The organism is Streptomyces sp. NPDC101160 (assembly GCF_044768205.1).
Lineage (GTDB): Bacteria > Actinomycetota > Actinomycetes > Streptomycetales > Streptomycetaceae > Streptomyces.
Genome location: NZ_JBIWPJ010000010.1, coordinates 1 through 57,065, shown reverse-complemented (window position 1 = coordinate 57,065; position 57,065 = coordinate 1). Strand labels below are relative to the sequence as shown.

46 protein-coding genes, 1 tRNA gene, 1 rRNA gene and 1 pseudogene are annotated in these 57,065 nt (G+C 72.7%); 20 read left to right on the top strand and 29 right to left on the bottom strand.

The genetic code is table 11. The features are described 5' to 3' along the window. Positions 1–17: 17 nt before the first annotated feature. On the bottom strand, positions 18–956 hold the full coding sequence (gene miaA / locus ACIRSU_RS30165; RefSeq protein ID WP_403798743.1) for a tRNA (adenosine(37)-N6)-dimethylallyltransferase MiaA: 939 nt from the start codon (positions 954–956) through the stop codon (positions 18–20). A gap of 113 nt (positions 957–1,069) precedes the next feature. Between miaA and ACIRSU_RS30160 the strand changes: the two genes are divergently transcribed. After that, positions 1,070–1,324, top strand: coding sequence for a hypothetical protein (locus ACIRSU_RS30160; protein WP_403798741.1), 255 nt, complete (start codon positions 1,070–1,072; stop codon positions 1,322–1,324). 47 nt (positions 1,325–1,371) lie between these two features. After that, positions 1,372–1,620 carry an antitoxin gene (locus ACIRSU_RS30155; protein ID WP_403798738.1) on the top strand — a complete coding sequence of 83 codons (249 nt, stop codon included), beginning with the start codon at positions 1,372–1,374 and terminating at the stop codon, positions 1,618–1,620. Between the two features lie 98 nt (positions 1,621–1,718). On the opposite strand, the gene ACIRSU_RS30150 is transcribed toward ACIRSU_RS30155, so the two are convergent. From ACIRSU_RS30150 to ACIRSU_RS30130, 5 genes are all read right to left on the bottom strand, one after another. Continuing rightward, entirely contained in the window at positions 1,719–2,426 is a 708-nt protein-coding gene (locus ACIRSU_RS30150; protein ID WP_403798735.1) for a class III extradiol dioxygenase subunit B-like domain-containing protein, read from the bottom strand. 140 nt (positions 2,427–2,566) lie between these two features. Beyond that, positions 2,567–4,099 carry a tRNA (N6-isopentenyl adenosine(37)-C2)-methylthiotransferase MiaB gene (gene miaB, locus ACIRSU_RS30145; RefSeq protein WP_403798732.1) on the bottom strand — a complete coding sequence of 511 codons (1,533 nt, stop codon included), beginning with the start codon at positions 4,097–4,099 and terminating at the stop codon, positions 2,567–2,569. A 242-nt stretch (positions 4,100–4,341) separates the two neighbouring features. Further along, complete coding sequence (locus ACIRSU_RS30140; RefSeq protein ID WP_403798729.1) at positions 4,342–5,043, bottom strand: HisA/HisF-related TIM barrel protein; 702 nt, start codon at positions 5,041–5,043, stop codon at positions 4,342–4,344. Further along, positions 5,043–6,065 (bottom strand): 4-hydroxythreonine-4-phosphate dehydrogenase PdxA, encoded by a 1,023-nt coding sequence (gene pdxA / locus ACIRSU_RS30135; RefSeq protein ID WP_403798726.1) that lies wholly within the window; start codon positions 6,063–6,065, stop codon positions 5,043–5,045. Before pdxA ends, ACIRSU_RS30140 begins: the two co-directional genes overlap by 1 nt. Beyond that, entirely contained in the window at positions 6,062–7,147 is a 1,086-nt protein-coding gene (locus ACIRSU_RS30130) for a four-carbon acid sugar kinase family protein (protein WP_403798723.1), read from the bottom strand. The genes pdxA and ACIRSU_RS30130 overlap by 4 nt, the downstream gene beginning before the upstream one ends. 119 nt (positions 7,148–7,266) lie before the next feature. Here ACIRSU_RS30130 and ACIRSU_RS30125 point away from each other — a divergent pair, with 119 nt between their 5' ends. Beyond that, positions 7,267–8,169: a LysR family transcriptional regulator gene (locus ACIRSU_RS30125; RefSeq protein WP_403798720.1), complete on the top strand. Its 903-nt coding sequence runs from the start codon at positions 7,267–7,269 to the stop codon at positions 8,167–8,169. Here ACIRSU_RS30125 and ACIRSU_RS30120 read toward each other — a convergent pair. From ACIRSU_RS30120 to ACIRSU_RS30110, 3 genes are all read right to left on the bottom strand, one after another. Then, entirely contained in the window at positions 8,162–9,547 is a 1,386-nt protein-coding gene (locus tag ACIRSU_RS30120) for a hypothetical protein (RefSeq protein WP_403798718.1), read from the bottom strand. The two genes, ACIRSU_RS30125 and ACIRSU_RS30120, sit on opposite strands and share 8 nt — an antisense overlap. A 68-nt stretch (positions 9,548–9,615) precedes the next feature. Next, entirely contained in the window at positions 9,616–10,554 is a 939-nt protein-coding gene (locus ACIRSU_RS30115) for a hypothetical protein (protein ID WP_403798715.1), read from the bottom strand. Positions 10,555–10,697: 143 nt separating this feature from the next. Continuing rightward, complete coding sequence (locus tag ACIRSU_RS30110) at positions 10,698–11,243, bottom strand: hypothetical protein (protein WP_403798713.1); 546 nt, start codon at positions 11,241–11,243, stop codon at positions 10,698–10,700. 637 nt (positions 11,244–11,880) lie between these two features. Here ACIRSU_RS30110 and ACIRSU_RS30105 point away from each other — a divergent pair. The 4 genes from ACIRSU_RS30105 (at position 11,881) to ACIRSU_RS30090 (ending at position 16,623) form a co-directional block, all read left to right on the top strand. After that, positions 11,881–13,110, top strand: a complete 1,230-nt coding sequence (locus ACIRSU_RS30105) for an RCC1-like domain-containing protein (protein WP_403798710.1) — start codon at positions 11,881–11,883, stop codon at positions 13,108–13,110. A gap of 16 nt (positions 13,111–13,126) precedes the next feature. Beyond that, the gene (locus tag ACIRSU_RS30100; RefSeq protein WP_403798707.1) at positions 13,127–14,302 is read left to right on the top strand and encodes an RCC1 domain-containing protein; all 1,176 of its coding nucleotides are present in this window, start codon (positions 13,127–13,129) and stop codon (positions 14,300–14,302) included. Between the two features lie 29 nt (positions 14,303–14,331). Beyond that, positions 14,332–15,534, top strand: a complete 1,203-nt coding sequence (locus ACIRSU_RS30095; protein ID WP_403798704.1) for an RCC1 domain-containing protein — start codon at positions 14,332–14,334, stop codon at positions 15,532–15,534. 90 nt (positions 15,535–15,624) lie between these two features. Then, positions 15,625–16,623, top strand: coding sequence for a TAXI family TRAP transporter solute-binding subunit (locus ACIRSU_RS30090; protein WP_403798702.1), 999 nt, complete (start codon positions 15,625–15,627; stop codon positions 16,621–16,623). 48 nt (positions 16,624–16,671) lie between these two features. Here the strand turns inward: ACIRSU_RS30090 and ACIRSU_RS30085 are convergent, their stop codons facing one another. Further along, positions 16,672–18,072: an ATP-binding protein gene (locus tag ACIRSU_RS30085; protein ID WP_403798699.1), complete on the bottom strand. Its 1,401-nt coding sequence runs from the start codon at positions 18,070–18,072 to the stop codon at positions 16,672–16,674. A gap of 18 nt (positions 18,073–18,090) precedes the next feature. After that, positions 18,091–18,798, bottom strand: a complete 708-nt coding sequence (locus ACIRSU_RS30080) for a response regulator transcription factor (protein WP_403798698.1) — start codon at positions 18,796–18,798, stop codon at positions 18,091–18,093. Positions 18,799–19,045: 247 nt separating this feature from the next. Between ACIRSU_RS30080 and ACIRSU_RS30075 the strand changes: the two genes are divergently transcribed. From ACIRSU_RS30075 to ACIRSU_RS30040, 8 genes are all read left to right on the top strand, one after another. Continuing rightward, a complete protein-coding gene (locus tag ACIRSU_RS30075; protein WP_403798695.1) occupies positions 19,046–19,831 on the top strand; it encodes an amino acid ABC transporter ATP-binding protein in 786 nt (261 codons plus the stop codon). A 179-nt stretch (positions 19,832–20,010) separates the two neighbouring features. Beyond that, positions 20,011–20,928, top strand: coding sequence for a glutamate ABC transporter substrate-binding protein (locus ACIRSU_RS30070; RefSeq protein WP_403798692.1), 918 nt, complete (start codon positions 20,011–20,013; stop codon positions 20,926–20,928). 134 nt (positions 20,929–21,062) lie between these two features. Continuing rightward, positions 21,063–21,710: an amino acid ABC transporter permease gene (locus tag ACIRSU_RS30065; protein WP_403798690.1), complete on the top strand. Its 648-nt coding sequence runs from the start codon at positions 21,063–21,065 to the stop codon at positions 21,708–21,710. Continuing rightward, positions 21,707–22,609 carry an amino acid ABC transporter permease gene (locus tag ACIRSU_RS30060; RefSeq protein WP_403798687.1) on the top strand — a complete coding sequence of 301 codons (903 nt, stop codon included), beginning with the start codon at positions 21,707–21,709 and terminating at the stop codon, positions 22,607–22,609. Before ACIRSU_RS30065 ends, ACIRSU_RS30060 begins: the two co-directional genes overlap by 4 nt. 191 nt (positions 22,610–22,800) lie before the next feature. Next, positions 22,801–24,468: an FAD-dependent monooxygenase gene (locus tag ACIRSU_RS30055; protein ID WP_403798685.1), complete on the top strand. Its 1,668-nt coding sequence runs from the start codon at positions 22,801–22,803 to the stop codon at positions 24,466–24,468. An 11-nt stretch (positions 24,469–24,479) separates the two neighbouring features. After that, positions 24,480–24,587 (top strand): putative leader peptide, encoded by a 108-nt coding sequence (locus ACIRSU_RS30050; protein ID WP_403798682.1) that lies wholly within the window; start codon positions 24,480–24,482, stop codon positions 24,585–24,587. Between the two features lie 43 nt (positions 24,588–24,630). Beyond that, entirely contained in the window at positions 24,631–25,203 is a 573-nt protein-coding gene (locus ACIRSU_RS30045; protein ID WP_403798679.1) for a cysteine dioxygenase, read from the top strand. Positions 25,204–25,268: 65 nt separating this feature from the next. Then, positions 25,269–25,691 carry a rhodanese-like domain-containing protein gene (locus ACIRSU_RS30040; RefSeq protein ID WP_403799281.1) on the top strand — a complete coding sequence of 141 codons (423 nt, stop codon included), beginning with the start codon at positions 25,269–25,271 and terminating at the stop codon, positions 25,689–25,691. A gap of 169 nt (positions 25,692–25,860) precedes the next feature. Here ACIRSU_RS30040 and recX read toward each other — a convergent pair. From recX to ACIRSU_RS30020, 4 genes and pseudogenes are all read right to left on the bottom strand, one after another. Further along, a pseudogene (gene recX, locus ACIRSU_RS30035) lies at positions 25,861–26,538 on the bottom strand (recombination regulator RecX); the annotation flags it as partial. After that, on the bottom strand, positions 26,432–27,565 hold the full coding sequence (recA, locus tag ACIRSU_RS30030) for a recombinase RecA (protein ID WP_403798676.1): 1,134 nt from the start codon (positions 27,563–27,565) through the stop codon (positions 26,432–26,434). The gene recA and the pseudogene recX, both read right to left, overlap by 107 nt. A gap of 199 nt (positions 27,566–27,764) precedes the next feature. After that, positions 27,765–28,880 carry an AI-2E family transporter gene (locus ACIRSU_RS30025; RefSeq protein WP_403799278.1) on the bottom strand — a complete coding sequence of 372 codons (1,116 nt, stop codon included), beginning with the start codon at positions 28,878–28,880 and terminating at the stop codon, positions 27,765–27,767. 337 nt (positions 28,881–29,217) lie between these two features. Beyond that, a complete protein-coding gene (locus tag ACIRSU_RS30020; RefSeq protein ID WP_403798673.1) occupies positions 29,218–29,412 on the bottom strand; it encodes a DUF3046 domain-containing protein in 195 nt (64 codons plus the stop codon). A gap of 79 nt (positions 29,413–29,491) precedes the next feature. Between ACIRSU_RS30020 and ACIRSU_RS30015 the strand changes: the two genes are divergently transcribed. Continuing rightward, on the top strand, positions 29,492–30,463 hold the full coding sequence (locus ACIRSU_RS30015; protein ID WP_403798670.1) for a hypothetical protein: 972 nt from the start codon (positions 29,492–29,494) through the stop codon (positions 30,461–30,463). A 47-nt stretch (positions 30,464–30,510) separates the two neighbouring features. Here ACIRSU_RS30015 and ACIRSU_RS30010 read toward each other — a convergent pair whose 3' ends face one another. The 3 genes from ACIRSU_RS30010 to ACIRSU_RS30000 form a co-directional block, all read right to left on the bottom strand. Next, positions 30,511–30,819 carry an AzlD domain-containing protein gene (locus ACIRSU_RS30010; protein WP_403798668.1) on the bottom strand — a complete coding sequence of 103 codons (309 nt, stop codon included), beginning with the start codon at positions 30,817–30,819 and terminating at the stop codon, positions 30,511–30,513. Further along, positions 30,816–31,697, bottom strand: a complete 882-nt coding sequence (locus ACIRSU_RS30005) for an AzlC family ABC transporter permease (protein ID WP_403798665.1) — start codon at positions 31,695–31,697, stop codon at positions 30,816–30,818. Before ACIRSU_RS30005 ends, ACIRSU_RS30010 begins: the two co-directional genes overlap by 4 nt. 79 nt (positions 31,698–31,776) lie before the next feature. After that, positions 31,777–32,910, bottom strand: a complete 1,134-nt coding sequence (locus ACIRSU_RS30000) for an AraC family transcriptional regulator (protein ID WP_403798662.1) — start codon at positions 32,908–32,910, stop codon at positions 31,777–31,779. 91 nt (positions 32,911–33,001) lie between these two features. Here ACIRSU_RS30000 and ACIRSU_RS29995 point away from each other — a divergent pair, with 91 nt between their 5' ends. The 3 genes from ACIRSU_RS29995 to ACIRSU_RS29985 all read left to right on the top strand — a co-directional run bounded on the left by ACIRSU_RS29995 (position 33,002) and on the right by ACIRSU_RS29985 (position 39,505). Then, on the top strand, positions 33,002–37,639 hold the full coding sequence (locus tag ACIRSU_RS29995; RefSeq protein ID WP_403798659.1) for an ATP-dependent helicase: 4,638 nt from the start codon (positions 33,002–33,004) through the stop codon (positions 37,637–37,639). A gap of 199 nt (positions 37,640–37,838) precedes the next feature. Beyond that, complete coding sequence (locus tag ACIRSU_RS29990; protein WP_403798656.1) at positions 37,839–38,630, top strand: DNA-formamidopyrimidine glycosylase family protein; 792 nt, start codon at positions 37,839–37,841, stop codon at positions 38,628–38,630. 101 nt (positions 38,631–38,731) lie between these two features. Further along, a complete protein-coding gene (locus ACIRSU_RS29985; RefSeq protein ID WP_403798654.1) occupies positions 38,732–39,505 on the top strand; it encodes an SDR family NAD(P)-dependent oxidoreductase in 774 nt (257 codons plus the stop codon). On the opposite strand, the gene ACIRSU_RS29980 is transcribed toward ACIRSU_RS29985, so the two are convergent. From ACIRSU_RS29980 to ACIRSU_RS29940, 9 genes are all read right to left on the bottom strand, one after another. After that, complete coding sequence (locus ACIRSU_RS29980; protein WP_403798651.1) at positions 39,453–39,722, bottom strand: hypothetical protein; 270 nt, start codon at positions 39,720–39,722, stop codon at positions 39,453–39,455. The two genes, ACIRSU_RS29985 and ACIRSU_RS29980, sit on opposite strands and share 53 nt — an antisense overlap. 266 nt (positions 39,723–39,988) lie before the next feature. Next, positions 39,989–40,369 (bottom strand): helix-turn-helix domain-containing protein, encoded by a 381-nt coding sequence (locus ACIRSU_RS29975; protein ID WP_403798648.1) that lies wholly within the window; start codon positions 40,367–40,369, stop codon positions 39,989–39,991. Between the two features lie 109 nt (positions 40,370–40,478). Beyond that, positions 40,479–41,021 carry a CinA family protein gene (locus ACIRSU_RS29970; RefSeq protein ID WP_403798645.1) on the bottom strand — a complete coding sequence of 181 codons (543 nt, stop codon included), beginning with the start codon at positions 41,019–41,021 and terminating at the stop codon, positions 40,479–40,481. Next, a complete protein-coding gene (pgsA, locus tag ACIRSU_RS29965; RefSeq protein ID WP_403798642.1) occupies positions 41,018–41,725 on the bottom strand; it encodes a CDP-diacylglycerol--glycerol-3-phosphate 3-phosphatidyltransferase in 708 nt (235 codons plus the stop codon). Before pgsA ends, ACIRSU_RS29970 begins: the two co-directional genes overlap by 4 nt. Continuing rightward, on the bottom strand, positions 41,722–43,248 hold the full coding sequence (rimO, locus tag ACIRSU_RS29960) for a 30S ribosomal protein S12 methylthiotransferase RimO (RefSeq protein ID WP_403798639.1): 1,527 nt from the start codon (positions 43,246–43,248) through the stop codon (positions 41,722–41,724). Before rimO ends, pgsA begins: the two co-directional genes overlap by 4 nt. Before the next feature lie 82 nt (positions 43,249–43,330). Continuing rightward, positions 43,331–44,179, bottom strand: coding sequence for a RodZ domain-containing protein (locus tag ACIRSU_RS29955; RefSeq protein ID WP_403798636.1), 849 nt, complete (start codon positions 44,177–44,179; stop codon positions 43,331–43,333). A gap of 259 nt (positions 44,180–44,438) precedes the next feature. Then, on the bottom strand, positions 44,439–47,231 hold the full coding sequence (locus ACIRSU_RS29950; RefSeq protein WP_403798633.1) for a DNA translocase FtsK: 2,793 nt from the start codon (positions 47,229–47,231) through the stop codon (positions 44,439–44,441). 117 nt (positions 47,232–47,348) lie between these two features. Then, positions 47,349–48,023, bottom strand: coding sequence for a two-component system response regulator (locus tag ACIRSU_RS29945; RefSeq protein ID WP_403798631.1), 675 nt, complete (start codon positions 48,021–48,023; stop codon positions 47,349–47,351). A gap of 314 nt (positions 48,024–48,337) precedes the next feature. Continuing rightward, a complete protein-coding gene (locus ACIRSU_RS29940) occupies positions 48,338–53,839 on the bottom strand; it encodes a HAMP domain-containing protein (protein ID WP_403798629.1) in 5,502 nt (1,833 codons plus the stop codon). A 289-nt stretch (positions 53,840–54,128) separates the two neighbouring features. On the opposite strand from ACIRSU_RS29940, the gene ACIRSU_RS29935 reads away from it, so the two are divergent. Further along, the gene (locus tag ACIRSU_RS29935) at positions 54,129–56,783 is read left to right on the top strand and encodes a SpoIIE family protein phosphatase (RefSeq protein WP_403798626.1); all 2,655 of its coding nucleotides are present in this window, start codon (positions 54,129–54,131) and stop codon (positions 56,781–56,783) included. A gap of 111 nt (positions 56,784–56,894) precedes the next feature. On the opposite strand, the gene ACIRSU_RS29930 is transcribed toward ACIRSU_RS29935, so the two are convergent. Then, positions 56,895–56,967, bottom strand: a tRNA-Thr gene (locus ACIRSU_RS29930). A gap of 5 nt (positions 56,968–56,972) precedes the next feature. Then, positions 56,973–57,065 (bottom strand): 5S ribosomal RNA (rrf, locus tag ACIRSU_RS29925); the annotation flags it as partial.

Sequence of the window (57,065 nt, the reverse complement as noted above, 5' to 3'; positions counted from 1 at the left end):
CCGATGCCATCACGTGATCAGGCTGTAACCGCTCGTTCGACCAACGTCAGCGCCTGCCGCGGGAGTTCCCCGCGGTCCGCGGCGGCGCCGCTGAGCCAGTGCACCCGGGGGTCGCGGCGGAACCACGAGTCCTGGCGGCGGGCGAAGCGCTTGGTGGCGCGCACGGTCTCGGCACGGGCCTCGTCCTCGGTGCACTCCCCGGCGAGCGCCGCGAGCACCTGCTGGTAGCCGAGCGCGCGGGCGGCCGTGCGCCCCTCGCGCAGGCCGCGCGCCTCCAGGGCGCGGACCTCGTCGACGAGCCCGGCCTCCCACATGCGGTCGACCCGGGTGGCGATGCGCTCGTCGAGCTCGGGGCGGGCGACGTCGACGCCGATCTGCACCGTGTCGTAGACGGAGTCGTGGCCCGGGAGGTTGGCGGTGAACGGCTTGCCGGTGATCTCGATGACCTCCAGGGCGCGCACGATGCGCCGGCCGTTGCTGGGCAGGATCGCGCGGGCGGCCTCGGGGTCGGCGGCCGCCAGGCGGGCGTGCAGCACGCCGGAGCCGCGCTCCTCCAGCTCGGCCTCCAGCCGGGCCCGGACCTCCGGGTCGGTGCCGGGGAAGTCGAGGACGTCGATGGCCCCGCGCACGTACAGGCCGGAGCCGCCCACCAGGATCGGGGTGCGGCCCTCGGCGAGCAGCCGGTCGATCTCGGCGCGGGCGAGCCGCTGGTACTCGGCGACGCTGGCGGCCTCGGTCACCTCCCAGATGTCGAGGAGGTGGTGCGGGACGCCGCCGCGTTCCTCCATCGTCAGTTTGGCGGTGCCGATGTCCATCCCCCGGTAGAGCTGCATGGAGTCGGCGTTGACGACCTCGCCGCCGAGCTGCTGGGCGAGGAAGACGCCCAGATCGGACTTTCCGGCCGCGGTGGGACCGACGACGGCGATGACCCGCGGTGCGGGAGCTGCACTTCTCACATGCCCAGTCTCCCAAACCTCCCGGCGCGTCCCCGAATGAGCTACGTGACGGCCCTCATCCGGCTTCGTTGCCTGTTGCGGAATGACGACCCTGAGTACGCTAGGGAGCAGTTATGGGAGTTTTTGCGCTGTTTCGCCGGAAGAGCAAGGACGAGCCGGCGACCGAGGCCGTGACGGACGAGGCGCCGGAGGCCGCCGTCGGCACGGCGGAGGAGGCCCCCGAGGCCCCCGAGGTCACCGAGGTCGGTGAGCCCGCCGAGGCCCGTGAGGGCGCCGACGCGGTGGCCGAGCCCGTCGAGATCCCCAAGCAGCAGTCGGCCGTGCAGGCCGCCGACAACGAGCCGGCCGGCGAGAGCGCCCGACCGTAGGCACAGAACACGGACCCGGCAGGGTCCGGCGGAGGGATGGTGACCGAATGGGTCTCCTGGATTCGCTGAAGGCCAAGCTCGGCCCCGCCAAGGACAAGGTCTCCGACCTCGCCAAGGAGCACGGCGGCAAGGTGGAGCACGGCCTGGAGAAGGCCGCCCGGGTGGTCGACGAGAAGACCAAGGGCAAGTACAGCGCCAAGATCGAGTCCGGCACCGGGAAGGCCAAGGAGGCCATCGAGCGGCTCGCGCACAAGGACGAGGGCCCGAGCGGCCCGACGCCGCCGCCGGCCGCCTGATCGTTCCTCCGCCACGGCGGACGGCCGCGGAGCGCGCTGCTCCGCGGCCGTCCGCCGTTACGGGGGCTCTTGGTGTGGTGGTACGGGTCGGGTACGGGTCAGCTCCAGGCGGCCACGAAGTAGCCGACGCCGTAGGGCGCGTCCTCGTACAGCAGCCGGCCCGCCAGGTCCGCGCCCTCGGCGGCGCCCGCGAGCACCTGCCACGGGGCCCGGCCGGCCGCCTTCAGCTCGTACGCGAGCCGCTCGTCGAGGGCGAGCAGCGCCGCGGTATCGGCCTCGCCGAGCGCCCGCGCGACCTCCGCGTCGAAGCCCTCGGCGCGCTCGTCGAGGTAGCCGGGCGCCTTCACCGTGCGGCAGGCGCTGCCGTCGCCCATCACGAGCAGCGCGACCCGCTCCGCCGACCCGGCGATCTCCCGCCCGGTCGCCGCACACGGGGCGGCCTCCAGCGACTCTCCGACGCCGAGGCCCTCGACGGGCGCGTCGGCCCAGTCGGTGTGCTCCAGGAGCCAGCCGGCCACCGCGAGCGACGCGGGCAGCGGCCGGTCCCCGCCGGGCCCGCTGCCGAGCCGTACGGTCCGCTCGACGCCGAACCCGGCGAACGACCCGGCCGACCCGCCCGGGAACACGCCCCGCGCACCCTCGGCGGCGGGCCCGACCACCACGAGCCGGTCGGGACGGGAGGCGGCGAGCACCCCGAGCGCGTCGGAACAGGCCGTACGCGCCTCGGCGAGCTCGGCGGCGGCACCGGCCACGACGGCGGGCACGAGCAGCGGGGGGCAGGGACAGACGGCGGCGGCGACAAGCATGATCCGCAGCCTAGCCGGACCGGGTGGGCCTCCGCCCGGCGTCAGCCGCCTCCCGGCGTCCTCTTCCCCGCCAGGGCTTCCTCTCCCCCGCCAGGGCTTCCCTCCCCGTCAGAGCGCCCCCGTCGGAGCCTCCGTGCGCGTCAGTGGCTCCCGCACGCCGGCGCGTCCGCGACCGGCAGCGGCTCCGGGACGCCGATCTTCGGCAGGCCCAGCATCACGCCCGCCGGCTTCGCCGCCGCGTCCGCCTGGCGCTTCTCCCAGGCGTCGCCCGCGCGGGTGCGGCGGACGGCGGTGGTCGGGCCCTCGGCGAGGAGGTGGTGCGGGGCGGCGTAGGTGATCTCGACGGTCACGACGTCGCCGGGGCGCACGTCCTCGTCCGGCTTGGTGAAGTGGACGAGACGGTTGTCGGGGGCGCGGCCGGAGAGGCGGTGCGTCTCGCCGTCCTTGCGGCCCTCGCCCTCGGCGACCATGACCTCGAGGGTGCGGCCGACCTGCTTCTTGTTCTCCTCCCAGGAGATCTCCTCCTGGAGGGCGACGAGGCGCTCGTAGCGCGCCTGCACGACCTCCTTGGGGATCTGGCCCTCCATGGTGGCCGCCGGGGTGCCGGGGCGCTTGGAGTACTGGAAGGTGAAGGCGTTCGCGAAGCGGGCCTCGCGGACGACGTGCATGGTCTGCTCGAAGTCCTCCTCGGTCTCGCCGGGGAAGCCCACGATGATGTCGGTGGAGATGGCGGCGTGCGGGATGGCGGCGCGCACCTTCTCGATGATCCCGAGGAAACGCTCCTGCCGGTACGAGCGGCGCATCGCCTTCAGGACGGTGTCCGAGCCGGACTGCAGCGGCATGTGCAGCTGCGGCATCACGTTCGGGGTCTCGGCCATGGCGGCGATGACGTCGTCCGTGAAGTCGCGCGGGTGCGGCGAGGTGAAGCGGACCCGCTCCAGGCCCTCGATCTCCCCGCAGGCGCGCAGCAGCTTGCTGAACGCCTCGCGGTCGCCCAGGTCGGAGCCGTACGCGTTGACGTTCTGGCCGAGCAGGGTGATCTCGGAGACGCCCTCGCCGACCAGCGCCTCGATCTCGGCGAGGATGTCGCCGGGACGGCGGTCCTCCTCCTTGCCGCGCAGCGCGGGGACGATGCAGAAGGTGCAGGTGTTGTTGCAGCCGACGGAGATGGAGACCCAGGCGGCGTAGGCGGACTCGCGGCGGGTCGGCAGCGTCGACGGGAACGCCTCCAGGGACTCCGCGATCTCGACCTGCGCCTCCTCCTGGACGCGGGCGCGCTCCAGGAGCACCGGCAGCTTGCCGATGTTGTGGGTGCCGAAGACGACGTCGACCCAGGGGGCCCGCTTGACGATGGTGTCGCGGTCCTTCTGCGCCAGGCAGCCGCCGACGGCGATCTGCATGCCGGGCCGGGCGGCCTTCATCGGCGCGAGGTGGCCGAGGTTGCCGTACAGCTTGTTGTCGGCGTTCTCACGGACCGCGCAGGTGTTGAAGACCACGACGTCGGCGTCACCGTTCGAGCCCTCGGGGGCGCGCACGTAGCCGGCGTCCTCCAGGAGGCCGGAGAGCCGCTCCGAGTCGTGGACGTTCATCTGACACCCGTAGGTGCGTACTTCGTAGGTTCGCGTCACGCCCTGCTCGGCCACGGCTCCGGTCCCGTCTTTGCTGCTGGTCACCTGACAAGGGTAAGGGGGCTCAGGGGGTGTCTCGTCGATCAGGCCGGATCAGGGAGCGGCGTCTGGTGCATGGGGTCTCCCCAGGCCCGCAGGGCCTAGGGGACGCATCGCAAGGCGGAGGAGGGAGTCCATGCGGAGCATCGGCGACCGACGACAACGCGGCGAGGCGCGGTGCTGGGGGCACCTCCCAGGCGAAGCTCTGGGGGAGTCGCGAGCCCGGCATGATCGGCGAGACACCCCCTTTAGAGGGGTGCGGTGCCGAGCGGGCCGGGGGCCGGCGGCCGGCTCGCCTCGAGGACGGCCGCGAGCTGGGCGGCGAGGCCGCCCGCGGTCGGCCGGACCGTGCCCGCGAAGGCCGCCGAGCCGACGGTGAAGGCGTCCGCGCCCGCCTCCGCCAGGGCCCGGATGCGGGCCGGGGTGTCGATGGAGCCGGCGACGACGAGCCGGCCGGTGGTCGCGGCGCGGGCGGCGCGGACCAGGTCGAGCGGTTCGGCCTCGGTGGCACGGTGGGCGAGCAGGTCGACGCCCGCGCAGCCGGCGGACTCGGCGCGGCGGCAGTCGGCGGCGATCCGGGCCGGGGTGCCGGCCAGGCGGGTCGGGTGGCCCTGGGGCTCGCCGACGAAGGGCAGGTAGCGGACCTGGCTCCCGGCGAGGAGGGCGAGGGTCTCGTCGATCCAGGTGCCGCCCATCAGCCAGTCGACGCCGAGGTCGACGCCGGCACGGACCGAGCCGAGGGCCTGGTCGCGGCCGGTGGCCACGACCTCCAGGTAACTGGTGGCGCCGAGCGCCCTGATCTGCTCGTGGAGCCGGCGCAGGGTCGCCGGGTCGACGCCGACGTCCTTGAAACCGATGTGGGTGATGCCGAGCTCGCGGATCGAGTCGAGGACGTGCAGGCAGTCGGTGACGGTCCGGTCGGCCCGGGTGAGCATGAAGACGAAGTCCATCAGAGGTCCTGGGGCGTGAGCTGGGCGGCGTGGCGCAGGGCGGTGAGCAGGCTGGTGGGGTCGGCGGTGCCGGTGCCCGCGAGGTCGAAGGCGGTGCCGTGGTCGACGCTGGTGCGGACGAAGGGCAGGCCGAGGGTGATGTTGACGCCGTGTTCCAGGCCCAGGTACTTCACCGGGATCAGACCCTGGTCGTGGTACTGGGCGACGACGGCGTCGAACTCGCCCGCCCGCGCCCGCATGAACACGGTGTCGGCCGGCCAGGGCCCGCTCGCGTCGATGCCCTCGGCGCGGGCGGCGCGCACGGCGGGTGCGATGACGTCGAGGTCCTCGCGGCCGAAGAGGCCGTTCTCGCCCGCGTGCGGGTTGAGCCCGGCGACGGCGATCCGCGGCCCGGTGCTCCCGCCGCGGACCCCGCCCGCGCCCCCGAGGGTCTCGTGGGTGAGGCGGATGGTGTCCAGTTCCCGCTCGACGGTGAGCGCGTCGAGCGCGGTGCGCAGCGACTGGTGGACGGTGACGAGGACGACCCGCAGTTCGTCGTTGGCCATCATCATCGCGTAGCGCTCGGTGCCGGTGAGTTCGGCGAGGATCTCGGTGTGGCCGGGGTGCGGCACGCCGGCGAGCCGGAGGGCCTCCTTGTTGACGGGGGCGGTGACGAGCGCCCGTACGTGCCCGGCGAGGGCGAGTTCGACGCCCTTGCGTACGTACGCGTAGGAGGCCGCGCCCGCGGCGGCGGCGACGGTGCCGAGCGCGAGCTCGGCGGGCAGGGCCGGGCCCGCGGGGAGGACGTCGAGGACGCCGGGGGTGCGGCCGGCGCCGGCGGGGGTGTCGACCGTACGGACGCGGAGGCCGGTGCCGGTGGTGCGGCAGGCGCGGGCGAGGGCGCCGGGGTCGCCGACGACGAGGACGGGGGCGGACGCGGCGGCGGGGCGGCTGGGGTCGGCCCAGGCGTGGACGGCCCGGACGGTGATCTCGGGGCCGATGCCGTGCGGGTCGCCCATGGTGACGGCGAGGGGTCTGCTCACGGCGTCTCTCCTGCCAGGAGTGCGGTGAGGCGCACGAGGGTGCCGTCGTCGCCGAAGCCGCCCGCCTTGATCAGGACGGGGAGGCGGGGCGCGCCGGGGCCGTGCAGGGTGCCGCGGGCGATGCCGGGTTCGGGCTCGTCGTACAGCTCGATGCCGGTGGCGCCGAGCGCGCCGAGGACGGCGGCGGCGGTCTCGCCGCCGGTGAGGACGAGCCCGTCCGCCTGCCCGTCGCGCACGCGTTCCCGTACCTCCTCGGTGAGCCGGACGAGCGGCTCGGCCGGGTCGGCGGCGCGCTCCTCGGGGGTGTGCACGGCGGCGCCCACCGGCCGCAGCGCGGCGAGCTGCCGCCTGCTGGCCGGGTTGGCGCTGCCGACGACGGCCAAGGGGCGGTGTACGGGTGGGAGTTCGGGAAGAGTCGCGGCGAGGTTACGGGAGTGGGCGCGGGCCAGGGCGTCGGCGAGGCCCGGGGAACCGACCCAGAGGACCTCCTCGGCGCGGGGCAGCGCGGCGACGACGGCGTCGAGGTCGGCATCGGAGACTGCGGAGCAGACGAACACGCCGCCCTTCTCGACCAGTCGGGGCAGTCCCGCGAGCCCGGCGGGCTCCGGCTCGACCAGGACGGCCTCGGGCAGGACGCGAGCGAGGTCGGCGGTGCGCACCGGGTGGGCCGGGTCGCGGGCGAACTCGCTCGCGTCGACCCGTACGCCCCGCACGTACTGCACGCCCGCCACCGTCGTACGGCCTTCGGCGGGGAAGGCGGGGGCCAGGATCGCGGCGCGGCGGCCGGATCCGGCGAGCGCGGCGCGCAGTTCGGCGGCGACATGGCCGCGCAGGGTCGAGTCGACCGTCTTGAGCACGAGCTCGGCATCGGCGTACGTGGCGGCGGCACGCCGCGTACGGGCGGCGGCCCCGGTCTCGTCGACGATCCGGGTGCCGAGGTCGACGGCCGTGACGCCGTCCCCGACAGCGGGAGCGGGGCGGAAGAGGACGCGGGCGCGGTGGCCCGACCTGCGGAAGGGTGCGGCGCCGTCGGCGGCGCTGGTGAGGTCGTCGGCGAGGACGACGACGGTGGAAGGCGGCATCGCGGATGGGTCCCTCGATCGGCGCTGCTGGAGCGTGCGTGACGAGATCAACCATCGCGCCGCACGAACCCGCAGGACAAGCGATTCCTTCTCACTCCACCTGTGACTAGATTGCACACATGAGCCGGCCGGAGCTGCCCCCGCTGACCACCCTGCTGCCCTTCGAGGCGACCGTGCGGCACGCCAGCATGACCCGGGCCGCCCAGGAGCTCCACGTCACCCACGGTGCGATCAGCCGGCAGATCCGGAACCTGGAGAAGGCCCTCGGCGCGGAGCTCTTCGAGCGCGGCCCGCGCTCCCTGCGGCCCACCCCGCAGGCCCGCCGGCTCGCCGCCGCCGTCCGGGACGCGCTGGACGTGATCGAGACGGCCGCCCGGGAGGTCTCGGGCCGGAATCGGGACACCGGTCCGCTGGCGCTGTCCTGCGAACCGACGCTGCTCATGCGCTGGTTGATCCCGCGCCTGCCGGAGCTCGCCGCCGCCCACCCGGGCCTGACGGTGCACCTCTCGGCGGGCGGCGGGCCGGTGGCCTTCGCGCGGGACACCGTCGACGCGGCCCTTCGCCGGGACGACTTCCCGGTGCCGGACGGGGTGAGCCGGGTGCCGCTCTTCGACGAGTGGATCGGCCCGGTCTGCCGCCCGGAGACGGCGGAACGCCTCCGGGCCGGGGCGCCCGTCACGCTGCTGCACACCGCCACCCGGCCGGCCGCCTGGGCCGACTGGCGCCGCCTGACCGGCCGGTCGCCGGCGGTGGCCGGTGAGCAGAGCTTCGAGCACTTCTACCTCGCGCTCCAGGCCGCCGTCGCCGGCGTGGGCGTCGCCGTCGGCCCGTACGCACTCGTCCGCGACGATCTCGTACGGGGCCAACTGGCGGCCCCGTACGGCTTCGTCGCGGACGGCACGGGCTACGGGCTGCTCAGCCCGCGCCCGCCGGAACGGGACGCGCGGACCGGCGCGCTGCTCGGCTGGCTGCGCGAGCAGGCGGCGGACCTGACTCCGCCCGCCCCGTGCCGTATCAGTTGAGCGGGACGGTGCGGATCGCCCGTACCTCACCGGTGGCGGGCACCGGCACGCCGCGGACGCCCTTGTCCGTGGAGTAGGCGGCCGCCCCGGCGCCGACCGGCGTCGTGGTCATGGGCCGGTCCGCGGCGCAGCGCTGCTTCTCCGCCTCGGCCATGGGGCCGGTGCGCTGGAGCAGCCGGTCCGGCACGCCGCGCGAGGGCCCGTCGATGACGGCGTGCAGCCGGTAGTCGTCCTTCTTGCTGAGGAACCAGCCCTCGACGCGTTCCCGGCTCGGCTGGAGCTCGATCCAGCTGACCTCGCCGGGCTGGATGTGCTCCACGACGTTGCGCTGCTCGCCGCTGAACCACTGCCAGGCGCGCTGCCAGCCCTTCTCGTACGCGAGGGAGAACTGGGCGGCGATCGGCGTGGCCTTGATCCGCTTCTCGTCCTCCGTGCGGTCGCCCGTGGTGGGCAGCTTGGCCGCGTCGATCAGGGCGACGCCGTCGGCGGCGTAGGTCTGGGAGACGCTGTCGTAGGCGCGCTCGGTGAAGGAGACGACCCGGGTGTGTTCGAGGGTGTTGCGGGTGCAGTTGACGAACGCCTCGCCGACGACCCGGGCCCGGTCGTAGTAGCGGAAGGAGGTGCGGAAGTCGGGCCGGAAGACGCAGGAGTTCTCGCCGTTGCAGGCGCGGGCCGCGTTGGACAGGGTGGCCTCGCGCTCGTTGCCCTTGAACGCCTCCGCCCTGCCCAGGTCGGTCTTGTCGACGGTCTTGTCGAGCGCGGGCGGGACCTCGACGGCGCGGACGCGGGCGATCATCGGGCTGCACGCCGGCAGGGTCTTGGGGTCGGCGAGCCTGGAGGTGAAGGTGAGCATCGGCTCGTTCTCGTTGGCCGTGAAGGCGTATCTCCGCTTCGTCCAGACGCCGGACCCCGGCTTTCCCTTGACCCGGTCGGGGTCGCCGGCGGTGGTGACGTCCGTGACCGCGCCACCGGAGCCCTGGACGCTGTACGGCTGGCCGCTCGCGACCTGTTCGCCGGTGCAGTCCTTGGATACGGAGGGGCTGTCCTCGTAACTGACCGTGACCTGGGCGCCCTTGCGGACGCCGCGGAGCCGCTGGCTGAGGGTGTTGCCGCCCTTGTCGAGACCGACGCCGTAGGAGTCGTCGGTGCGGCCGGACGCGGACGGCGAGAAGCGCTGGTTCAGGCCGTTCCAGAAGTCGAGGCCGACGGTGGTGGGGCCGGCGGCGGTCGTGGCGGGGTCGGCGAAGTCGCCGTTGAGGACGTCGACGGCCTGGGAGGCGGCGGCTTCGCCGGGGGCTTGGGCGGCGGCCGGGGAGCCGGCGAGGGCGGCGGGGAGCAGCAGGCCCGCTGCCGCGAGCATGCGGAGAGAGGAAGACATGGGGACGAACTCCTCGTGTGGGCGTGGGGTGGTGCGTGCCAGGGGCGGGACGGGGAGGTGAGGGGGACTCAGGGGCGGATGACGTCGACCCGCTTCGGTACGGCTCCGGGGGCGAGCGCGTCGGAGGCGGGCAGTGAACGCGGGGACGACGGCGGGCCCGGCTGCGGGGCGGTGCCGCCGGCCGTGTTGCCCGGGGGACGGGTGCGGCCGCACAGGTTGGCCGGGGCGGCGTACGTCTGGGCGACGAAGCTGCTGGAGTTGACCATGGAGGGGCTGTCCACGGCGATCCCGGAGATCTGCGAGCCGGAGTCGGCGACGAGTTTGCCGACGACCCGCCGCATGGCGGCGCTCGCGCCGAACACCAGCATGTCGTAGGGCTTGACGGTCGACTTGTAGGTCGTCGTCTCGGTGTTGTCGACCGTCCATGACTTGGAGTAGGTGGCCTTGAAGGCGGCCTCGAAGGCGAGTTTGGCGCTCAGCGAGCCGGCCACCTTGCCGCCGGCCGCGACGCTGGTCTTGGTGCCGTTCGTGGAGGTCGGGCCGTCCTTGAGGTTCGGCGTCTTGTGCTCGCTGGTCATGTCGTTGGTGAGGTTCGTCGTGACCTCGCCGGAGGCGGTGATGGTGCCCTCGGCGGTGATCTTGCCGGAGATCTCGCCGCCGATGTTGTCGGTGCTGGTGGTGCGCAGGGTGACCGTGCGGTCGACGCTCATGTCGCTCTCGGTGCAGTTGACGACCGAATTGCCGAGCGAACGTACGGCGGTCGCGAACTCCCTGCCCTGCTTGGGGTCGATGACGAAGCGGCAGGCGTCGGGCTTGGTGTCGCAGTACTTCAGGACGTCGGCGACCTTCGCCGGGCGTCCGTCGGCGGCGACGGCGGTCGGGGTCGGCGGCTCGCCGGGCCCCTCGTCCGCGCCGGCGGCGGCCGGGGCGAGGGGCCCGGCCAGGCCGAGGGCCAGGGCGGGGAAGAGGGCGGGGAGCAGGAGCAGCGCGGGACGGCGCGAGGGCATGGGACATCCCTTCGGGACAGGGGGTACGGGGGTGGGCGGGGCGTACGAGGGCAGGGCGGGGGCGTCTGAGGCCGGGCGGGGGCGTACGAGGGCGGGGCCGGGGCGTATGAGGCCGGGCGGGGCGGGGGCCGATGGGGCCCGGGTCAGGAACCGAGCAGCGCGCAGAGCTGCGAGACCGGGAAGGGGGACAGTCCCGGGTCGGCCGAGCCCGCGGGGAGCGAGGCCGGGAAGTCGTGGCAGGTGGCGCTCCCGACCTCGGCGGCGCTGCTGGTGGTCTCGGGCTTGAAGCCGTTGACGGCGGCGGTCATGTCGTCCATGCCCTTCTGCTCGCCGTTGTTGCCCTTGGCGAGCCCGGACATACAGGTGTCCGCGCCGGACGAGCCGGGCTTGCACTTCTCCAGGTCCTTGCCGATCTCCTCGATGTCCTTGTCGGCCTGGGCGGCGGACTCCTTGGTCTTCTTCTTCTCGGCCGCGATCTCCTTCGCCTCGTTGGCGTTGGTCTCCTTGTCCAGGCACTCCTGGTCGTCGGGTTTGCACTCCTCGGCGAAGGCGACGGAAGCGGCGGAGGTGGCAGCGGCGGCAGAGGCGGCGGACGCGCCCGGCAGGACGAGCGCGGAGGCGAGAGCGGCGGCGCCGAGCACTCTCCGTACGGACGCGGGACGTCGGCGGACACGGGCGACTGCGGGCATGGCAACTCCCTGGGAACGGGGGGCGGATCGACCGGTTGGGGAACGGGCGCGGCGATCACGGCAGGGACCGCCATCAAGATCGCCAAGCGCATGCCGACGCTAACCGGACCGGTCCCGGCACCTCGGCAGGACACACGGCGCGGCGCGGGCCCCGAGGCCCGCTCACCACATCGGCGGAGCGCACTCGGGGTCCGCCGGACGGGCTGCCAACATCGGCGCGGGGAGCAGCGGTCCGGGCGGTGCGGCGGGACCCGTCCGGATGGATTCGCGGGTCGGTCGGTGACGGTTCCGGGCCCGCCTCGCGCGGGGTCTCACCCGGCCGGCCGCCGCCGGCCGGCGGCTCCGCCGGCGGAGCACGCCCGCCCCGGCGCACGCCGCCACGATCCGGTGAATTCGACCCCGAGGCGAGCGTCTCGAACAGCGGTCCGCCAAACGGCTGTTTCAACGCTCCCGGATCGCGCCGGTGATCACCCTCGGCAAGGCTGCTGCTGTGTCCGACGGCCCGTCCCGGCCGTCCGGACGGCCCCGGGCGCGCCATGCCCGCGGGCCGAGCCCTCCCCGTACGACCCCGTTCGAGCTCGTGCGTCCCCGTGCGGCTCGTGCGCCCTCGTACGGCCTCACGAAGGAGAGCAGCACCATGTCCCGATCACACCGGTCCCGACGCGTTCCCCTGCGCCGCCGGCTCCGCTGGAGCCTCGCCGCCGTCACCGGGGTCGCCGCGCTCACCGCGCTTCCCGCGCTCGCTCCCGCCGCCACGGCCAACGAGGCCGCCCCGACCGTCCTCGCCTGGGGCGCCGGACGCACCGGCCAGCTCGGCAACGGCACGCTCAACGACAGCCTGTCCCCCGCCTCCGTCAGCAACCTGTTCCGCGGCGACGTCGACCAGATGTCGGCGGGCGGCACGTCCTCGGCGGACTCGTTCGTGCTCGCCCGCACCGACAAGACCGTGAAGGCCTGGGGCCACAACTCCTCGGGCCAGCTGGGCAACGGCGGCAACGACAACCAGACCGTGCCCACCACCGTCCCGCGCCTGAACAACATCAAGGACATCGCGGCCGGCGGCAAACACGCCCTCGCGCTCGACACCAGCGGCCAGGTCTACTCCTGGGGCGACAACTCCTACGGCCAGCTCGGCAACAACCGCACCGGCGACAGCCGCGTCTACCCGGACCGCGTCCAGGGCATGCCGAAGGTCAAACAGATCTCGGCCGGCTGCGACTTCAGCCTCGCGCTCCTGGAGAACGGCAAGGTGTACGCGTGGGGCCGCGGCATCCACGGCCAGCTCGGCACCGGCAACCGCCAGACGAGCTCCGTACCCCGGCTGGTTCAGGGCCTGGAGAACATCGTCTCCATCGACGCGGGCTGCTACCACGCCCTCGCCCTGACCGCCGACGACACCGTCAAGTCCTGGGGCTACAACCTCTACGGCCAGCTGGGCAACTCCAGCACCCAGTCCTCCACCGTCCCCGTCGACGTCGACTGGCTGGAGGGCGTCTCCCGCATCGAGGCGGGCGCCTTCCACAACTACGCGATCATGAGCGACAGCCACGTCTGGGGCTGGGGCAACAACCAGTACGGCCAGCTCCTGGAGTCCGACGAGGCCACCGACTCCGACATCTCGCTGACCAACCGCACCGCTCCCGTCGAGATCCCGCGGCTGGAGGGCGTCCAGCACCTCGCGGCGGGCGCGCGCCACGGCGTCGCGATCATCGCCGACACGGTCGACACCTGGGGCAACAACAGCGAGGGCCAGCTCGGCAACGGCACGACCGTGTCCCGCTTCTCGCCGGTGCAGGTCCTCGACGAGGGCTCGAAGATCAAGGACGTGGTGGCGTCGCTGGGCGGCAACACGACGTACGCGTACTGAGCGGGGTGCGTACGTGATGACGTACTCGTCCTTCGTACGCGTGACCGTCGCGCTGGCCGCCGTCCTCGCCCTGGGAGCCGCCGGGCCCGCGGGCGCGGCCTCCGCACCGAGCGATCCGTGGGTACGGGCCTGGGGCCTGAACTCCTCCGGCCAGCTCGGCAACGGCTCCACGCTCGACCAGCAGACGCCGTCCTCGGTCCGGGGCATCCGGCGCGACGACGTGCGCGAGCTGGCGACCGGCGGCGGCACCGTCAACCACGACTTCGCCGTCGCGCTGCTCAGGGACGGCACCGTCGAGTCCTGGGGCGGCAACGGAAGCGGCCAGCTCGGCGACGGCACCACCACCAACCGGTCCGCGCCCGCGGCCGTCGTCGGACTCTCCGGGGTCTCGGAGGTCGCCACGGGCTACAACTTCGCGATCGCCGTACGCGGCGGACGGATGTGGTCCTGGGGTGCCAACGACTACGGACAGCTCGGCAACGGCGCGACCTCGACGACCGCGACCACGCGGCCCGTGGCCGTCCAGAGCCTGAGCAGGGTGAAGGACATCGCCCTCGGCTGCCATCACGCCGTCGCACTGCGCGAGGACGGCACGGTCTGGACCTGGGGCCGGAACGACTACGGCCAGCTCGGCACCGGCACCCTCGTCAACCAGAACACCCCGAAGCGGGTGCCGGGTCTGACGGACGTCGTGGCCGTCACCACCGGTTGCCTCCACTCCCTCGCGCTCACGGCTGACGGCACGGTCAAGGCTTGGGGATACAACCAGAACGGGCAGCTGGGCAACGACAGCACCGCAACGGCCTCGTCCCCCGTGGACGTGAAACTCCTGGACGAGGTCAAGGCCGTCCACAGCAGCTGGTACCACAGCTTCGCCGTGCTGGCGGACGGCAGTGTGCGGGCCTGGGGCTGGAACGGGAGCGGGCAGCTCGGCGACGGCACCACCGCCGACCGCGCCACCCCCGTTCCCGTACCCGGGGTCACGGGCGTCGAGTCCCTGGCCATGGGCAGGACGCACACGGTGGCCCTGATCGCCGACCAGTCCGTCGTCGCCTGGGGCGACAACAGCACCGGACAGCTGGGCGACGGCACCACCACCTCGTCCCTGACCCCCGTCCTCACCCTGCCGCCGGGCAGCGGCACCACTCGCCTGCCGGCCAGCCTCCCCTGGAAGACGAGCTACGCCTACTGATCCCCACCGACGGAACGAAAGGCACGCAGATGACCCCACCCCTGCGTCTCACCCTCCTCGCCGCCCTGTCCCTCGCGGCGCTCCCCCTGACCACCCTGCCCGCCCCCGCCCACGCCGGCGCGCGCGGCACCGACCCCTGGGTCCGCTCCTGGGGCGAGAACGCCCAGGGCCAGCTCGGCAACGGCTCCGTGCTCGCCCAGCAGACCCCGGCCGCCGTCACCGGCATCGCCCGGGACGACGTCCGCAAGCTCTCCGGCGGCGGCACGGGCACCGGCACCGGCGCCGCCCTCACCTCGTTCGCCGTCGCCCTCCTCAAGGACGGCACCGTGAAGTCCTGGGGCTCCAACACGGTCGGCCAGCTGGGCAACGGCACCACCACCAGCCAGAGCTTCCCCGGTACGGTCGCCGGGCTCACCGGCGTCAGCGCGATCTCGGCCGGCCTCAACCACGTCCTCGCGGTCAAGGGCGGCAGGATCCTCGCCTGGGGCAGCAACACCTCCAAGCAGCTGGGCACCGGCAAGGACACCACCGACCCGGCCAAGACCCCGCTGCCCGTGCAGAGCCTGGACAAGGTGAAGGACGTCGGCGCGGGCTGCGACTTCAGCGTGGCGCTGCGCCAGGACGGCACCGTGTGGACCTGGGGCAAGGGTGACAACGGGCGCCTCGGCACCGGCAACAACACCACCCGCGACACCCCGCAGCAGGTGCCGGACCTGACCGACGTCGAGTCGATCTCGGTGGGCTGCGAGTACGTCCTCGCGCTGACCGCCGACGGCGCCGTCAAGTCCTGGGGCCTGAACACCTCCGGCCAGCTCGGCAACGACTCGACCACGGAAAGCAACAAGCCCGTGGACGTCGCCTACCTCGACGCCGTCGCGAAGGTCTTCGCGACCAACGCGACGAGCTTCGCGATCCTGGACGACGGCAGCGTGGCCGGCTGGGGCAAGAACACCGAGCGGCAGCTCGGCGACGGCACCGCCGCCAACCGCACCACCGCCGTCGTGCTCGACCAGCTCGTGGGTGTGCAGGACATCGCGGGCGGTGTCGACTACACCATCGCCGCGCTCGACAACGGCTCGGTGATCGGCTGGGGCGCCAACGCGGCCGCCCAGCTCGGCGACGGAACGACGACCGGGACCGCCGGCACGGCGACCACGACGGCGCTGCCGCCGGGCAGTGCGGTCACCCATGTGTCGACGACGATGACCGGGAAGTCCAGCTTCGCCTACTGAGCGCCACGCGCGACTCACGCCCCGTCCCGGACAGGATCCCGGGCACGTCCAACCTGGCCAGGACGGGGACGAAGCTGGCAGGATCGCGCCATGCCCGCCGCACTCTCCCGCACCGCCCGCCGCCGCCTGCTCCAGGTCTCGGCGGCTTTCCTGGTGGTCGCGGGAGTGCTCGTGTGGTGGCTGGTTCCGTTCGGCGCGAAGACGCCGAGCGGGCACATCACCTTCAGCACCGGCGTACCGACGGGCGTCTACCAGAAGTACGGAGCGCTGCTCCAGCGCGCGCTGGCCAAGGACCTGCCGGACGTCTCGATAACGCTGAAGGACAGCGAGGGCTCGCAGCAGAACCTCGCCCGGCTCGCCTCGGGCGAGGCCGACTTCACAGTGGCGACGGCGGACGCGGTGGCCCAGTACCAGCGCGACCGCAGGCCCGGCTTCGAGCACCTGCGCGGCTGCGCGCGGCTCTACGACGACTACGTCCAGCTCGTCGTCCGCAAGGGCTCGTCCATCCAGTCGGTGGCCGATCTGCGCGGGCTGCGCGTCGGCGTCGGACAGCCCGGGTCGGGCGTGCGGCTGATCGCCGACCGGGTCCTGGCGGCCGCCGGGCTCACCCCGGACGTGGACGTGAAGCCCGTGTCGGCAGGCATCGACACCATGCCGGGGCTCATGGAGCACGGGAAGCTGGACGCCTTCTTCTGGTCGGGCGGGCTGCCCACCCAGGCCGTGCAGGAGCTGTCCGAGCGGCTGCCGATCCGGCTGGTGCCGCTGGACGCCGCCCTGGTGGACAGCCTGCACGACGTGGGCGAGTCCACCCGTTTCTACCGCTCGGCGGTGATCCCGGCCGACGCCTACTCGCTCGCCCAGGACGGCAACCCGGTGGAGACGCTGGCGGTGGCGAACATCCTGGTCACCATGGACACGGCCGATCCCGACCTGGTGGAGGGCATCACCCGTACGGTCATCGGCAGCCGCGACGGGATCGGCAACCAGGTGCACCCGGCGCAGCTGGTGGACCTGCGGACCGCGATCTACACCGACCCGATCCCGCTGCACGAGGGTGCCCGGCGGTACTACCGCTCCGTGAAGCCCTGAAGCCCTGAAGCCCTGAGGCCTGAGCCCTGAGCTCCTGAGGTCGTCTGATCACCCGCGCGGGTCGTCGCGCGGCACGCGGACGGTCACCTTCAGGCCGTGCGGCTCGTTCCTCGCGTACGTGATCGTGGCGTGACCCGCCGCGAGCAGCACCCGGGCGATGGACAGGCCGAGGCCCGAGCCCTTGACGTTCTGGTGGCGGCCCGAGCGCCAGAAGCGGTCGCCGACCCGCTCCAGCTCCTCGTCGGTGAGCCCGGGCCCGTGGTCGGCGACCTCGATCTCGACGAGGCGCCCGCCGGGGGTGAGCCGGACGGCGACGTCGACGTCCTCGCCCGCCGGGGTGAACTTCAGCGCGTTGTCGATCACCGCGTCGAGCGCGCTGGACAGCGCCACCGGGTCCGCCCAGGCGGTCAGGGCGGCGGTGTCGGCGACGATCGCCACCCCCTTGTCGTCGCCGACCGGCCGCCAGGAGGCGACCCGCTCGGCGGTGAGCGCGCCGATGTCGGTGAGCCGCAGGTCGGCGGCGGTGTGCTCGGCGAGCGCGAGGTCGAGCAGGTCGTCGAGGACCTGCGCGAGCCGCTTGCCCTCGGTCCGTACGGAGGCGATCTCCTCGTTGCCCTCCGGCAGTTCGAGGGCGAGCAGCTCGATGCGCAGGAGCAGCGCGGCGAGCGGGTTGCGCAGCTGGTGGGAGGCGTCGGCGACGAAGGCCCGCTGCTGTTCGAGGACGTCCTCGACGTGGTCGGCCATCTCGTTGAACGAGTCGGTGAGCCGCCGCAGTTCGGGCGGTCCGCCGGCGGCGGCGACGCGGGACTTCAGCCGGCCGGTGGCGATGTCGTGGGTGGCCGCGTCCAGGACGCGTACGGGCCGGAGCACCCAGCCGGTGAGCCGGAAGGCCGCGCCGACGGCGAGCAGCATGGCGGCCGCCTCGCCGGCGAAGATCAGCAGCCAGCCGTGCAGGATGCGGGAGCGCAGCTCGCCGGTGGGCGAGTCGGTGACGACGACGGCGACGACGTCCCCGTCCCGTACGACCGGTGAGGCGACGATCAGCCGGGCGTTGCCCTGCCAGGGCCAGACCTGCGAGGGGTCGTGGCTGCGGCGGCCGAGCAGCGCCTCGTTGAAGGCGCGTCTGGCCTCGCCGTCGTACGGGACGACCCAGTCCTCGGGGGCGGCGGCCATGGACCGGTTGTCGCGGTAGAAGATGCCGGCCCGGATCCCGTACACCTCGTGGTAGCTGAGGAGCTCGCGGCCCAGGGTGGTGCGGCGCTCGTCGAACACGAAGCGGTTCTCGCTGACGAACTGGGCGAGGGCGGCGAAGCGGGCGGAGTCGTCGAGCCGGTCGACCACCACCCGCTGCTGTTCGGAGGCGGCGGTGCTGGCGGCCAGCGGGAAGCCGAGGGCGAGCAGGACGCCGGCCATCAGGACGATCAGGAGCGGGAGGAGACGGGTGCGCACGGGAGGTCGGGGCCGGGCTCACGCGGCGGGCGGGACCAGGCGGTAGCCGACGCCCCGCACGGTCTCGATCAGGGTGGGCATGCGCAACTTCGAGCGCAGGGAGGCGACATGGACCTCCAGGGTGCGGCCGGTGCCCTCCCAGCTGGTCTGCCAGACCTCGCTGATGATCTGCTCGCGGCGGAACACCACACCGGGACGCTGGGCGAGCAGCGCGAGGAGGTCGAACTCCTTGCGGGTGAGCGGGACGACCTCGCCGTCGACGCTGACCCGGCGGGTCGGCAGCTCGACGGTGACGGAGCCGAGCCGCAGGGTGGTGCTTTCCTCGCCGGTGCCGCCGGTCTCGTCGCCGGCGGCGCTGCGCCGGCTGACGGCGTGGATGCGGGCGAGCAGCTCACCGGTGTCGTAGGGCTTGACGACGTAGTCGTCGGCGCCGAGATTGAGGCCGTGGATCCGGGAGCGCACGTCGGAGCGGGCGGTCACCATGATCACGGGGGTGCTGGTGAGCTTACGGATGCGGCCGCAGACCTGGTATCCGTCCAGGTCCGGCAGGCCGAGGTCGAGCAGGATCACCCCGAACGAGGGGCGCTCGCCGTGCGCGGCGGGCAGCACGGCCTGCAGCGCCTCCTCGCCGTTGCGGGCGTGGGTGACGGAGAAGCCGTGCTTGGCGAGGATCGCGGAGAGCGCGGCGGCGACGTGGTCGTCGTCTTCGACGAGCAGCAGTCTCACGGAGCCCTCCTCTTTCGATCTCGGCGTGGGGTGATGAGCGGGATGATGAACGGGATGACGCGCGCGGTGACGCGCGGGGTGATGACTATCTGTGTACCAGGGCACGGAGGTCATGGGCCATACCGTTCACGCAGAGTATCCGGTCGCGACCCTATCGTTATGCTCAAACTTCGCTCAGATGTGATGACGCTCGTCCCGCCCGATCTCTAGTGTCCAACCCAACCGAGCAGGACGGAGCGAGAAGCCGATGAGCGGAGTGTCAGTGACCAAGGGTTCGCAGGACGCCGTGCGGGCGACGGACGACCTGGTCGTGCTGTCCGCCGTGAACAAGCACTTCGGCGCGCTGCACGTGCTCCAGGACATCGATCTGACGATCCACCGCGGCGAGGTCGTGGTGGTCATCGGTCCGTCCGGGTCCGGCAAGTCCACACTGTGCCGCACCATCAACCGTCTGGAGACGATCGACTCCGGCAGCATCACCATCGACGGGAAGCCGCTGCCCCAGGAGGGCAGGGAGCTGGCGCGACTGCGGTCCGACGTCGGCATGGTCTTCCAGTCCTTCAACCTCTTCGCGCACAAGACCGTGCTCGAGAACGTGATGCTGGGCCAGATCAAGGTCCGCGGCGTGGAGAAGAAGGAGGCCGAGGCCAAGGCCCGCGCCCTGCTCGACCGGGTCGGCGTCGGCACGCAGGCCGACAAGTACCCGGCGCAGCTCTCCGGCGGCCAGCAGCAGCGCGTGGCCATCGCCCGCGCGCTCGCCATGGGCCCGAAGGTCATCCTGTTCGACGAGCCGACCTCGGCGCTCGACCCGGAGATGATCAACGAGGTCCTGGACGTCATGCAGCAGCTGGCCGCGGAGGGCATGACGATGGTCGTCGTCACGCACGAGATGGGCTTCGCCCGCTCGGCCGCCAACCGCGTGGTGTTCATGGCGGACGGCCGGATCGTCGAACAGGCCACCCCGGACGAGTTCTTCAGCAACCCGCGCAGCGACCGCGCCAAGGACTTCCTGTCGAAGATCCTGCACCACTGACGGTCCCCGAAACCGCCGCCGACGGTCCCCGTGACCGCCACTGACGGCCCCCGGTGACCCACCACTGACGGTCCCCGTGATCCGCCCCCCTGGCGCCACGCGTCCGGAACTCCTTCGTCACTCCCGGCTACTTGCTGCACACTGACGATCAACTATCCACGACCTGAGGGATTTTCACCATGAAGCTCCGCAAGACCGCGGCCGTGGCCGTTGCCGTGCTCGCGCTGACCGCGACCGCCTGTGGCGGCAAGGAGGGCTCGGCCGGCGACAAGCCCGCCGCCAAGCCCGGCGACTCCGGCGCCCCCGCGCTGCCCACGTACACCGTCTCCGGCGGTGTCGACCTGAACTCGCCGACCTTCAAGAAGGCCAAGGAGCGCGGCAAGCTGATCATCGGCTCCAAGGCCGACCAGCCGTACCTCGGCTTCGAGGACCAGGCCACGAAGAAGCGCTCCGGTTTCGACATCGAGATCGCCAAGATGATCGCCGCCGACCTGGGCTTCTCCGAGGACAAGATCGAGTGGAAGACGGTCGACTCCAAGCTCCGTGAGACGGCGATCGCCACGGGCCAGGTCGACTACTACGTCGGCACCTACACGATCAACGACAAGCGCAAGGCGCAGGTCGGCTTCGCCGGTCCGTACTACAAGGCCGGCGCCGACCTCCTGGTCCGCAAGGACGAGACCGCGATCACCGGCCCGGAGACCCTGAAGGGCAAGAAGGTCTGCTCGATCACGGGCTCGACGCCGCTCCAGGAGATCAAGAAGCCGAAGTACGGCGCGGAGACCGTCGAGCTCGGCAAGTACTCCGACTGCGTCCAGCAGCTGCTCACCAAGCAGGTCGACGCCGTCACCACCGACGACTCGATCCTCAAGGGCTACGCCGCCGCCAACGCCGGCAAGCTCAAGGTCGTCGGCAAGCCGTTCACCGAGGAGCCGTACGGCGTCGGCATGAACAAGGAGGACAAGGTCCTCCGCGACGAGGTGAACCGCATCCTCGAGTCGCACGAGAAGGACGGCACCTACAAGCGGATCTACGACGCCACCCTCGGCCTCTCCGGCTCGGCCTACACCGCGCCGCCGGCGGTCATCCGCTACTGATCCGCCGCTGAACCACCCCTGAGTGAGCGCCTCGTGGCACCGTCCCCCTCCCCTCGGTGCCACGGGGCGCCCCACCCCCCGCCCGTAAGCCTGCCTCGCGCAAGCCTGCCGCCGACTGCCGACGCGGAGTCCTCATGAACGTACTGCTCGACAATTTCGCGGAGTTCCGCAACGGTTTCATAGGAACCGTGGAGATCACCGTCGTGAGCTCGGTCATCGCGCTGCTGCTCGGCGTCGTCATCGCCGGCTTCCGGGTCTCCCCCGTTCCCCCGCTGCGCTTCTTCGGCACCGCCTGGGTGACGCTGCTGCGCAACACCCCGCTGACGCTGCTCTTCCTGGTCTTCTTCTTCGTCGTCCCGGAGATCCTCTTCCCGGGCATGAGCCCCTTCGTGCTCGCCTCGCTCGCGCTCGGCTTCTACACCTCCTCGTTCGTCTGCGAGGCCGTCCGCTCCGGCATCAACACCGTGCCGCTCGGCCAGGCCGAGGCCGCCCGCTCGCTCGGCCTGACCTTCACGCAGACGCTGCGCCTGATCGTGCTGCCGCAGGCCACCCGGACCGTGCTGCCCCCGCTGAGCTCGATCTTCATCGCGCTGACGAAGAACTCGGCCATCGCCGGCGCCTTCAGCGTCACCGAACTGTTCGGCTGGCAGACGCTGATGAGCGAGCAGGGCTACGCGATCGTCCCGATCTTCGTCTGGGTCGCGCTCGCCTACCTCGTCATCACCTTCGCCATCAGCGGACTCTTCCGTCTCCTTGAGCGCAACCTGGAGGTCGCCCGATGAGCGCCAGCGTTCTCTTCGACACGCCCGGCCCCAAGGCCAAGGTCCGCAACCGGATCTACGCCGTCGTCGGCAGCCTCGCCCTCCTCGCGCTGCTCGTCGTCAGCATCATGCGGCTGAGCGACAAGGGCCACCTCGACTACGCGATGTGGGACATCTTCAACTACGCGGGCATCCGGCAGAACATCGCCGACGCGCTGCTCGCCACCCTGAAGGCGTTCGGCCTCGCCGCCGTCGGCTCCCTCGTCCTCGGCGTGCTGCTCGCCGTCGGCCGGCTCTCCGACCACGCGGCGGTCCGCTGGGCGGCCACCGCCTTCATCGAGGTCTTCCGCTCGATCCCGCTGCTCATCACGATCTTCGCGGTGTGGGTCGGCTTCCTCACCGACTACTCGATGTGGGCGCTCGCGCTCGGCCTGTCGGTCTACAACGGCTGCGTCCAGGCCGAGGTGCTGCGCGCCGGCGTCAACGCGGTGCCGCGCGGCCAGCGCGAGGCGGCGTACGCGCTCGGCATGACCAAGACGCAGGTGATGACCAGCGTCCTGCTGCCGCAGGCGGTCCGGGCCATGCTGCCGACGATCATCAGCCAGCTGGTGGTCACCCTCAAGGACACCTCGCTCGGCTTCGTCATCCTCTACCCCGAGCTGCTCTACTCGGCCCGCCTGATCGCCTCCAACACGCTCGTCAACGGCCAGTACCCGTACGTGTCCGTGATCGTGGTCTTCGGCGCCCTCTACATCGCGCTGTGCCTGGCGCTGTCCGCGCTCGCGACCTGGATCGAGAAGCGCGGCCGGCGGGCCAAGACGGGCATCAAGGTCTCCGACGCGGAGGCCCAGGCGGTCGTCGTCACCGCCGACGCGGGGCAGCACGGCGGCACCGGCGGGGCCGGTTCCGCACAGAACTGACGGCATGTGACATCATCCGGGGGCAGTGGCGACCGCCGCTGCCCTTGTCACTTGACGCACGCACCCGCAGTGGGTTGCATACGTTCTGTGATCAAGCTCCGGGCTCGCGCCACCCTCTGCTGTGCTTCCCGCGCGGCCGTACGGAACGAGACCGTACGGCCCTGCGCGCATTCAGGTTCAGGAGCCGCACCGTGGACCCGGTGATCATCGTGGGCGCGGGGCCCGTAGGCCTCGCGCTCTCCCTCGCCCTCGCTGCCCAGGACGTGCCCAGCGTCGTCCTGGACGAGACTCCGGGCAAGGAGGAACCCCGCCCCGCGCGCACCGTCGTGCTGCGCGCCGACATGGCCGCCCTGGTCGAGCGGCTCGGTTGCGCCACGCTGCGTGACGAGGGCCTGCGCTGGGTCGGCTGGCGGGCGATGCGCCGCCGGCAGCAGACCCGGCACGTCGCCCTCGACCTGGGCCTGCCGGGCGAGGACGGCGCCGCGGACGGCCCGGAGGCCCCGGCGGCCCCGCTGCACGTCCCGCAGCACGCGCTCGCCCGCGGCCTGCGCGACGCCATCGCCCGGCAGCCGCTCGTCACCCTCGTCACCGACTCCCGGGTCGACACGATCGAGCAGGACGCGCTGGGCGTCCGCGCCCACACCCGGGGACCGGCCGGCACCTGGTGGCGCGGCAGTCATCTGGTCGGCTGCGACGGCGCCCGCTCGATCGTGCGCAAGCTGCTCGGCGTCCGCTTCCCCGGCCGTACGGCGGTGGAACGGCACGCGGTCGCCGCGCTGCGCACCGAACTCCCCTGGGCCGGCGAGGCCCTGTTGCACCGTCAGCCGCCGTGGCGCGGCGTCGGCGACGAGATCGCCGCGCGGCCGCTGCCCGACGGGGTGTGGCGGATCGACTGGCTGCTGCCGCCGCGCGGTGACCTGGTCACCCCCGAGGCGCTCGTCAGCCGCATCCGCGACACCCTGGCCGGCTGGTGCGAGGGCACCACCCCGGCGTACGAGCTCATCGACACCGGCGTCCACACCGTGCACCACCGGCTCGCCCGGCGCTGGCGGGTGGACCGGGTCCTCCTCGCCGGCGACGCGGCGCACCTGCTCGGCGCGGTCGGCACCCAGGGCGTCGACGAGGGCCTGCGGGACGTGGACAACCTGGCCTGGAAACTGGCCCACACCTGGCACCACCCGGACACCTCGCCGGTGCTGCTCGACAGCTACCAGAGCGAGCGCCGGGCCGCGGTCGCCGCCCTGCTGCGCGCGGCCGACCAGGCGCTGCCGGTGCTGCGCGGCGGCGGTGGGCTGCGCACCATCCTGCCGGGCGGCGGACGGAGCCACGACACCCTGCTCGCCGACGGGCACCTGGGCCGCGGTCCGCTGGGCGCGCTGCCCGCCTATCCGCACTCGCCGCTCGCGCCCGAGCCCACCGAGGGCCGCATCCCGGTGGGCACACCGGACGGCGGTCCGGTCGAGGACGTACGGGTGACCGCGCCCGACGGCACGACCGTACGGCTCCGGGACCGGCTCGGTCAGGGCCGGCTGCTCGTCGTGCTCGTCGCCCCCGGCACCGGGGTGTGGGACCGCCGGCACTGGGTGAGCGCGGGCGTGATGCCCCGGCTCGCCGAGGCCGTGGACGCGCTGCCCGCCCCGGCGGAGCTGCTGGTCACCGAGGCCTATCCGGGCGCGCCGGCCCACGCGGTGCTGCTCGTCCGGCCCGACGGCCATCTGGCCGCCGCCTTCGCCGGAGTGCGGCCGGAGGAGCTGCACGCGGCGGCGGACGCGGTACGGGGCGGGAGCGATGCGGACGAGGAGGCGGCGGAGGCAGCGGAGGCCGAGGCGAGCGAGGACGCGGTGGCTGAGGCCAATTGACCACCGCGGGCGTGCGTGGTGTACTCCGGAGCGTGACCGACACCCCTGTGCGCCTGTGGCGGAGGGTCCATGTGGACCTGATCCGCTACGCGGGCTGCGTGTGTCGCCCGTCCTGCTGAATTCGCCTCCCTTGCAGCTTCGCGAACCTCAGGACGGTCATCCGTGCCCCAGACTCAGCACACCCCTGCGCCCGTTCCGGGCTCCCCCTCACCCGGGTCCCCCACCTCCCCCGCCTCTCTTGTCTCCCCCGGCCAGGCCGATCTGCTGGACTTCGTCCGGCGCACGGCCGCCGACACCGCGCTGATCGACTCGCTTCCGCTCGACCCCGAGGGCCGTACCTGGGTGCGGCTCGACGGCCCGGGCGGCAGCGAGGCCTGGCTCATCGGCTGGCCGCCCGGCACCGGCACCGGCTGGCACGACCACGCCGAGTCGCTCGGCGCCTTCGCCACCGCGCGCGGCACCCTGCGCGAGAACTCCCTCGCGGTGCGGCTCCCCGCGGGCGGCTGGAAGAACCTGGAACTCGCCGACGACGTCGACCGCAGCCGCACCCTCCCGGCCGGCCGCGGCCGGGCCTTCGGCCGCCACCATGTGCACGAGGTGCTCAACGAGTCCCCCGACGGTCACGCGATCTCGGTGCACGCCTACTACCCGCCGCTCCCCCTGATCCGCCGCTTCAGCCGGACCGGCGCGGTCCTGCGCCTGGAGCAGGTCGAGCGCCCGGAGGACTGGCAGTGAACGTGAACGACGAACGGGCCGGTGGACTGACCGGCGTACCGACCGGCGAATCGACCGGCGATCGGATCGGTGATCGGGTCGGCGATCGAGTCGGGATCGACGAGTTGTTGGAGCGGGTACGGGCCGGCCTGGACCGGATCGACGCCCGCGCCGCCCACGCGGCCTACCGCGCGGGGGACGCCCTGCTGGTCGACACCCGCTACGCGGCCCTGCGCGAACGGGACGGCCTGATCCCGGGCGCGCTGGTCGTCGAGCGCAACGAGCTGGAATGGCGCCTCGACCCGCTCGGCAGCCATCGCCTCCCCGAGGCCGACAGCCACGATCTACGGGTCGTGGTCCTCTGCAACGAGGGCTACGCCTCCTCCCTCGCCGCCGAGTCCCTGCGCCGGCTGGGCCTGCGCCGCGCGACCGACGTCATCGGCGGCTTCCAGGCCTGGAAGGCGGCAGGCCTCCCGGTCCTGCTCCCGAGGCGCACGGCCACGGGCTAGGCGGGCCCTAGGGGGTGTCTCGCCGATCATGCCGGGCTCGCGGCGCCTGGCACCGCGCCTCGCCGCGTTGTCGTCGGTCGCCGATGCTCCGCATGGACTCCCTCCTCCGCCTTGCGATGCACGGCACCAGACGCCGCTCCCTGATCCGGCCTGATCGACAAGACACCCCCTAGAACGGCTCCTCCAGGCCCTCGGTGTCCTCGCCCTCTTCCGCCAGGGCCTGGCGGACCACCCGCAGCGCCATGCCCTCGGGGTATCCCTTGCGGGCGAGCATGCCGGCGAGTCTGCGCAGCCGCCGGTCGCGGTCGAGGCCGCGGGTGGCGCGCAGCTTGCGGTCGACGAGCTCGCGGGCCCGGGCCTCCTCCTGGTCGGAGTCGAGCCGGTCGACCGCCTCCTGGATCAGGGTGGGGTCGACGCCCTTGGTGCGCAGCTCGCGGGCGAGGGCCCGGCGGGCCAGGCCGCGGCCGTGGTGCCGGGAGTCGACCCAGGCCCCGGCGAAGGCCGCGTCGTCGATGAGCCCGACGTCCTCGAAGCGGGAGAGCACCTCCTCGGCGACCTCGTCCGGGATCTCCCGCTTGCGCAGGGCGTCGGCGAGCTGCTTGCGGGTGCGGGGGGTCCCGGTGAGCAGGCGCAGGCAGATCGCCCGCGCCCGCTCAGCCGGGTCCTGGGACGACAGCTCCTTCTCGGCCCTCGACGAGTCGGGGCTGTCGTCCGGCCATTCGGTGCGACCGGTCACCGGCTCAGCTCTTGGCCGCGGTGGCCTTGGTCGCCTTGGCGGCCTTGGCCGGGGCCGGGACGGACTTGGCCGCCTCGTCGCCCGCCGCGTCCGTGCCGCTCGCGGCGGCGTCCGCGCCCGGCTCCGCCGAGGGCTCCTCGGGCCGCACGCCGACGCCCAGCTTCTCCTTGATCTTCTTCTCGATCTCGTTGGCGAGGTCGGGGTTGTCCTTCAGGAAGTTGCGGGCGTTCTCCTTGCCCTGGCCGAGCTGGTCGCCCTCGTAGGTGTACCAGGCACCGGCCTTGCGGACGAAGCCGTGCTCCACACCCATGTCGATCAGGCCGCCCTCGCGGCTGATGCCCTGGCCGTAGAGGATGTCGAACTCGGCCTGCTTGAACGGGGGCGCGACCTTGTTCTTGACGACCTTGCAGCGGGTGCGGTTGCCGACCGCCTCCGTGCCGTCCTTCAGGGTCTCGATGCGGCGGATGTCGATGCGCACGGAGGCGTAGAACTTCAGGGCGCGGCCACCGGTCGTGGTCTCCGGCGAGCCGAACATCACACCGATCTTCTCGCGGAGCTGGTTGATGAAGATCGCGGTGGTCTTGGACTGGTTGAGCGCGCTGGTGATCTTCCGCAGCGCCTGGCTCATCAGTCGGGCCTGGAGACCGACGTGCGAGTCGCCCATCTCGCCCTCGATCTCCGCACGCGGGACGAGCGCGGCGACGGAGTCGATGACGATCAGGTCGAGGGCGCCGGAGCGCACCAGCATGTCGACGATCTCGAGGGCCTGCTCACCGTTGTCCGGCTGGGACAGGATGAGGTTGTCGATGTCGACGCCCAGCTTGCGGGCGTACTCGGGGTCGAGCGCGTGCTCGGCGTCCACGAAGGCGACCTGGCCGCCGGCCTTCTGCGCGTTGGCGACGGCGTGCAGGGTCAGGGTCGTCTTACCGGAGGACTCCGGGCCGTAGATCTCCACGACACGGCCGCGCGGCAGGCCGCCGACGCCGAGCGCGACGTCGAGGGCGGTCGAACCGGTCGGGATGACCTCGATCGGCTCCCTCGAGCGCTCTCCCATGCGCATGACGGCACCCTTGCCGAATTGCCGTTCAATCTGTGCGAGCGCGGCGTCGAGCGCCTTCTCGCGGTCGGTTCCTGCCATGGGTTCCACCCGGTTTGCTTGAGTCGATCGCTTCATGTGAAAGACGCTAACCCCTGCCACTGACAATGGGCCCCGGCGTCCCTCTCAGCCTGTGGATAACTCGGCGACAAGCCCGTGGTTCCAAGGCCCGGGAATCCATAAGAATGGATGTTCGATTTTGGTGTCAAGCGCACCACGCCGGTGCCGCACCCGCCCGCGGCTACTGCTCCTTCCGCTGGTGCAGCGCCCTCTGCAGCCGGGCGACGACCGCCTCCCCGTACCGCCGGTGGCCGTGCACGCGCGGGTCGTCGGTCACGTCGTACCGCCTCACGTAGGCGCCGAGGAACGCCTGGAGGGTGGCGACGGCGGGGATGGCGATCAGGGCGCCGACGGCGCCGAGCAGGGCCGTGCCCGCGATGACCGAGCCGAAGGCCACGGCCGGATGGATGTCCACGGTCTTCGACGTCAGCTTGGGCTGCAGCATGTAGTTCTCGAACTGCTGGTAGACCACGACGAAGACCAGCACCCACAGCGCGTACCAGGGGTCCACGGTGAAGGCGATCAGCATCGGCAGGGCGCCCGCGAGGTAGGTGCCGATGGTCGGGATGAACTGCGAGACCAGGCCGACCCAGACGCCGAGCGCCGGCGCGTACGGCACGCCCAGGATCTCGAAGAGCACGAAGTGCGCCACCCCCGAGATCAGCGCCATCAGGCCGCGCGAGTAGAGGTAGCCGCCGGTCTTGTCGACGGCGATCTCCCAGGCCCGCAGCACCTCGGTCTGCTTGGCCGGCGGCAGCACGGAGCACAGCGCGCGGCGCAGCCGGGGCCCGTCGGCGGCGAAGTAGAAGGCGAAGAGGAAGATCGTCAGCAGCTTGAACATGCCGCCGAGCAGGGTCGCCGAGACGTCGAGGACACCGGAGGCGCTGTTCTGCACGTACTTCTGCAGCCAGCCGGAGCGCAGCACGCTGTCCTGGACCGCGACCCGGGACAGCTCGGTGTGGAAGTGCTGGTTGATCCAGTTGATCAGCAGGTCGAGGTACTTGGGGAAGTTCTCGACCATGTCGACGATCTGGCCCGCGAGCATCGAGCCGAGCATCACGACGAAGCCGGTGCCGGCGATGAGCACGGCGAAGAAGACCAGGAAGGTGGCGAGCCCCCGGCGCATCCCGCGCGCCGCCATCCGTCCGACGGCCGGCTCGATGGCGAGGGCCAGGAAGAAGGCGAGCAAGGCGTTGACGAGCAGCCCGATGAGCTGGTGGAAGGCCCAGCTGCCGAGCTGGAAGCAGGCGTAGAGGGCCAGAGCGAGCACCAGGGCGCGGGGCAGCCAGCGAGGCATCCGCGCGACGCCGCCGGAGGCGGGGTCGGCCGCGGGCGGGGCGGTCGGGGCCGGACCGGTCGCGGCCGGGCCGGACGCGGACCGGGTGGTCGTCTCCGCGTCGGACGCCGCCGGGCCGGACGCGGCCGGGTCGGCGGTCACCGTGCCGGCCGTGCTGCCGCGCGGGCCGGGACGGGGGCCGGGCCCGTGGGCGGAGCGGGGTTCGGGGAGCGGTTCGGGACGGAGGTCGGGGTGGGTGTCGTCACGGGTCTCGTCGTCGGTCTCGTCGTTCGCGTCAGTCGGGGCCACCCCGCCAGTCTCGCGCACCGCACGGACATTCCTGCCCGGACCCGTCACATCATCGCTTCTCGGCCGGTACCCCGACCGCCGTGCACACCGCCCGCCAGACGTCCTTGGCCTCCCAGCCGGCGTCCAGTGCCTCGTGCACCGTGCGTCCGCCGAGCTCCGACATCACATGGTCCCGGGCGAAGGTCTCCGCGTAGGACGCACCGAAGTGGTCGGCCATCAGTTCCCAGAAAATCGTCAACCGCATGACCCCAGTATCCCGCCCTCACGAGTGCAGCCCGGGCCGAAGCCCTTGTCAGACGCGGTTTCCCGCCTACGGTCGGAACATGGCCGGAAATCCTCCAGAAATCCCCGCTCCGTCCGCGTCTCCGCTCGAGTCGGTGTCGGGGTCCGCACACGCCTCGCCGCTCGCGCGGGCCGAGCGGTTCGTGTGGCTGACCGCCCGCGTGCTCGAACAGCGCCGGTTCGCCTACCACTTCCTGCGCGGCGGCGCGGACCCGGTCGAGGCCGCGCTCACCGCGTACCTCAACGAGGACGGCGGCTACGGCCACGCCCTCGAACCCGATCTGCGCGGACCGGTCAGCCAGCCCCTGCACACCGCGCACGCACTGCGGGTGCTCGACTCCATCGGCCGGTGCGGCGGGCTGCGGGTCGAGCGGATCTGCCGCTATCTGACCGAGGTGTCCACCCACGACGGCGCGCTGCCCGCCGTGCACCCTTCCCAACGCGGCTATCCGGCGGCGCCGTTCGTGCCGGTCGTCGACGCCCCGCCGAGCGAGCTGCTCGCCACCGGCCCGGTGGTCGGCCTGCTGCACCGCAACCAGGTCTGGCACGCCTGGCTGTTCCGGGCGACCGAGTTCTGCTGGGCCGCCGTGGACGCCCTGGAGAAGTCCCATCCGTACGAGATCCAGGCCGCCGTCGCCTTCCTCGACGGCGTCCCGGACCGCGCCCGCGCGCAGGCGGCGAGCGACCGGCTCGGCCGCATGGTGCGCGAGCAGGGGCTCGCGGTGCTCGACCCGGAGCGGCCGGAGGACTACCCGGTCGCCGCGGGCTACGCGCCGGGCGAGCACCACTACCCGCACGACTACGCGCGCGTGCCGGACTCGCTCGCCCGCCGCTGGTTCACCGAGGAGGAGATGGCCCGGTCCCTCGACCACCTCGCCGCCGCCCAGGACGCGGACGGCGGCTGGCCGATCAGCTGGCGCCAGTGGGCGCCGGGCTCGGCCCTGGAGTGGCGCCCGATCGTCACCGTGGAGGCACTGCGGACGCTGCGCGCACACGGCCGGACGATCGGCTGAGGACGCCGGTCGCCAGGCCCGGCACCAGCCGCTCGGCGCCCCGGCCGTCAGCCGGTCAGCGCCCGGACCCCTGCCGTGACGAGCACGGCCGCGCCGACGACGACCAGGAACGGGGCCCTCAGGAGCAGTGCGACGGCCGCCGCGCCGAGGCCGGCGGCGCGGGCGTCGAGGGTGAGCGTGCCCTGGGCACTGAAGGTCTGCTGGGCGGTGAGGGCCGCGAGCAGGGCGACCGGGACCAGCGCGGCGAGCTTCTGGACGAGCGGGCGTTCCAGGGTGTCGGCCGGGACGAGCAGGCCGAGCAGTTTGACCAGGTAGCAGCCGGCGGCGGTCAGCGCGATGGCGAGCCAGACGTTCATCGGACACTCTCCTTGCGAGGGTCACGGCGGTCGCCGGGGGCGCGGCGGTCGCCGGGGGCCCGGTCTTCGCGGGGGTCGCGGCCTTCGCCGGGGGCGCGGTCTTCGCGGCGGTCGCCGGGGGCGCGGTCTTCGCGGGGGTCACGGCCTGCGCGGCGGCCCCGGAGCCAGAGCACGGCAGGTGCGGCGAGCGCGGCGGCCAGGACCGGCACGCCGGCCGGGAGCACGGGCAGCAGGCCCAGGCCGAGCAGCACGGCGAGGGCGGCGGTGGCACGTTCGGTGGCGGTCTTCAGCATGGGCGCCAGCAATGCGAGGAAGACCGCGGGGCCGGCCGCGTCCAGGCCCCAGACGCGGGTGTCGCCGATGGCCTCCGCGCCGAGCGCGCCGAGCAGCGTCGAGACGTTCCACAGCACGTACAGGCTGAGGCCGGTGACGGTGAAGCCGATGCGGGCGGCCCGGCGGGTGGGCTGGGCGAGGGCCACGGCCGTGGTCTCGTCGATCACCCACTGCGCGGCGAACGGCCGCACGAGCCGGCGCAGCGCGAGCAGCTGGGACAGCCGCAGCCCGTAGAAGGCGTTGCGGGTGCCGAGGAAGAAGGCCCCGGCGGCGGCCGTGAACGGGTTCCCGCCCGCCGCGAGCGCGCCCACCAGGGCGAACTGCGAGGCGCCGGTGAAGACGAACAGGCTCAGCACGCAGGTCTGGAGCAGGCTGAGCCCGGAGCCGGCCGAGGTCACACCGAAGGCGAAGCCGGAGAGCCCGACGGCGATGCCGACCCCGAGGGCGTCGCGCACGACGGCGGCGTCGCTCTTGGCGGGGGTCGCAGGGGGCTCGGGAGGCTCTTCACGTACGGGTATCGCGGGAGATGCTGTCTGTTCTGCCACGTCAGCGACGGTACGAGGGCGGTTCGCGACCGGTCTTGTACGTTCTTGCGCCGGCCGCCTCGCGGGGGCCGCGGCCCGGTCAGCGCGCTTTGCGGGCCCGCTGGTACGCGCCCGGCGGCACCCCGATGCTCCGGGTGAAGTGCCGGTTGAGGTGCGACTGGTCGGTGAACCCGACCGTGACGGCCGCCTCGGCCGGTGGCGTTCCCGCGTCCAGGAGGCGCCGGGCCCGCCGGACCCGGGCGTCGGTCAGCCAGGTGTGCGGCGGCATCCCGTACGCGGCCCGGAACGCCCGCAGCAGCGCGAAGGGGCTGGTGCCGAGCTCGGCGGCGAGCCGCTCCAGGGTCGGCGGCTCGGCCATCCGCTCCTCCAGGAGCGCACGCGCGCGTGCCGCGTCCCGTGCTCCCGCCGCGCGCGGGGCCAGCGGGGTGATCCGGCCGCCGTGGCTGCGCAGCATCCGCGCGGTGACCAGCCGCAGCAGGCTGTCGGCGGCGAGCGCGTTGCCCTCCTCGGCGGCCCGGTGCACGCCGACGACGAGCTGGGCCGCGTACGGGTCGTCCACGACGGGCGTGGTGAAGCCGACGCCGCCGCGCAGCGCGATCGTGTCGTCCGCGATGGCGCGGATCAGCTCGGCGTCGGGGTAGATCGTGCGGTACGTCCAGCCCTCGGGCACGCCGGCGTGCCCGGTGTGCGGGGTGTCGGGGTTGACCAGCGCGATCTGGCCGGGACCGGCCTGCACGAGGTCGCTGCCGTAGTGGAACGCCTCGACGCCCTCGGTGATGGCCGCGAAGACGAAGCTCTCGTGCGTGTGCCGGGAGAACGACTTGCGCACGTAGTGCGCGTGCAGCAGATCCACCCCGGGCAGCCCGACCGGCTGCCAGTACCGCGCTCGTTCCCCGGCCCGCCCGGGGCCGCCGCCCGGCGCCCCACTCCGGTCGCCCTCGGCAACCGCGTGCCCCCGCGGCCGCACCGCGCCCCGGCCGTCCCCGCCCCCGCGAACCGCCGCACCCGCGCCCCCGACGCCCGGCACACCACCCCGGCCGCCCGCGGCGCCCGCCTCTCCACGCGGCCGCACCCCGGTCCGGTCGGCAGTCGGCCGCCACGGGCCGGGCCCGCCGGTGCCGGGCGGCGCCGAGCCCGACGCGTCGCGGCTGCCGGGCTGCGGCGTCACAGACGTCCGGTCCTCGTCGCCGTTCTGCGCGTCAGAGCTCGCCATATCCTCATTCTGCGCCACCTCCGCAACCCGCCCACCGGCAGGTTTCCCCAGGTCCGGGCGGTTGTCAGTGGCGGGGTGCACGATGGGGGGCATGGTCAGGTCCGCACTCGACTCGTTCTCCCCCGCGACCCGCAGCTGGTTCACCGGGGCCTTCAGCGCGCCCACCGCCGCGCAGGAAGGCGCCTGGCGGGCCATCGGCGCGGGTTCCGACGTGCTCGTGGTGGCGCCGACCGGTTCCGGCAAGACGCTCGCCGCGTTCCTGGCCTCGCTCGACCGGCTCGCGGCCACGCCGCATCCCGCCGACGCGAAGAAGCGCTGCCGGGTGCTGTACGTGTCGCCGCTGAAGGCGCTCGCGGTCGACGTGGAGCGCAATCTGCGCTCGCCGCTGACCGGCATCCGCCAGGAGTCGGTGCGGCTCGGGCTGCCGGAGCCCGACGTCAAGGTGGGCATCCGCTCGGGCGACACCCCGGCCGCCGAGCGGCGGGCGCTCGCGACGCGGCCGCCGGACATCCTGATCACGACGCCCGAGTCGCTGTTCCTGATGCTGACGTCGGCCACGCGGGACGCGCTCGCGGGCGTGGAGACGGTGATCCTGGACGAGGTGCACGCGGTCGCCGGGACCAAGCGCGGCGCGCATCTGGCGCTGTCCCTGGAGCGGCTGGACGAGTTGCTGCCGCGCCCGGCCCGCCGGATCGGCCTGTCGGCGACGGTGCGGCCGGTGGAGGAGATCGCCCGCTACCTCTCGCCACAGCGGAAGGTGGAGATCGTCCAGCCGCCGTCGGGCAAGGAGTTCGACCTCTCCGTGGTCGTGCCGGTGGAGGACATGGGCGAGCTGGGTGGCTCGCCCGCGTCCGACGCCGCGGAGGGCGGCGACCGGCCGTCGATCTGGCCGCACGTGGAGGAGCGGATCGCCGATCTGGTGCAGGCGCACCGCTCGACCATCGTCTTCGCCAACTCGCGCCGCCTCGCCGAGCGGCTGTGCAACCGGCTGAACGAGATCGCGTACGAGCGGGCCACCGGCGAGGCCCTGCCGGACGGCGCGCCGCCCGCCGAGATCATGGCGCAGTCGGGCGCGGCGCAGGGCGCGCCGCCGCTGCTGGCCCGGGCGCACCACGGCTCGGTCTCCAAGGAGCAGCGTGCCCAGGTCGAGGAGGACCTGAAGGCGGGCCGGCTGCCGGCCGTGGTGGCGACGTCCAGTCTGGAGCTGGGCATCGACATGGGCGCGGTGGACCTGGTCGTGCAGGTCGAGTCGCCGCCTTCGGTGGCCTCCGGGCTGCAGCGCGTGGGCCGCGCGGGGCACCAGGTGGGTGCGGTGTCGACGGGCGTGGTCTTCCCGAAGTACCGGGGCGACCTGGTGCAGTCGGCGGTGGTGACCGAGCGGATGCGGACCGGCTCCATCGAGTCGCTGCGGGTCCCGGCGAACCCGCTGGACGTGCTCGCCCAGCAGCTGGTGGCGATGGTCGCCCTGGACAGCTGGCAGTTCGACGACCTGCTGGCGACGGTCCGCCGGGCGGCGCCGTTCGCGGCGCTGCCGGAGTCGGCGTTCACGGCGGTCCTGGACATGCTGGCCGGCCGCTATCCCTCCGACGCCTTCGCCGAGCTGCGCCCCCGCGTGGTGTGGGACCGGGTGGCCGGCACGGTCACGGGCCGGCCCGGCGCCCAGCGGCTCGCCGTCACCTCGGGCGGCACCATCCCCGACCGGGGCCTCTTCGGGGTGTTCCTGGCCGGCTCCGACCCGAAGAAGGGCGGGGGCCGGGTCGGTGAGCTCGACGAGGAGATGGTGTACGAGTCGCGGGTCGGCGACGTCTTCACGCTCGGCACGACCTCCTGGCGCATCGAGGACATCACCCGGGACCGGGTCCTGGTCTCGCCCGCGCCGGGTGTGCCGGGCCGGCTGCCGTTCTGGAAGGGCGACCAGCTGGGCCGCCCGCTCGAACTGGGCCGCGCGGTCGGCGCGTTCCTGCGCGAGGTGGGCGCCCTGACCCCGGAGGACGCCCGGCTGCGGCTGCTCGCCGCCGGGCTCGACGCCTGGGCCGCGGAGAACGTGATCGCGTATCTGGCCGAGCAGCGCGAGGCGTGCGGCCATGTGCCGGACGACCGGACGATCCTGGTGGAGCGGTTCCGCGACGAGCTGGGCGACTGGCGGGTGGTCATCCACTCCCCGTTCGGCGCGCAGGTGCACGCCCCGTGGGCGCTGGCGCTGAGTGCCCGGCTCGCCGAGCGGTACGGGATGGACGCGCAGGTCATGCATGCCGACGACGGCATCGTGCTGCGCCTGCCGGACGCGGATCTGATGGGTCTCGACCTGCTCGACAGCGAGCCGGTGGACCCGGGCCGGTTCGGCGACACCACCTTCGACAGCGAGCAGGCGCCCGTGGGCGCCGCCGATGTCGCCTTCGACAAGGGCGAGATCGAGCAGATCGTCACCGACCAGGTCGGCGGCTCGGCCCTGTTCGCCTCCCGGTTCCGGGAGTGCGCGGCGCGCGCCCTGCTGCTGCCCAAGCGCAATCCTGGCAAGCGCACCCCGCTGTGGCAGCAGCGGCAGCGGGCGGCGCAACTGCTGCAGGTGGCGAGCGAGTTCGGCTCGTTCCCGATCGTCCTGGAGGCAGTCCGCGAGTGCCTCCAGGACGTCTTCGACGTCCCCGGGCTGCGCGAGCTGATGGGCGACCTGGAGGCGCGCCGGGTGCGCCTGGTCGAGGTCACCACGCCGGAGCCGTCCCCGTTCGCCCGCTCGCTGCTCTTCGGGTACGTGGCGCAGTTCCTGTACGAGGGCGACTCGCCGCTCGCCGAGCGCCGGGCGGCCGCGCTCTCGCTCGACTCGCGGCTGCTCGCCGAGCTGCTCGGCCAGGCGGAGCTGCGCGAGCTGCTCGACGCGGACGTGCTCACCGAGCTGGAGCGGGAGCTCCAGTGGCTCACCGAGGACCGGCGGATCAAGGACGTCGAGGGCGTCGCCGACCTGCTGCGGGTGCTCGGGCCGCTGACGGACGCGGAGCTGGCCGAGCGCGGCGCGGAGGCCGACTGGGCGGCGGAGCTCGGCCGGGCCCGGCGGGCGATCCGGGTGCGGATCGGGGGCGCCCACCACTGGGCGGCGATCGAGGACGCGGGCCGGCTGCGGGACGCGCTCGGCACGGCGCTCCCGGTGGGCGTGCCGGAGGCGTTCACGGAGCCGGTGAAGGACCCGCTGGGCGATCTGCTCGCCCGCTTCGCCCGCACCCACGGCCCGTTCACCTCCTCGCAGGCCGCCGCCCGCTTCGGCCTCGGCCCGGCGGTCACCGACGGTGCCCTGCAGCGCCTGGCCGCCGCCGGCCGGGTGGTCCAGGGCGAGTTCCACCCGTCCGGCATCGGCCAGGAGTGGTGCGACGCCGCCGTGCTGCGCCGGCTGCGCCGCCGTTCCCTCGCCGCGCTGCGGCACGAGCTGGAGCCGGTCCCGCCGGCCGCGCTCGCCACCTTCCTGCCCCAGTGGCAGCACCTGGGCGGCAGCAGCCTGCGCGGGATCGACGGCCTGGCCCGGGCGATCGAGCAGCTGCAGGGCGCGCCGGTGCCCGCCTCCGCCCTGGAGAAGCTGATCCTGCCGTCCCGGGTGCGGGACTACGCGCCGGGCATGCTCGACGAGCTGACGACGACCGGCGAGGTCGTCTGGGCGGGTGCGGGGGCGCTGCCCGGCAAGGACGGCTGGATCTCGCTCTATCTGGCGGACGCGGCGCCGCTGCTCCTGCCGCCGCCGCACCCCTTGGAGCTGACCGGGCTCCACGAGTCGGTCCTCACCGCGCTCTCCGGCGGGTACGGGCTGTTCTTCCGCCAGATCGCCGACCAGGTGCGGGCCACCACCCACCCGGACGCCACCGATCCGCAGCTCGCCGACGCCCTGTGGGACCTGGCCTGGTCCGGGCGGCTGACCAACGACACCCTGGCCCCGCTGCGCTCGCTGCTCGGCTCGGGGCGGACGGCCGGTTCGACCGCCCACCGTGCCCGTCGCACGGTCCCGCGCGGCCGGTACGGGACGCTGAGCGCGGCCGCCCGCCCGGCCTCCCGCACCGGGCCGCCCACGGTGAGCGGCCGCTGGTCGCTGCTGCCGCCGCTGGAGCCCGAGCCGACGCACCGCGCGCACGCCCTGGCCCGTACGCTCCTGGACCGGCACGGCGTGGTCACCCGGGGCGCGGTGGCCGCCGAGGGCGTCGAGGGCGGCTTCTCGGCGACGTACCGGATCCTGTCGGCCTTCGAGGACAGCGGGCAGGCCCGCCGCGGCTATGTGGTGGAGGGCCTGGGCGCCGCCCAGTTCGCCATGGACGGGGCGGTGGACCGGCTGCGCGCGGCCGCGAACGCGCGGGACCGGGGCGCCGAGGAGGGCGCCGGCCCGCGCGCGGTGGTGCTCGCGGCGGCCGATCCGGCGAACGCGTACGGGGCCGCCCTGTCCTGGCCCGAGCCGCCGACCGGCGCCGGTCACAAACCGGGCCGCAAGGCGGGCGCGATGGTCGTCCTCGTCGACGGCGAGCTGACGCTCTACATGGAGCGCGGCGGCAAGACGCTGCTCTCCTGGCCCGTCGACCCGGACGCCCCGGCGCTCCGGGCGGCCGCCGAAGCCCTGGCGGCGGCCGCCTTGGCGGGCTCGCTCGGCACGGTCACGGTGGAGCGGATCAACGGCGCGACGGCCCTGACCTCGCCCCTCGCCCGCCCGCTGGAGGCCGCCGGCTTCCACGCCACGCCCCGGGGCCTGCGGCTGCGGGCCTGACCCCGGCGGCGTGGCCCGGACGGGCCCAACCCTCGCGGGCCTGACCCGAGCGTGGCCCGGACAGGCCCAACCCTCGCGGGCCTGACAACGGCGGCGCGGCCCGGTCGGACCCGATCTTCGCGGGCCTGACCTCGGCAAGCGCGGCCCGGACAGGCCCGACCTTCGCGGGCCTGACCCGGCGGCGCGGGATGATGGGTCCATGCCCGAAGGAGACACCGTCTGGTACGCGGCCCATCGGCTCGACACGGCGCTCGCCGGCCGGGTCCTGACGCGTTCCGATCTCCGCGTGCCCCGGTTCGCGACGGCCGATCTCACCGGCCGCCGGGTGCTCGACGTCACCCCGCGCGGCAAGCATCTGCTCACCCGGGTCGAGGGCGGGCTCACGCTCCACTCGCATCTGCGGATGGACGGCGTGTGGCAGGTGTACGCCACGGGCGAGCCTCCGCGCGGCGGGCCCGCGCACCAGATCCGGGCGATCCTCGGGAACGCGGAGTTCACGGCGTACGGCTACCGGCTGCCGGTCCTGGAGCTGATCCGTACCGCGGAGGAGGAGAGGGCGGTCGGCCATCTCGGGCCCGATCTGCTCGGCCCGGACTGGGATCCCGCGGAGGCGGTCCGCAGGCTGGGCGCCGACCCGGCCCGGCCGCTCGGCGAGGCACTGCTCGACCAGCGCAATCTCGCCGGGATCGGCAACGTCTACAAGTCGGAGCTGGCGTTCCTGGCCGGCGTCACGCCCTGGCTCCCGTTCGGCGAGCTGGGCCCCGGCGTCCCCGAACGCCTGGTGGCCACCGCCCACCGGCTCCTGGAGCCGAACAAGGACCGCCCGGGCATGCGCACGACCACGAGCCGCCGCGGCGAGCGGCTGTACGTGTACGGGCGCGAGGGCCGCCCCTGTCCGCGCTGCGGGGGCCCGGTCCACAAGGCCGAGCTGGCCGACCGGGTGACGTACTGGTGCCCGGGCTGCCAGCGAGGCCCGCAGCAGGAGCCGTAGCGAGGCCTCCTCGTCCGGACTCCCACGCGTGGCGCCGTAAAAGCCGTAAAAGCCGGACCGACTAATTGACGATCCGTCAGATACGGTCGTACCGTCCGGACATGGCCCTCACTGCCCGCACGGCGTACGACCTCACCGGCCGCACCGCGTTCGTCACCGGCGCGGCGAGCGGCATCGGCCGCGCGACCGCCGAACTCCTCGCCGAGGCGGGCGCGACCGTGCACTGCGCGGACCGCGACGAGCCCGGCCTCAAGGAGACCGCGGCCCGGATCGGGCGCTCGGGCGGCACCGCGCACGCCCACGTCCTGGACGTCACCGACCGCGCCGCGCTCTCCGCCGCCGTACGCGCCGCGGGTCCACTGCACGTGATGGCGGCCGTCGCCGGGATCATGCACACGAGCACGGTCCTGGAGACCCGCGACGAGGACCTCGACCGGGTCCTCGCGGTGAACTTCAAGGGCGTGCTGCACGCCTGCCAGGAGGCCGCCCGTTCGATGATCGAGCACGGCGTGCCCGGCTCCGTCGTCACCATGGCCTCGGGCGCGATGGACACCGCGAGCCCCGGCCTGCTCTGCTACAGCGTCACCAAGGCGGCCGTGGTGCAGCTGACCAAGACGCTCGCCGCCGAGGTGGGCCGGCACGGCATCCGGGTCAACGCCGTCGCCCCGGGCTGGGTCCGCACGCCCATGACCGACCGCCACGAGCCCGCCGCCCAGGAGCAGGCCGAGGCCACGATGGCGCGCGTCTCACCGCTGGGCCGGGTGGGCGAACCGGAGGACATCGCGCACGCGGTGCTCCATCTCGCCTGTGACGCCTCGTCGTTCACGACGGGTCAGATCCTGCGTCCCAACGGCGGCGTCGCGATGCCCTGGTGACCCCGCCCCACGTGGCCCCGCGCTTCCCGGACGAGGCGGCCACGTGCACGGGCAACAGGCTCAGCCCCCAACCGCCCGCGGCCACCGCCCCCTCGACCGGTCCCGTCTCCCCCGGCACCAGCAGCAGACGCAGCACCGCCCACCACCAGAGCCCACCGGCCACCAGTCCGGCCGCGACCAGCATGAGCGTCACCAGCGGAACCCGTCGCCGTACCATGGCCGCCTCCTCCGGTCGACGCTAGTCCCGCAGGATCACCCGGCGGGAGGGCGCACAAGAGGCAAGCCCGGCGCACGGGGCCGCATCGCAGCCCGTACCCTCCAGGCGCACGTACTCCACCATGGCATGCCACCCCCGGACTCGGCATCTGCAACGGAACAGCCCCGGCCGGCACCCGTACAGGGCACCGACCGGGGCCTCACGCCATTCCGGTTCGTACTTCCGGTTCGTGCTTCTGGTTCGTGCTTCTGGTTCGTGCTGCGCCGTCAGGCAGCGACGACGTCGACGGCCTCCGCGGGCGCCTTGATGGTCACCCGTTCGGGCACACCGGTCACCGACGTCACCGACACCGAATTGAGCATCGGTCGCACCGGTGCTCGCATCGGCTCACCGGCCGCCGCCGACTGGGCCAGTTCGGCCAGTGACAGCTCGTCGCTCACTTCACGCATGAGCTCGGACATCCGTACGTCCAGCGCGTCGCAGATCGCGGAGAGCAGCTCGGAGGAAGCCTCCTTCTGCCCCCGCTCCACCTCGGAGAGATAGCCGAGCGAGACTCGGGCGGACGAGGAGACTTCGCGCAGAGTACGGCCCTGGCGCTGGCGCTGCCGACGCAGCACGTCACCCAGCAGGCGACGGAGCAGAATCATCGGTGGCTCCCTCCTCGGACCGCGTAGCCGCATCCTTCACGCCCCACCGTACCGCCTCGCGCCGCGGCCGTGCGGGGAGCGATGTCGTGTTCACTCATGGCTGCAAACATCATTCTCCCCCGTTCTGTTCCGTATCCTGTGCCCGCGCATTTTCCGAGTGTTCGTCGGCGAGCAGTTCACACAGCAATTCGAGCACGCTCCGTACACTCTCTCTACGGATTTCCGCTCGACCGCCGTTCAACCGCAACGAGGCCACCTTCCCCGCTCCGGCCGCCCCCGCGGCCTCCCCCGGCGGGCCCGCCACGGCCACGTAGACCGTCCCCACGGGCTGCCCGTCCTGCGGCTCGGGCCCGGCCACGCCTGTCGTCGCGGCGCCCCAGTCGGCGCCGAGCCGGTCCCGCACACCGGCCGCCATCTGCAGCGCGACCTCCGGGTCGACCGCACCGCGCTCCGCCAGAAGGGTGCCGTCCACGCCGAGCAGCTGCTCCTTGAGGGGCGTGGCGTAGGCCGTGACGGAGCCGCGGAAGGCTTTGGAGGCCCCGGGCGCGTCCACGAGCGTCGCGGCCACCAGACCACCCGTGAGGGACTCCGCGACGGCAAGCGTGTGACCACGCTCCGCGAGCAGCTCCAGCACCCGGGCGGCCTGGTTCATCGTGTCTCCGTCCCTCCGGACGTTCCACCGGCCGTGCTCCCGGCCGTCTCCGCGGCCGCCGCCCGTTCCGCGGCGAGTCCGCGCCGGCGCAGCACGACCGCCTGTCGCACATAGTCCAGACCGGTGACGACCGTCAGCACGACGGCGACCGCCATCACCCACCAGCGGAGGGTGGCGAGCGGGCCGACGAGCGCGAGCACGTACATGCCGACCGCCGTGCCCTGCGCGAGGGTCTTCATCTTGCCGCCGCGACTGGCCGGAATGACCCCGTGCCGGATCACCCAGAACCGCATCAGCGTGATGCCGAGCTCCCGGGCGAGGATCACCGCGGTCACCCACCACGGCAGGTCGCCGAGGGAGGACAGGCAGATCAACCCGGCCGCCATGATCGCCTTGTCGGCGATCGGGTCGGCGATCTTCCCGAAGTCCGTGACCAGGTTGTACGTGCGTGCCAGATGCCCGTCGAAGACGTCCGTGATCATGGCCACCGCGAACGCCGCCCACGCCCAGGCACGCCAGGCGGGGTCGTGCCCGCCGTCCTGGAGCAGCAGCACCACGAAGCCGGGCACGAGCACCAGGCGGATCATGGTGAGGATGTTGGCGATGTTCCAGAGGCTGGCCTGATTGACGGCCGCAGCGCCCAGCTTCCCGCGGGGCGCAGGCCTTCCGGTCCCGCCCGTCGCGGATGCCGGCACTCCGGTCATCTGCCCGCCTCCTCAGCCATCAGACACTCGGCCACGAGGTCGACGCCCTCGGTGGCGACCACCTCGACCCTGACCATACGGCCCGGAGCCAGGCCGAGGCCCTCGGCCGAGTCCGCCGTGACGATCACCTGGCCGTCGGTCTCCGGCGCCTGGTGGGCGGCGCGGCCGATCCAGCCGTCCTCCTCCTCGTCGAAGGACTCGACCAGTACCTCCAGGGTCTCGCCGATCCGCTCCTCCGCGCGCTGCGCGGTGAGCTCCTCGGCGAGCCGGGACAGGTGGGCGAGACGCTCGTCGACCACGTCCTGCGGCAGCTTGTGCTCGTACGTGGCGGCCTCGGTGCCGTCCTCGTCGGAGTAGCCGAAGACGCCGATGGCGTCGAGCCGGGCGTGGGTGACGAAGCGTTCCAGCTCCTTGAAGTCCGCCTCGGTCTCGCCGGGGAAGCCGACGATGAAGTTGGAGCGGGCACCGGCGGTCGGGGCCTTGGAGCGGATGGTCTCCAGGAGCTCCAGGAAGCGGTCGGTGTCGCCGAAGCGGCGCATCGCCCGCAGCACGTCGGGGGCGCTGTGCTGGAAGGACAGGTCGAAGTACGGCACGACCTTCTCGGTCGAGGTGAGCACGTCGATCAGACCGGGGCGCATCTCGGCGGGCTGCAGGTAGCTGACCCGGACGCGCTCCAGGCCGTCGACGGCGGCCAGCTCGGGCAGCAGGCTCTCCAGGAGGCGGATGTCGCCGAGGTCCTTGCCGTACGAGGTGTTGTTCTCGGAGACCAGCATGATCTCCTTCACGCCCTGCTCGGCGAGCCAGCGGGTCTCGTTCAGCACGTCGGACGGGCGGCGCGAGACGAAGGAGCCGCGGAAGGACGGGATGGCGCAGAACGAGCAGCGCCGGTCGCAGCCGGAGGCCAGCTTCACGGAGGCGACGGGGCTGGTGTCCAGACGGCGGCGGAGCGGCGCACGCGGCCCGGAGGCGGGCGCGAGGCCCTCGGGGAGGTCGGAGGGCACATTCGCCGGGGGAACAGCCGCCACGGCGGCCTCAGGCGCCTCGGCGGTGTCCCCGTGCCCCGGCAGGGCCACGGACGCCGCGGCCTGCTGGCGCTCCACGGGCGACAGCGGCAGCAGCTTGCGCCGGTCGCGCGGGGTGTGCGCCTCGACGCTGCCACCGCTGAGGATGACCTGGAGGCGGTTGGAGATGTCGGCGTAGTCGTCGAAGCCGAGCACACCGTCGGCCTCGGGCAGCGCGTCGGCGAGCTCCTTGCCGTAGCGCTCGGCCATGCAGCCGACGGCGACGACGGCCTGGGTGCGGCCATGGTCCTTCAGATCATTGGCTTCGAGGAGGGCGTCGACGGAGTCCTTCTTGGCGGCCTCGACGAAGCCACAGGTGTTGACGACGGCGACGTCTGCGTCCTCGGCGTTCTCGACGAGCTCCCAGCCGTCCGCTGCCAAGCGGCCTGCGAGCTCCTCCGAGTCCACCTCGTTACGGGCGCAGCCGAGAGTGACAAGGGCGACGGTACGGCGTTCGGGCATGGACTCAAGACTACTTCGTCCCGGCCGTACCTCCGTCGCGCAGGGTTCACCTGCGCGACGGCCGTCACATCCTGCACGGGGCTCAGCCCGCTTCGGGGTCGCCCTTGGTGTACGTCAGGCGCTGCACCTGGCCGGACTCGAAGGTGTCCTCGATCTTCTTCCCGTTGACGTAGAGCTCGATCGGGCCGGCGTTGCCGAGGATGAGATCGACGCGCTCGTCGTCCTGGAAGGTCTTGGACTCGCCCGCCTGGAGCAGCCCGTCGAAGAGCAGCTTGCCGTCGTGGGCCTTGGCCGAGATCCAGCTCTTGTCGCCGACCGCGGTCAGCTTGACCGTGACCTTGTCCGCCGGGACCGCCGCGATGGCGCTCTCGGACGGCACGGGCTTGGTCGTGGCCGGCTTGACCGGCTTGGGCTTGGCCGGCGCGGGTGCCGTCGGGCCGGCCTTGGTGGCGGGGGCCGGGCCCTCCGCGACGGCGCCGCCGGTGCCCGGGTCGGTGCCGTTGAACATCGTGAAGCCGACGAAGCCGACGACGGCCACGATCGCCGCGACCATGGCGGCGGTCCAGTTGGGGCGGCGGGGCTCGGGGCGGATGCGTTCCGCCTCGAACAGCGGGGCGGCGGGGGTGGGCGAGGGACGGCCGCCGTGCTGGGCGTCGTACTGCTCGATCAGCGGTGCCGGATCGAGCCCGACGGCGCGCGCGAGCGTACGGACGTGCCCGCGGGCGTAGACGTCGCCGCCGCAGCGCGAGAAGTCGTCCTCCTCGATCGCCTGCACGATCGGGGCGCGCACCCGGGTGGAGGCGCTGACTTCTTCGACGGTGAGACCGGCGGCGACACGGGCCTGCTGGAGGGCACGACCGATCGAATCCCGGTCATCTGCCGGGAAGTTCCGGTCGTCCTCGGGGGATTCGGGGGAGTTGCCGATGGACACGGGAGCGCCTTTCGAGCGTGTAGCCACCTGCTGGATGTTCAGTCTATGGGTGGTACGAAAGGGTGGGGCAACCGGGCGGGCGCGTTTGTACGCCGTTCGTACGGCCCGAGGGCGGGGACACGGGCTTCCCCCTCCCTTCCAACTTGACGTACGGCCAAGGGAAACGGTTGCCCTCGTTCCCTTACGAGTGAGTCTCGGCCGGGTCTCGTTACGGCAGCCCCGCCCGCCCGGCCCCTGACTCCCCCTTGCTCCGTGCCCCTTACTCCCCGCCGCGGATCAGCGCGAGTACCCCGTCCAGCTCGTCCGGCTTGACCAGTACGTCCCGCGCCTTCGAGCCCTCGCTCGGTCCGACGATGTTCCGCGACTCCATCAGGTCCATCAGCCGGCCGGCCTTCGCGAAGCCCACCCGCAGCTTCCGCTGGAGCATCGAGGTGGAGCCGAACTGGGTCGAGACGACCAGCTCGGCGGCCTGGCACAGCAGGTCGAGGTCGTCGCCGATCTCCTCGTCGATCTCCTTCTTCTGCTTGGTGCCGACGGTGACATCGTCCCGGAAGACCGGCGTCATCTGGTCCTTGCAGTGCTGGACGACGGCGGCGACCTCGTGCTCGGTGACGAAGGCGCCCTGCATGCGGGTCGGCTTGTTGGCGCCCATCGGCAGGAACAGGCCGTCGCCCTTGCCGATCAGCTTCTCGGCGCCCGGCTGGTCGAGGATGACCCGGCTGTCGGCGAGCGAGGAGGTGGCGAAGGCGAGCCGCGAGGGCACGTTCGCCTTGATCAGGCCGGTGACGACGTCCACGGAGGGCCGCTGGGTGGCGAGCACCAGGTGGATGCCGGCCGCGCGGGCCAGCTGGGTGATGCGGACGATCGCGTCCTCGACGTCCCTGGGCGCGACCATCATCAGGTCGGCGAGCTCGTCGACGATCACCAGGAGGTACGGGTACGGCTGGAGCTCGCGCTCGCTGCCCGGCGGCAGCTGCACCTTGCCGTCCCGGATCGCCTGGTTGAAGTCGTCGATGTGCCGGAAGCCGAAGGCGGCCAGGTCGTCGTAGCGCAGGTCCATCTCGCGCACGACCCACTGCAGCGCCTCGGCGGCCCGCTTGGGGTTGGTGATGATCGGCGTGATCAGGTGCGGGATGCCCTCGTACGCGGTGAGTTCGACCCGCTTGGGGTCGACGAGGACCATCCGGACGTCCTCCGGGGTCGCTCTTATCATCACCGAGGTGATCAGGCAGTTGATGCACGAGGACTTGCCGGAGCCGGTGGCGCCGGCGACCAGGATGTGCGGCATCTTCGCCAGGTTGGCCATCACGTAGCCGCCCTCGACGTCCTTGCCGAGCGCCACCAGCATCGGGTGGTCGTCCTCCGCGGCCTCGGCGAGCCGCAGCACGTCGCCGAGGTTGACCATCTCGCGGTCGGTGTTGGGGATCTCGATGCCGACCGCGGACTTGCCCGGGATCGGCGAGATGATCCGCACGTCGGGGCTGGCCACGGCGTACGCGATGTTCTTGGTGAGCGCGGTGATCTTCTCGACCTTGACGGCCGGGCCGAGCTCGACCTCGTAGCGGGTGACCGTCGGGCCGCGGGTGAAGCCGGTGACGGCCGCGTCGACCTTGAACTCGGAGAAGACGTTGGTCAGCGACTCGACGACGGCGTCGTTGGCGGCGCTGCGGGTCTTGCCGGGGCCGCCGCGCTCCAGGAGGTCCATGGAGGGCAGGGCGTACGTGATGTCGCCGGCGAGCTGCAGCTGCTCGGCGCGCGGCGGCAGGTCGGTCGGCTCGGGCGCCGGCTTCGTCAGGTCGGGCACCGCGCCGCCGGACCGGTCCTTGGCGGCGCCCCGCGCGGTCGGCACGGGCGCGGCGGCCGGGGCCTCGTCGACCGCTTCGGGCGCCTCGCTCGGGGCCGCGGCCCGCTCGGCGGTGACGTCCCTGGTCAGGTCGGCGACCAGCGGGGACGGCGGCATGCCGCCCAGCACGACCCCGTCGAGCGCGGCGGCCGCCGCGGCGGCGACGTCGACCGGGTCGAGCCCTCCGGTGTCGAACGCGGACGCGGGCGGCGTACGGCGCCGGCCGCGCCGCTCCAGGGCGTCGGCCTCGGCGCGGTCCGGGTCGTACTCCCGCCCCTGCCCCGGGGCGCGGCGGCGCACCGGACGGGCGGCCCGGGGCGCGTCGTCCCGCCAGTCGTCGCCGTACTCCTCGTAGCCGCCGGCCTCCTCGGGGTCGTACTCCGGTTCGACGATGCCGAGCCGGGCGCCGAGAGCGCGGAGGCGCTGCGGGATGGCGTTGACGGGGGTGGCGGTGACGACGAGCAGTCCGAAGATCGTGAGCAGCACGAGCAGCGGCACCGCCAGGACCTCGCCCGTCATGAAGACGAGCGGCTTGGAGGCGGCCCAGCCGATGAGCCCGCCGGCGTCCTGCATGGCCTGGGTGCCGTCGCCGCGGCCGGGCGAGCCGCAGGCGATGTGGACCTGCCCGAGCACGCCGATGACCAGCGCGGACAGGCCGATGACGATGCGGCCGTTGGCCTCCGGCTTCTCCGGGTAGAGGATCAGCCGGACGGCGATCGCGCCGAGCAGCAGGGGGACGAGCAGGTCGAGCCGGCCGAAGGCGCCGGTGACCAGCATCTCCACCAGGTCGCCGACGGGGCCGCGCAGATTGGACCAGGTGCCGGCGGCGACGATCAGGGCGACGCCGAGCAGCAGCAGCGCGAGTCCGTCCTTGCGGTGCGCCGGGTCGAGGCCCTTGGCGCCCCGCCCTATCCCCCGGAGCATCGCTCCGACGGCGTGCGCGAGGCCGAGCCAGAGGCCGCGCGCCAGCCGGTAGACGCCCCCGGTCGGGGACGGCGCCGGGCGCGGTGCGGGCTTCTTCGCCGCGGTCTTGCGCGCGGGCGCGCGCCCGCCTGCGGCGGCCTTCCTGGCCGGCGCCTTCTTCGCGGGAGGCTTGGCGGGGGACTTGGCGGGCGCCGCCTTCTTCGCGGTGCCGCTCGTACGGCCGGCGGCTCGCTTCGCGGTGCCCGCCGTGCCCTGGGAACCCTTGCCGGACGTACGTGAGGCCATGGTGCTGAGGTTACCGGTGTACGCCGCCGGGGAAACACGCTCACCCGTTCGTGTCGTGCCTGCCGGGGCGCGAAACTGACGCCCGTTCACGGTGGGCGCCGGCGAGCTGACCCTCCGTCAGTTCTGTGCGGGCAGCGTCGGTGCCGCGCCCGCCCCCGGCTCCAGCGCGTCGAGCGCCCGGCGCAGCCCGGTGAGCTTGCGCTCCAGGTGCGCGGCGGTGGCGACGGCGGCCGCGTCGGCCGAGTCGTCGTCGAGCTGCTTGGAGAGCGCCTCGGCCTGCTCCTCGACGGCGGCGAGCCGGGCCGACAGCTCGGCGAGCAGCCCCGCGGACTCCTTGGTCTGGCCGCCGGGGCCGCTGCCCTCCAGCTGGAGCCGGAGCAGCGCGGCCTGCTCGCGCAGCTGGCAGTTCTTCATGTACAGCTCGACGAAGACCGACACCTTGGCGCGCAGCACCCACGGGTCGAACGGCTTGGAGATGTAGTCGACCGCGCCCGCCGCGTACCCCCGGAAGGTGTGGTGGGGGCCGTGGTTGATGGCGGTGAGGAAGATGATCGGGATGTCCCGGGTCCGCTCCCGCCGCTTGATGTGCGCGGCCGTCTCGAATCCGTCCATGCCGGGCATCTGGACGTCCAGCAGGATGACCGCGAAATCGTCGGTCAGCAGCGCCTTGAGCGCTTCCTCCCCGGAGGATGCCCGCACCAGTGTCTGATCGAGCGCGGAGAGAATGGCCTCCAGCGCCAGCAGATTCTCCGGCCGGTCATCGACCAGGAGGATCTTGGCCTTCTGCACCATGCCCCGTCCTCCTCGTCCCGGCTCTGCCTCGCTCCGGCTCCGTGAGCCGGGGACAGCACCGGGCGCCGCCCCAGATGACGGCTCCCATGCGCCGTCCGTCCTTGTGCCGGTCATCGTAGCCGCACCCCACCCGTCGCCACACCCTGTCACCGCATTGTCACGGAGCACACAAGCCCTGCCCGTACGTCGAACGCGGCGGGAGACCAGAAGGTTCCCCGTCCGGCGGGCTCTCACACCCGCCTGGCGACGGTCCGCCGGAGCCGGGGCCCGCGAGCCCGGCCCCGGCCCGGATGGATCCGCCGGACGGGCGCGCCCTAGCGCCCCTCCCCCCTCATCCACTGCTGCATGACCGTGAGCAGATGGTCCGGGTCGACCGGCTTGGTGACGTAGTCGGAGGCGCCGGAGTCGATGGCCTTCTCCCGGTCGCCCTTCATCGCCTTGGCGGTCAGCGCGATGATCGGCAGGCCGGCGAACTGCGGCATCCGCCGGATCGCGCTGGTCGTCGCGTATCCGTCCATCTCGGGCATCATGATGTCCATCAGCACCACGGACACGTCCTCGTGCTGTTCCAGGACCTCGATGCCCTCCCGGCCGTTCTCCGCGTAGAGCACCGCGAGCCCGTTCTGCTCCAGGACGCTGGTCAGCGCGAACACGTTGCGGATGTCGTCGTCGACGATCAGCACCTTCTCGCCCGCGAACGAGAACACCGGACGCGGATCGGCCTCCGCCCGCTCGTCGCCCGCGGCGAGCTCGTCGTTTCCGGACTGCCCGGCCTGTCCGGGCAGCTGTGCCCGCTGCGGGGACGTCTTGCGGCGGTGCCGGAAGAGCGCACCGGCCCCCGAGCGGGCCTCGGCCGGCGCGGGTGCGGGTGCGAAGTGCACCATGCCCTCGGCGAACCCGGCGCCGCCCTCGTGCCCGTAGCGGCCGTCCTGGCCGTCGGGGCCCTCGTATCCCTCCATGGGGTCCTGGTCGGTGCCGGAGTGCGCGGGCGCGGTCGGGCTCAGCGGCAGGTACAGGGTGAAGGTCGAGCCGCGGCCCGGCTCACTCGCCGCGTAGATCTCGCCGCCGAGCAGGCGGGCGATCTCCCGGCTGATGGACAGGCCCAGGCCCGTACCGCCGTACTTGCGGCTGGTGGTGCCGTCGGCCTGCTTGAACGCCTCGAAGATGACCCGCATCTTGCCGGCAGCGATGCCGATGCCGGTGTCCGTGACCGAGAAGGCGATCAGGTCGCCGTCCGCGTCGCGCAGCGTCCCGGCCTCCAGGAGCTGCTCCCGGATCGACTGCGGCACGTCCGCGCCGGCGGGCCGGATGACCAGTTCGACGGCACCGGTGTCGGTGAACTTCACCGCGTTCGACAGGAGGTTGCGCAGCACCTGCAGGAGCCGCTGCTCGTCGGTGTGGAGCGTGGCGGGAAGCTCCGGCGAGACCCGCACCGAGAAGTCCAGCCCCTTCTCCGCGGTGAGCGGGCGGAAGGTGGCCTCCACGTAGTCGACGAGCTGCACCAGCGCGATCCGGGTGGGCGAGACGTCCATCTTGCCCGCCTCGACCTTCGACAGGTCGAGGATGTCGTTGATCAGCTGGAGCAGGTCGGAGCCGGCGCCGTGGATGGTCTCGGCGAACTCGACCTGCTTGGGCGTCAGGTTGGAGTCGGCGTTGTCGGCGAGCAGCTTGGCGAGGATCAGCAGCGAGTTGAGCGGGGTGCGCAGCTCGTGCGACATGTTGGCCAGGAACTCGGACTTGTAGCGCATGGAGACCGCGAGCTGCTCGGCGCGCTCCTCCAGGACCTGCCGGGCCTCCTCGATCTCGGTGTTCTTCACCTCGATGTCGCGGTTCTGCCGGGCGAGCAGCTCGGCCTTCTCCTCCAGCTCGTCGTTGGAGTTCTGGAGCTCCATCTGCCGGTTCTCCAGCTCAGCCGACCGCTCCCGCAGCTGCTCGGTGAGCTCCTGCGACTGCTTGAGCAGCACCTCGGTGCGGGTGTTGACGCTGATGGTGTTGACGGTGGTGGCGATCAGCTCGGCGATCTGGTTGAGGAAGTCGCGCTGGATCTGGGTGAACGGCTGGAAGGACGCCAGCTCGATGACGCCGAGGACGCGGCCCTCGAACAGCACCGGCAGCACGATCACATGGGCCGGCGCGGCCTCGCCGAGACCGGAGGAGATCTTCAGATACCCCGGCGGCACGTTGACCTGGATGGTCCGCTTCTCCTCGGCTGCCGTGCCGATGAGCGTCTCGCCCGGCCGGAAGGAGGTCGGCATGGAGCCGGCGGAGTAGCCGTAACTGCCGCGCATCCGCAGCTCGTACGAGCCCTCGCCCTCCCCCACCGGTTCGGCGTCGCTGTTGGCGGAGCCGGTCGGCATCGCCACGAAGAAGGCGCCGTGCTGCGCGGAGACGACCGGCGTCAGCTCGCTCATGATGAGCGAGGCGACGTCCTCCAGGTCCCGCCGGCCCTGCATCAGAGCGGAGATCCGGGCCAGGTTGCCCTTCAGCCAGTCCTGCTCGTCGTTGGCGAGCGTGGTGTCGCGCAGGTTGGCGATCATGGTGTTGATGTTGTCCTGGAGGGCCTGGATCTCACCGGCCGCGTCCACACCGTCGATCTTGACGTTGAGGTCGCCGCGGGTCACCGCGGTGGCGACGGCCGCGATCGCCCGCACCTGCCGGGTCAGGTTCCCGGCCATCTCGTTCACGGACTCGGTCAGGTCCCACCAGGTGCCCTCGACGTCCCGGACCCGGGCCTGACCGCCGAGCTGGCCGTCGGTGCCCACCTCGCGGGCCACCCGGGTGACCTCCTCGGCGAAGTTCGACAGCTGGTCGACCATCGTGTTGATGGTGCTCTTCAGCTCCAGGATCTCGCCGCGCGCGTCGATGTCGATCTTCTTGGTGAGATCGCCCTTGGCGATGGCGGTGGTGACGGCGGCGATCTGGCGCACCTGACCGGTCAGGTTGTCGGCCATCGAGTTCACCGACTCGGTCAGGTCCTTCCAGGTGCCCGACACGCCGGGCACCCGCGCCTGGCCGCCCAGCTCGCCCTCGGTGCCCACCTCGCGGGCCACCCGGGTCACCTCGTCGGCGAACGACGACAGCGTCGTCACCATCGTGTTGACGGTGTCGGCGAGCTCGGCGACCTCGCCGCGGGCCTCGACCGTGACCTTCTTCGTCAGGTCGCCGTTGGCGACGGCCGCGGAGACCCGGGAGATGTTCCGCACCTGGCTGGTCAGGTTGTTGGCCATCAGGTTGACGTTGTCGCTCAGGTCCTTCCAGATGCCGGTGACCCCGCGCACCCGGGCCTGGCCGCCGAGGATGCCCTCGGTGCCCACCTCACGGGCCACCCGCGTCACCTCGTCGGCGAAGTTCGACAGCTGGTCGACCATCGTGTTGACGGTCGTCACCAGCTCCAGGATCTCGCCCTTGGCGTCGACGGTGATCTTCTTCGACAGGTCGCCCTTCGCGACCGCCGTGGTGACCTCGGCGATGTTCCGGACCTGGAAGGTCAGGTTGTTCGCCATCATGTTCACCGACTGGGTCAGGTCCTTCCAGGTGCCGGAGACCCCCTGCACCTCGGCCTGACCGCCCAGGATGCCCTCGGTGCCCACCTCGCGGGCCACCCGCGTCACCTGGTCCGCGAAGCTGGAGAGCTGGTCCACCATCGTGTTGAGGGTGTTCTTCAGCTCCAGGATCTCGCCGCGCGCGTCCACGTCGATCTTCTGCGACAGGTCACCGCGGGCGACCGCGGTGGCGACCTGCGCGATGTTGCGCACCTGAGCCGTCAGGTTCCCGGCCATGCCGTTCACCGAGTCCGTCAGGTCCCGCCACACACCGGCGACACCCGGCACCTGCGCCTGACCGCCCAGCCGCCCGTCCGTGCCCACCTCGCGGGCCACCCGCGTCACCTGGTCCGCGAACGCGGACAGCTGGTCCACCATCGTGTTGATGGTGTTCTTCAGCTCCAGGATCTCGCCGCGCGCGTCCACGTCGATCTTCTGCGACAGGTCACCGCGCGCCACGGCCGTCGTCACCTGGGCGATCTGCCGCACCTGCGAGGTCAGGTTGCCGGCCATGAAGTTCACCGAGTCGGTCAGCTCGCGCCACCGGCCCGACACGCCGTCCACCCGGGCCTGACCGCCGAGCCGGCCCTCGGTGCCCACGTCCCGCGCCATCCGGGTCACCTGGTCGGCGAACGAGGAGAGCTGCGACACCATCGTGTTGACGGTGTTCTTCAACTCCAGCATCTCACCGGCCACGTCGACCGTGACCTTCTGCGACAGGTCACCGTTGGCCACCGCCGTCGTCACCTGCGCGATGTCCCGCACCTGGCCGGTCAGGTTGCGGAACGCCGTGTTCACCGAGTCGGTGAGGTCCTTCCAGGTGCCCGCCGCGCCCGGCACGTGCGCCTGACCGCCCAGCAGACCCTCGACGCCGACCTCCCGCGCCACCCGGGTCACCTCGGAACCGAACGCCGAGAGCTGGTCCACCATCGTGTTGACGGTGTTCTTCAACTCCAGCATCTCACCGGCCACGTCGACCGTGACCTTCTGCGACAGGTCACCGTTGGCCACCGCCGTCGTCACCTGCGCGATGTCCCGCACCTGCGTGGTGATGTTCCGGAAGACCGTGTTGACCGAGTCCGTGAGGTCCTTCCAGGTGCCCGCCGCGCCCGGCACCTGCGCCTGACCGCCCAGCAGACCCTGCGCGCCGACCTCGCCCGACACGCGCGTCACCTCGTCCGCGAAGGTCCGCAGCGTCTCCGTCATCTGGTTGATGGTGTCCGCGAGTTGCGCGATCTCGCCGCGCGCCGACACCCGTACCTTCTGCGACAGGTCACCGTTGGCGACCGCGGTGGTCACCTCCGCGATCCCTCTCACCTGATTGGTGAGATTTCCGGCCATCGTGTTGACGGAGTCGGTGAGGTCCTTCCACACACCGGCGACCCCGGCCACATCGGCCTGACCGCCCAGCTCGCCCTCCGTGCCCACCTCACGGGCCACCCGGGTCACCTCGGACGAGAACGACGACAGCTGGTCCACCATCCGGTTGACCGTGTTCTTCAGCGCCAGCATCTCGCCGGCCACGTTCGCCGTGACCTTCTGCGACAGATCACCGTTGGCCACCGCCGTCGTGACCAGCGCGATGTCCCGCACCTGCGCCGTCAGCCGGTTCGCCATCGTGTTGACCGAGTCCGTCAGGTCCTTCCACGAACCCGACATCCCCCGCACCTGGGCCTGACCGCCCAGAATGCCCTCGGTGCCCACCTCGAGGGCGACCCGCGTCACCTCGTCCGCGAACACCGACAGCTGGTCGACCAGGTTGTTCACCGTACGGGCGACCTTCAGGAACTCGCCCCGCAGCGGCCGCGTCGTACCGTCCGTACCCTCCGAACGCAGCTCCATCCGCTGCTCCAGGTCACCCTCGGCCACCGCCGAGAGCACCCGGCTCACCTCGGACACCGGCCGCGCCAGCTCGTCCACCAGCGCGTTCGCCGCCTCGACCGCCGAGGCCCACGCCCCCTCGCCGGCGCCCGTCTCGAGCCGCTCCGACAGCTTGCCCTCGCGGCCCACCACCCGGCGCACCCGCGAGATCTCCCCGGTCAGATGCGTCTGCCGGTCCGCGACCTCGTTGAAGACGGCCGCGACCTCCGCCATGATCCCGTCACCCGAGACCGTCAGCCGCTTGCGGAAGTTCCCGTCGCGCATCGACACCAGCGCGGCGAGCAACCGCTGCAGCGCCGCCGCGTCCACCTGCACCGTGCCCCCGCCCCGGGACCGGCCGCCGCCCTTCGGCCGCGCACCGCCACCGCGCCGCGTCGTCGTGCCAGACTCCACCGTGTCCCTCCCGAGGGGGTCGACCGGACCGTTCGGTCTCTCGCAATCAGCCTGCCCAGTGTTTCACCGGCTCCGAACCAGGCGATAACAGTTCGGCAGCTTCGCACAACGTCCCCACGTCCGAGGGACGCAAACAAGGACGCAAACGGGGACGCAAAGTGCGTGACCGGCATCCGCCGGGGCAATGAAGGTAAGTAACCTGGCATCCGGCTGTCCAACCGCCCCGGACCGCCCGGCGGGGGCGGGACGGCGCGAAGCGAGCACGGGCAGCGGGAGGGGCAGACCGACCATGGCAGAGCCGGGCGTCGAAACGCGTACGAGGAGTTCAGTGATCACCGCGCGGGCGGCTGCCAGTTTCGAACCCGTCGGGCGGTCCGTCGCGACCGCCCGCGCCTTCGTCCGGGACACGCTCCAGGGCTGGGGCTACGCCGAGGTCGTCGACGACGCGGTCGTCCTCACCAGCGAACTCGTCACCAACGCCGTCGTCCACGCCGGCACCGCCGCCGACGTGCTCTGCCTGCGCCGCGACGACGGCGTCCGCATCGAGGTCGCCGACCGCTACCCCGAGCGCGAGATCCCCGTCCAGCAGAGCCGCACCGCGCACAGCCACGACCGGGAGAACGGCCGGGGCCTGCTGCTTTGCGCCGCGCTCGCCGCCCGCTGGGGCGTCGACTACAGCCCCACCCGCAAACACGTCTGGTTCCATCTAGACATCCCCGAGCGCCCCGTCGGCACCCGCTCCGCGGGCCCCGTCCTGCCCGACCCGCTGCTCCCCCTCACCGACAGCCGGGTCCGCGTCGCCGTCGTCCAGCTCGACGCCGAGGGCGCCATCACCTCCTGGAACGAGCACGCCGAGGAACTCTTCGGATACGGCTCCGAGCAGGTCACCGGCAAACCCCTCGGCGACCTCGCCGCCTGGCCGCACACGCCCGGCATCGGCACCGGCCTCGCCGAGGCCCTCCGCCTCTCCCGCTGGGAGGGCAGCTACGGCATCCGCTGCGCCGACGGCCGCGTCATCCCCGTCTACGCCTCGCACCTCCGCGTCCGCGACGCCCAGGGCGAACCGTCCACCGTCTGCCTCCTCGTCCGTGAGTACGAGCGCGCGGTCCTCCAGACCCCGCAGCGCCCCGCCGGCGCCGAGACCGGCCCCGAGAGCCGCGGCACCGCCGCCGACCCCTTCGAGGTCTTCATCGGCTCCCCGGCCCCCGACGACCTCGACGGCCTCCTCCAGCGCACGGTCGAACGCGCCCGCGACATGCTCGACGGCGACTCCGCCTTCCTGCTCCTCGCCACCGACGACGAGACCGAACTGGAGGTACGGGCCACCACGGGCCTGCCCTCCGCCCGCCAGCGCTTCGCCCGCGTCCCCGTCGAGACCGGCGCCAGCCGCTACGGCTCCGCCCGCATGCCCGCCGTCCACGAGGACCTGGCCGCCGTCCCCGGCGCCGTGCCCCTCCTCGAAGGCACCGGCATGCGCTCGGTCGTCACGGTCCCGCTCAAGGTCGAGGGCCGCCTCACCGGCTCCCTCGGCGTCGCGGCCGAGACCGCCAACCGCTACTCCAACGAGGAGGCCCTGCGCCTCCAGTTCGCCGCCGACCGCATCGCCCTGGCCGTGGAATCCGCCCGCCTCGGCGAACTCGAACGGCTCCGCCGCGGCTCCCTCAGCTTCCTCGTCGAGGCGTCCGACCTCCTGGCCGGCACCCTCGACCGGGACCAGACGCTGGCCCTCATGGCCCAGATGACGGTCCCCACCCTGGCCACCTGGTGCGCCGTCTACACGATCGCCGACCAGGCCTCCGACCCGTACCTCTCCTATGTCCTGCACGAGGACGAGGACCTGATCGACGGTCTGAAGGCCCTGCTCTCCTCCATCGACCCGCCGGACCCGGTGCCCACCCCGGGCGCCCGCGTCTGGACCGCCCCCGGCGACGCCGCCCACCGCTCCGCACTCAGCGCCTCGATGCGCGAACTCGACGGCCCCGCCGGTCCGGTCTCCTCAGGCATCCACACGGCGCTCGCCACGGCGGCCGCCGTCGGCGGCGAGACCGTCGTGCTGCCGCTCGTGGCCCGCAACCGCGTCATCGGCATGCTGACGCTCGGCCGGCCCACCGACGACCACTTCCGCCAGGAGAGCCTGGAACTCGCCGAGGACCTGTCCCGCCGAGCCGCCCTGGCCCTGGACAACGCGCGCCTCTACTCGGAGCGCATGGCCATCAGCCAGTCGCTCCAGCGCAGCCTGCTGCCGCCCGGCCTCCCGGACATCCCCGGCGTCGAGGTCGACGTCATCTACCGCGCGGCCGGCGAGGGCAACGAGGTCGGCGGCGACTTCTACGACCTCTTCCCCATCAGCGACGGCGCGTACGGCTTCGCCATCGGCGACGTCTGCGGTACGGGCCCCGAGGCCGCCGCCGTCACCGGCCTGGCCCGGCACGCCCTGCGCCTCCTCGCCCGCGAGGGCTTCGGCGGCCCCGCCGTCCTGGAGCGCCTGAACGCGGCCATCCTCGACGAGGGCGCCCGCAGCCGCTTCCTCACCCTCCTCTACGGCGAGATGCGCCCCCAGGAGGACGGCTCCGCGGTCCTCAAGGTCGTCTGCGCCGGCCACCCGCTGCCGCTCCGCCTCAGCCAGGACGGCACGGTCCGCCCGGCCGCGGACCCGCAGCCGCTCCTCGGCGTCATGGACGACCTCGAGCTGTACGAGCAGACGGTCACCCTCGACCCGGGCGACGTCCTCCTGTGCGTCACGGACGGCGTCACCGAACGCCGCGAGGGCACCAGGATGCTGGGCGACGACGGCCTCGCCGAAGTCCTCCGCTCCTGTACGGGCCTGACGGCCGGCGCGGTCGCCTCCCGTGTGCTGCGGGCGGTCGAGCGCTTCGCCCAGGCACCGGCCTCCGACGACATGGCCATCCTGGCCCTGCGCATCCCGGAGCCGCACCACCAGTAAGCCGGTGAGGAAGCGGGCCGGCCCCCGACGGGGGCCGGCTTCTTCTCTGGTCAGATTCTCTGGTCACCAAACGCAAAAAGCCCCCGCCTATTGGCGGGGGCCTTTTCTCTGAGCCCTTTAACGGAATCGAACCGTTGACCTTCTCCTTACCATGGAGACGCTCTGCCGACTGAGCTAAAAGGGCGGGTTGTTCGGCGGCGTCCTACTCTCCCACAGGGTCCCCCCTGCAGTACCATCGGCGCTGAAAGGCTTAGCTTCCGGGTTCGGAATGTAACCGGGCGT

Excerpts from the sequence above, each read along its gene's own strand:
- ACIRSU_RS30160 (WP_403798741.1), top strand. The coding sequence starts at position 1,070 with ATGGGAGTTTTTGCGCTGTTTCGCCGGAAGAGCAAGGACGAGCCGGCG.
- ACIRSU_RS30155 (WP_403798738.1), top strand. The coding sequence starts at position 1,372 with ATGGGTCTCCTGGATTCGCTGAAGGCCAAGCTCGGCCCCGCCAAGGAC.
- ACIRSU_RS30150 (WP_403798735.1), bottom strand. The coding sequence starts at position 2,426 with ATGCTTGTCGCCGCCGCCGTCTGTCCCTGCCCCCCGCTGCTCGTGCCC.
- ACIRSU_RS30140 (WP_403798729.1), bottom strand. The coding sequence starts at position 5,043 with ATGGACTTCGTCTTCATGCTCACCCGGGCCGACCGGACCGTCACCGAC.
- ACIRSU_RS30130 (WP_403798723.1), bottom strand. The coding sequence starts at position 7,147 with ATGCCGCCTTCCACCGTCGTCGTCCTCGCCGACGACCTCACCAGCGCC.
- ACIRSU_RS30125 (WP_403798720.1), top strand. The coding sequence starts at position 7,267 with ATGAGCCGGCCGGAGCTGCCCCCGCTGACCACCCTGCTGCCCTTCGAG.
- ACIRSU_RS30120 (WP_403798718.1), bottom strand. The coding sequence starts at position 9,547 with ATGTCTTCCTCTCTCCGCATGCTCGCGGCAGCGGGCCTGCTGCTCCCC.
- ACIRSU_RS30115 (WP_403798715.1), bottom strand. The coding sequence starts at position 10,554 with ATGCCCTCGCGCCGTCCCGCGCTGCTCCTGCTCCCCGCCCTCTTCCCC.
- ACIRSU_RS30110 (WP_403798713.1), bottom strand. The coding sequence starts at position 11,243 with ATGCCCGCAGTCGCCCGTGTCCGCCGACGTCCCGCGTCCGTACGGAGA.
- ACIRSU_RS30105 (WP_403798710.1), top strand. The coding sequence starts at position 11,881 with ATGTCCCGATCACACCGGTCCCGACGCGTTCCCCTGCGCCGCCGGCTC.
- ACIRSU_RS30100 (WP_403798707.1), top strand. The coding sequence starts at position 13,127 with ATGACGTACTCGTCCTTCGTACGCGTGACCGTCGCGCTGGCCGCCGTC.
- ACIRSU_RS30095 (WP_403798704.1), top strand. The coding sequence starts at position 14,332 with ATGACCCCACCCCTGCGTCTCACCCTCCTCGCCGCCCTGTCCCTCGCG.
- ACIRSU_RS30090 (WP_403798702.1), top strand. The coding sequence starts at position 15,625 with ATGCCCGCCGCACTCTCCCGCACCGCCCGCCGCCGCCTGCTCCAGGTC.
- ACIRSU_RS30075 (WP_403798695.1), top strand. The coding sequence starts at position 19,046 with ATGAGCGGAGTGTCAGTGACCAAGGGTTCGCAGGACGCCGTGCGGGCG.
- ACIRSU_RS30070 (WP_403798692.1), top strand. The coding sequence starts at position 20,011 with ATGAAGCTCCGCAAGACCGCGGCCGTGGCCGTTGCCGTGCTCGCGCTG.
- ACIRSU_RS30065 (WP_403798690.1), top strand. The coding sequence starts at position 21,063 with ATGAACGTACTGCTCGACAATTTCGCGGAGTTCCGCAACGGTTTCATA.
- ACIRSU_RS30060 (WP_403798687.1), top strand. The coding sequence starts at position 21,707 with ATGAGCGCCAGCGTTCTCTTCGACACGCCCGGCCCCAAGGCCAAGGTC.
- recA (WP_403798676.1), bottom strand. The coding sequence starts at position 27,565 with ATGGCAGGAACCGACCGCGAGAAGGCGCTCGACGCCGCGCTCGCACAG.
- ACIRSU_RS30025 (WP_403799278.1), bottom strand. The coding sequence starts at position 28,880 with ATGCCTCGCTGGCTGCCCCGCGCCCTGGTGCTCGCTCTGGCCCTCTAC.
- ACIRSU_RS30020 (WP_403798673.1), bottom strand. The coding sequence starts at position 29,412 with ATGCGGTTGACGATTTTCTGGGAACTGATGGCCGACCACTTCGGTGCG.
- ACIRSU_RS30015 (WP_403798670.1), top strand. The coding sequence starts at position 29,492 with ATGGCCGGAAATCCTCCAGAAATCCCCGCTCCGTCCGCGTCTCCGCTC.
- ACIRSU_RS30010 (WP_403798668.1), bottom strand. The coding sequence starts at position 30,819 with ATGAACGTCTGGCTCGCCATCGCGCTGACCGCCGCCGGCTGCTACCTG.
- ACIRSU_RS30000 (WP_403798662.1), bottom strand. The coding sequence starts at position 32,910 with ATGGCGAGCTCTGACGCGCAGAACGGCGACGAGGACCGGACGTCTGTG.
- ACIRSU_RS29995 (WP_403798659.1), top strand. The coding sequence starts at position 33,002 with ATGGTCAGGTCCGCACTCGACTCGTTCTCCCCCGCGACCCGCAGCTGG.
- ACIRSU_RS29990 (WP_403798656.1), top strand. The coding sequence starts at position 37,839 with ATGCCCGAAGGAGACACCGTCTGGTACGCGGCCCATCGGCTCGACACG.
- ACIRSU_RS29985 (WP_403798654.1), top strand. The coding sequence starts at position 38,732 with ATGGCCCTCACTGCCCGCACGGCGTACGACCTCACCGGCCGCACCGCG.
- ACIRSU_RS29980 (WP_403798651.1), bottom strand. The coding sequence starts at position 39,722 with ATGGTACGGCGACGGGTTCCGCTGGTGACGCTCATGCTGGTCGCGGCC.
- ACIRSU_RS29975 (WP_403798648.1), bottom strand. The coding sequence starts at position 40,369 with ATGATTCTGCTCCGTCGCCTGCTGGGTGACGTGCTGCGTCGGCAGCGC.
- ACIRSU_RS29970 (WP_403798645.1), bottom strand. The coding sequence starts at position 41,021 with ATGAACCAGGCCGCCCGGGTGCTGGAGCTGCTCGCGGAGCGTGGTCAC.
- pgsA (WP_403798642.1), bottom strand. The coding sequence starts at position 41,725 with ATGACCGGAGTGCCGGCATCCGCGACGGGCGGGACCGGAAGGCCTGCG.
- rimO (WP_403798639.1), bottom strand. The coding sequence starts at position 43,248 with ATGCCCGAACGCCGTACCGTCGCCCTTGTCACTCTCGGCTGCGCCCGT.
- ACIRSU_RS29950 (WP_403798633.1), bottom strand. The coding sequence starts at position 47,231 with ATGGCCTCACGTACGTCCGGCAAGGGTTCCCAGGGCACGGCGGGCACC.
- ACIRSU_RS29945 (WP_403798631.1), bottom strand. The coding sequence starts at position 48,023 with ATGGTGCAGAAGGCCAAGATCCTCCTGGTCGATGACCGGCCGGAGAAT.
- ACIRSU_RS29935 (WP_403798626.1), top strand. The coding sequence starts at position 54,129 with ATGGCAGAGCCGGGCGTCGAAACGCGTACGAGGAGTTCAGTGATCACC.